This window comes from Shewanella sp. LZH-2, from assembly GCF_016859145.1.
GTDB lineage: Bacteria > Pseudomonadota > Gammaproteobacteria > Enterobacterales > Shewanellaceae > Shewanella > Shewanella xiamenensis.
Map to the genome: position 1 here is coordinate 1879731 of NZ_CP069350.1, position 57671 is coordinate 1937401.

51 protein-coding genes, 9 tRNA genes and 1 riboswitch (2 of these 61 cut by a window edge) are annotated in these 57671 nt (G+C 45.7%); of the genes, 43 read left to right on the top strand and 17 right to left on the bottom strand.

Annotated elements, in window-relative coordinates; translation table 11 throughout:
- A protein-coding gene (rnt, locus tag JM642_RS08420; RefSeq protein WP_069455157.1) for a ribonuclease T crosses the window boundary here: on the bottom strand, nucleotides 1–451 show its 5' portion. 218 nt of this gene lie to the left of the window's left edge; the window shows 451 of its 669 coding nt (coding positions 1–451); it begins with the start codon at nucleotides 449–451; its stop codon lies off the left edge, out of view.
- Between the two features lie 142 nt (nucleotides 452–593).
- On the opposite strand from rnt, the gene motY reads away from it, so the two are divergent.
- The 18 genes from motY (at nucleotide 594) to JM642_RS08510 (ending at nucleotide 10875) form a co-directional block, all read left to right on the top strand.
- Entirely contained in the window at nucleotides 594–1463 is an 870-nt protein-coding gene (motY, locus tag JM642_RS08425) for a flagellar protein MotY (protein WP_037419408.1), read from the top strand.
- Nucleotides 1464–2152: 689 nt separating this feature from the next.
- The gene (locus JM642_RS08430) at nucleotides 2153–4333 is read left to right on the top strand and encodes a prolyl oligopeptidase family serine peptidase (RefSeq protein WP_203433437.1); all 2181 of its coding nucleotides are present in this window, start codon (nucleotides 2153–2155) and stop codon (nucleotides 4331–4333) included.
- 169 nt (nucleotides 4334–4502) lie between these two features.
- Entirely contained in the window at nucleotides 4503–4904 is a 402-nt protein-coding gene (ybgC, locus tag JM642_RS08435) for a tol-pal system-associated acyl-CoA thioesterase (protein WP_011072691.1), read from the top strand.
- Entirely contained in the window at nucleotides 4894–5580 is a 687-nt protein-coding gene (tolQ, locus tag JM642_RS08440) for a protein TolQ (RefSeq protein WP_037419415.1), read from the top strand. Before ybgC ends, tolQ begins: the two co-directional genes overlap by 11 nt.
- The gene (tolR, locus tag JM642_RS08445) at nucleotides 5580–6014 is read left to right on the top strand and encodes a protein TolR (protein WP_037419420.1); all 435 of its coding nucleotides are present in this window, start codon (nucleotides 5580–5582) and stop codon (nucleotides 6012–6014) included. Before tolQ ends, tolR begins: the two co-directional genes overlap by 1 nt.
- Nucleotides 6015–7049 (top strand): cell envelope integrity protein TolA, encoded by a 1035-nt coding sequence (gene tolA, locus JM642_RS08450; RefSeq protein WP_069455155.1) that lies wholly within the window; start codon nucleotides 6015–6017, stop codon nucleotides 7047–7049.
- Nucleotides 7050–7058: 9 nt separating this feature from the next.
- Nucleotides 7059–8387: a Tol-Pal system beta propeller repeat protein TolB gene (gene tolB, locus JM642_RS08455; RefSeq protein WP_037419426.1), complete on the top strand. Its 1329-nt coding sequence runs from the start codon at nucleotides 7059–7061 to the stop codon at nucleotides 8385–8387.
- A 46-nt stretch (nucleotides 8388–8433) separates the two neighbouring features.
- On the top strand, nucleotides 8434–8967 hold the full coding sequence (gene pal, locus JM642_RS08460; protein ID WP_037419429.1) for a peptidoglycan-associated lipoprotein Pal: 534 nt from the start codon (nucleotides 8434–8436) through the stop codon (nucleotides 8965–8967).
- Between the two features lie 24 nt (nucleotides 8968–8991).
- Entirely contained in the window at nucleotides 8992–9741 is a 750-nt protein-coding gene (gene ybgF / locus JM642_RS08465) for a tol-pal system protein YbgF (protein ID WP_037419433.1), read from the top strand.
- Between the two features lie 142 nt (nucleotides 9742–9883).
- Nucleotides 9884–9959 (top strand) — tRNA-Lys (locus tag JM642_RS08470).
- 35 nt (nucleotides 9960–9994) lie between these two features.
- A tRNA-Lys gene (locus JM642_RS08475) sits at nucleotides 9995–10070 on the top strand.
- A 35-nt stretch (nucleotides 10071–10105) separates the two neighbouring features.
- Nucleotides 10106–10181 (top strand) — tRNA-Lys (locus tag JM642_RS08480).
- A 35-nt stretch (nucleotides 10182–10216) separates the two neighbouring features.
- Nucleotides 10217–10306: transfer RNA gene (locus tag JM642_RS08485), tRNA-Lys, on the top strand.
- Nucleotides 10307–10341: 35 nt separating this feature from the next.
- Nucleotides 10342–10417: transfer RNA gene (locus JM642_RS08490), tRNA-Lys, on the top strand.
- 35 nt (nucleotides 10418–10452) lie between these two features.
- A tRNA-Lys gene (locus JM642_RS08495) sits at nucleotides 10453–10528 on the top strand.
- Nucleotides 10529–10563: 35 nt separating this feature from the next.
- A tRNA-Lys gene (locus JM642_RS08500) sits at nucleotides 10564–10654 on the top strand.
- Nucleotides 10655–10687: 33 nt separating this feature from the next.
- A tRNA-Lys gene (locus JM642_RS08505) sits at nucleotides 10688–10763 on the top strand.
- Nucleotides 10764–10799: 36 nt separating this feature from the next.
- Nucleotides 10800–10875: transfer RNA gene (locus JM642_RS08510), tRNA-Lys, on the top strand.
- 276 nt (nucleotides 10876–11151) lie between these two features.
- On the opposite strand, the gene JM642_RS08515 is transcribed toward JM642_RS08510, so the two are convergent.
- The 3 genes from JM642_RS08515 to acs all read right to left on the bottom strand — a co-directional run bounded on the left by JM642_RS08515 (nucleotide 11152) and on the right by acs (nucleotide 15423).
- Entirely contained in the window at nucleotides 11152–11412 is a 261-nt protein-coding gene (locus JM642_RS08515) for a GrxA family glutaredoxin (RefSeq protein ID WP_011072684.1), read from the bottom strand.
- 60 nt (nucleotides 11413–11472) lie between these two features.
- Nucleotides 11473–13245 (bottom strand): DEAD/DEAH box helicase, encoded by a 1773-nt coding sequence (locus tag JM642_RS08520; RefSeq protein WP_203433439.1) that lies wholly within the window; start codon nucleotides 13243–13245, stop codon nucleotides 11473–11475.
- Nucleotides 13246–13470: 225 nt separating this feature from the next.
- Nucleotides 13471–15423 carry an acetate--CoA ligase gene (gene acs, locus JM642_RS08525; RefSeq protein WP_047535065.1) on the bottom strand — a complete coding sequence of 651 codons (1953 nt, stop codon included), beginning with the start codon at nucleotides 15421–15423 and terminating at the stop codon, nucleotides 13471–13473.
- Between the two features lie 175 nt (nucleotides 15424–15598).
- On the opposite strand from acs, the gene JM642_RS08530 reads away from it, so the two are divergent.
- Nucleotides 15599–19036 carry a NahK/ErcS family hybrid sensor histidine kinase/response regulator gene (locus JM642_RS08530; RefSeq protein ID WP_037427492.1) on the top strand — a complete coding sequence of 1146 codons (3438 nt, stop codon included), beginning with the start codon at nucleotides 15599–15601 and terminating at the stop codon, nucleotides 19034–19036.
- A 19-nt stretch (nucleotides 19037–19055) separates the two neighbouring features.
- Here JM642_RS08530 and bioA read toward each other — a convergent pair whose 3' ends face one another.
- A complete protein-coding gene (gene bioA, locus JM642_RS08535) occupies nucleotides 19056–20414 on the bottom strand; it encodes an adenosylmethionine--8-amino-7-oxononanoate transaminase (protein WP_203433441.1) in 1359 nt (452 codons plus the stop codon).
- Nucleotides 20415–20536: 122 nt separating this feature from the next.
- Here bioA and bioB point away from each other — a divergent pair, with 122 nt between their 5' ends.
- The 4 genes from bioB (at nucleotide 20537) to bioD (ending at nucleotide 24569) form a co-directional block, all read left to right on the top strand.
- Nucleotides 20537–21589, top strand: a complete 1053-nt coding sequence (gene bioB / locus JM642_RS08540; protein ID WP_203433443.1) for a biotin synthase BioB — start codon at nucleotides 20537–20539, stop codon at nucleotides 21587–21589.
- Nucleotides 21590–21688: 99 nt separating this feature from the next.
- On the top strand, nucleotides 21689–22894 hold the full coding sequence (locus JM642_RS08545) for an 8-amino-7-oxononanoate synthase (protein WP_203433445.1): 1206 nt from the start codon (nucleotides 21689–21691) through the stop codon (nucleotides 22892–22894).
- A gap of 97 nt (nucleotides 22895–22991) precedes the next feature.
- Nucleotides 22992–23819, top strand: a complete 828-nt coding sequence (bioC, locus tag JM642_RS08550; protein WP_203433447.1) for a malonyl-ACP O-methyltransferase BioC — start codon at nucleotides 22992–22994, stop codon at nucleotides 23817–23819.
- Between the two features lie 54 nt (nucleotides 23820–23873).
- Nucleotides 23874–24569, top strand: a complete 696-nt coding sequence (bioD, locus tag JM642_RS08555) for a dethiobiotin synthase (protein WP_203433449.1) — start codon at nucleotides 23874–23876, stop codon at nucleotides 24567–24569.
- Between the two features lie 86 nt (nucleotides 24570–24655).
- Here the strand turns inward: bioD and JM642_RS08560 are convergent, their stop codons facing one another.
- The 3 genes from JM642_RS08560 to pepE all read right to left on the bottom strand — a co-directional run bounded on the left by JM642_RS08560 (nucleotide 24656) and on the right by pepE (nucleotide 28966).
- Complete coding sequence (locus tag JM642_RS08560) at nucleotides 24656–25624, bottom strand: DUF3187 family protein (protein WP_172587797.1); 969 nt, start codon at nucleotides 25622–25624, stop codon at nucleotides 24656–24658.
- Between the two features lie 676 nt (nucleotides 25625–26300).
- The gene (locus tag JM642_RS08565) at nucleotides 26301–27884 is read right to left on the bottom strand and encodes a glucan biosynthesis protein G (RefSeq protein ID WP_047535085.1); all 1584 of its coding nucleotides are present in this window, start codon (nucleotides 27882–27884) and stop codon (nucleotides 26301–26303) included.
- A 371-nt stretch (nucleotides 27885–28255) separates the two neighbouring features.
- Nucleotides 28256–28966 (bottom strand): dipeptidase PepE, encoded by a 711-nt coding sequence (pepE, locus tag JM642_RS08570; RefSeq protein ID WP_037419465.1) that lies wholly within the window; start codon nucleotides 28964–28966, stop codon nucleotides 28256–28258.
- A gap of 286 nt (nucleotides 28967–29252) precedes the next feature.
- Between pepE and htpX the strand changes: the two genes are divergently transcribed.
- Together htpX and JM642_RS08580 are read left to right on the top strand one after the other, a co-directional pair.
- The gene (gene htpX / locus JM642_RS08575; protein ID WP_037419467.1) at nucleotides 29253–30116 is read left to right on the top strand and encodes a protease HtpX; all 864 of its coding nucleotides are present in this window, start codon (nucleotides 29253–29255) and stop codon (nucleotides 30114–30116) included.
- A 325-nt stretch (nucleotides 30117–30441) separates the two neighbouring features.
- The gene (locus JM642_RS08580; RefSeq protein WP_037419470.1) at nucleotides 30442–30792 is read left to right on the top strand and encodes a cytochrome c3 family protein; all 351 of its coding nucleotides are present in this window, start codon (nucleotides 30442–30444) and stop codon (nucleotides 30790–30792) included.
- A 70-nt stretch (nucleotides 30793–30862) separates the two neighbouring features.
- Here the strand turns inward: JM642_RS08580 and JM642_RS08585 are convergent, their stop codons facing one another.
- Complete coding sequence (locus JM642_RS08585) at nucleotides 30863–31609, bottom strand: cytochrome b/b6 domain-containing protein (RefSeq protein WP_140907391.1); 747 nt, start codon at nucleotides 31607–31609, stop codon at nucleotides 30863–30865.
- A 296-nt stretch (nucleotides 31610–31905) separates the two neighbouring features.
- Here JM642_RS08585 and JM642_RS08590 point away from each other — a divergent pair, with 296 nt between their 5' ends.
- Nucleotides 31906–32541 (top strand): LuxR C-terminal-related transcriptional regulator, encoded by a 636-nt coding sequence (locus JM642_RS08590; protein WP_011717426.1) that lies wholly within the window; start codon nucleotides 31906–31908, stop codon nucleotides 32539–32541.
- 171 nt (nucleotides 32542–32712) lie between these two features.
- Here JM642_RS08590 and JM642_RS08595 read toward each other — a convergent pair whose 3' ends face one another.
- Complete coding sequence (locus tag JM642_RS08595; protein WP_203433451.1) at nucleotides 32713–34479, bottom strand: PDZ domain-containing protein; 1767 nt, start codon at nucleotides 34477–34479, stop codon at nucleotides 32713–32715.
- 145 nt (nucleotides 34480–34624) lie between these two features.
- Here JM642_RS08595 and hinT point away from each other — a divergent pair, with 145 nt between their 5' ends.
- The 6 genes from hinT (at nucleotide 34625) to tsgA (ending at nucleotide 38641) form a co-directional block, all read left to right on the top strand.
- Nucleotides 34625–34981 (top strand): purine nucleoside phosphoramidase, encoded by a 357-nt coding sequence (hinT, locus tag JM642_RS08600; protein ID WP_011623075.1) that lies wholly within the window; start codon nucleotides 34625–34627, stop codon nucleotides 34979–34981.
- A complete protein-coding gene (locus JM642_RS08605; protein ID WP_099458255.1) occupies nucleotides 34978–35505 on the top strand; it encodes a PaaI family thioesterase in 528 nt (175 codons plus the stop codon). Before hinT ends, JM642_RS08605 begins: the two co-directional genes overlap by 4 nt.
- Complete coding sequence (locus JM642_RS08610; RefSeq protein WP_037419481.1) at nucleotides 35492–35956, top strand: PaaI family thioesterase; 465 nt, start codon at nucleotides 35492–35494, stop codon at nucleotides 35954–35956. The genes JM642_RS08605 and JM642_RS08610 overlap by 14 nt, the downstream gene beginning before the upstream one ends.
- Nucleotides 35957–36069: 113 nt before the next feature.
- Nucleotides 36070–36462, top strand: a complete 393-nt coding sequence (locus tag JM642_RS08615) for a YcfL family protein (RefSeq protein WP_099458254.1) — start codon at nucleotides 36070–36072, stop codon at nucleotides 36460–36462.
- A 269-nt stretch (nucleotides 36463–36731) separates the two neighbouring features.
- Nucleotides 36732–37436 carry a purine-nucleoside phosphorylase gene (gene deoD, locus JM642_RS08620; RefSeq protein WP_037427467.1) on the top strand — a complete coding sequence of 235 codons (705 nt, stop codon included), beginning with the start codon at nucleotides 36732–36734 and terminating at the stop codon, nucleotides 37434–37436.
- A gap of 50 nt (nucleotides 37437–37486) precedes the next feature.
- Entirely contained in the window at nucleotides 37487–38641 is a 1155-nt protein-coding gene (gene tsgA / locus JM642_RS08625; protein ID WP_047538945.1) for an MFS transporter TsgA, read from the top strand.
- A gap of 76 nt (nucleotides 38642–38717) precedes the next feature.
- Here tsgA and JM642_RS08630 read toward each other — a convergent pair whose 3' ends face one another.
- A complete protein-coding gene (locus JM642_RS08630; protein ID WP_188871557.1) occupies nucleotides 38718–39398 on the bottom strand; it encodes a Crp/Fnr family transcriptional regulator in 681 nt (226 codons plus the stop codon).
- Nucleotides 39399–39621: 223 nt separating this feature from the next.
- Nucleotides 39622–39731: riboswitch (TPP riboswitch) on the top strand.
- 53 nt (nucleotides 39732–39784) lie between these two features.
- Here JM642_RS08630 and JM642_RS08635 point away from each other — a divergent pair.
- The 8 genes from JM642_RS08635 (at nucleotide 39785) to JM642_RS08670 (ending at nucleotide 47251) form a co-directional block, all read left to right on the top strand.
- Nucleotides 39785–41986 (top strand): TonB-dependent receptor, encoded by a 2202-nt coding sequence (locus JM642_RS08635; RefSeq protein WP_203433453.1) that lies wholly within the window; start codon nucleotides 39785–39787, stop codon nucleotides 41984–41986.
- 102 nt (nucleotides 41987–42088) lie between these two features.
- A complete protein-coding gene (locus tag JM642_RS08640) occupies nucleotides 42089–42349 on the top strand; it encodes a hypothetical protein (RefSeq protein WP_037419498.1) in 261 nt (86 codons plus the stop codon).
- 116 nt (nucleotides 42350–42465) lie between these two features.
- A complete protein-coding gene (gene pnuC / locus JM642_RS08645) occupies nucleotides 42466–43131 on the top strand; it encodes a nicotinamide riboside transporter PnuC (RefSeq protein ID WP_037419501.1) in 666 nt (221 codons plus the stop codon).
- 74 nt (nucleotides 43132–43205) lie between these two features.
- Nucleotides 43206–44345 carry a phosphotransferase gene (locus JM642_RS08650; protein ID WP_203433455.1) on the top strand — a complete coding sequence of 380 codons (1140 nt, stop codon included), beginning with the start codon at nucleotides 43206–43208 and terminating at the stop codon, nucleotides 44343–44345.
- 178 nt (nucleotides 44346–44523) lie between these two features.
- On the top strand, nucleotides 44524–45396 hold the full coding sequence (locus tag JM642_RS08655) for a DUF6279 family lipoprotein (RefSeq protein WP_203433457.1): 873 nt from the start codon (nucleotides 44524–44526) through the stop codon (nucleotides 45394–45396).
- A gap of 51 nt (nucleotides 45397–45447) precedes the next feature.
- Nucleotides 45448–46041 carry a DoxX family protein gene (locus JM642_RS08660; protein WP_188871549.1) on the top strand — a complete coding sequence of 198 codons (594 nt, stop codon included), beginning with the start codon at nucleotides 45448–45450 and terminating at the stop codon, nucleotides 46039–46041.
- A gap of 129 nt (nucleotides 46042–46170) precedes the next feature.
- Nucleotides 46171–46719, top strand: a complete 549-nt coding sequence (locus tag JM642_RS08665; RefSeq protein WP_144345663.1) for an NAD(P)H nitroreductase — start codon at nucleotides 46171–46173, stop codon at nucleotides 46717–46719.
- Nucleotides 46720–46753: 34 nt separating this feature from the next.
- Nucleotides 46754–47251, top strand: coding sequence for a GNAT family N-acetyltransferase (locus tag JM642_RS08670; protein WP_047538930.1), 498 nt, complete (start codon nucleotides 46754–46756; stop codon nucleotides 47249–47251).
- A gap of 83 nt (nucleotides 47252–47334) precedes the next feature.
- Here JM642_RS08670 and astB read toward each other — a convergent pair whose 3' ends face one another.
- A complete protein-coding gene (gene astB, locus JM642_RS08675) occupies nucleotides 47335–48669 on the bottom strand; it encodes an N-succinylarginine dihydrolase (RefSeq protein WP_188871547.1) in 1335 nt (444 codons plus the stop codon).
- Nucleotides 48670–49001: 332 nt separating this feature from the next.
- Between astB and topA the strand changes: the two genes are divergently transcribed.
- Nucleotides 49002–51638, top strand: coding sequence for a type I DNA topoisomerase (topA, locus tag JM642_RS08680; protein ID WP_069455457.1), 2637 nt, complete (start codon nucleotides 49002–49004; stop codon nucleotides 51636–51638).
- Nucleotides 51639–51782: 144 nt separating this feature from the next.
- On the opposite strand, the gene zomB is transcribed toward topA, so the two are convergent.
- Nucleotides 51783–52562 (bottom strand): flagellar motor control protein ZomB, encoded by a 780-nt coding sequence (zomB, locus tag JM642_RS08685; RefSeq protein ID WP_037419518.1) that lies wholly within the window; start codon nucleotides 52560–52562, stop codon nucleotides 51783–51785.
- A gap of 227 nt (nucleotides 52563–52789) precedes the next feature.
- Here zomB and cysB point away from each other — a divergent pair, with 227 nt between their 5' ends.
- Nucleotides 52790–53764: an HTH-type transcriptional regulator CysB gene (gene cysB / locus JM642_RS08690; protein WP_011622367.1), complete on the top strand. Its 975-nt coding sequence runs from the start codon at nucleotides 52790–52792 to the stop codon at nucleotides 53762–53764.
- An 87-nt stretch (nucleotides 53765–53851) separates the two neighbouring features.
- Here the strand turns inward: cysB and JM642_RS08695 are convergent, their stop codons facing one another.
- The 4 genes from JM642_RS08695 to JM642_RS08710 all read right to left on the bottom strand — a co-directional run bounded on the left by JM642_RS08695 (nucleotide 53852) and on the right by JM642_RS08710 (nucleotide 57363).
- The gene (locus JM642_RS08695; protein ID WP_037419521.1) at nucleotides 53852–54514 is read right to left on the bottom strand and encodes a response regulator transcription factor; all 663 of its coding nucleotides are present in this window, start codon (nucleotides 54512–54514) and stop codon (nucleotides 53852–53854) included.
- Between the two features lie 209 nt (nucleotides 54515–54723).
- Nucleotides 54724–55155, bottom strand: coding sequence for an acyl-CoA thioesterase (locus JM642_RS08700; RefSeq protein ID WP_037419524.1), 432 nt, complete (start codon nucleotides 55153–55155; stop codon nucleotides 54724–54726).
- 149 nt (nucleotides 55156–55304) lie between these two features.
- Nucleotides 55305–56369 (bottom strand): 3-deoxy-7-phosphoheptulonate synthase, encoded by a 1065-nt coding sequence (locus JM642_RS08705; protein ID WP_169548200.1) that lies wholly within the window; start codon nucleotides 56367–56369, stop codon nucleotides 55305–55307.
- Nucleotides 56370–56550: 181 nt separating this feature from the next.
- Nucleotides 56551–57363 carry a pyruvate, water dikinase regulatory protein gene (locus JM642_RS08710; RefSeq protein ID WP_011072591.1) on the bottom strand — a complete coding sequence of 271 codons (813 nt, stop codon included), beginning with the start codon at nucleotides 57361–57363 and terminating at the stop codon, nucleotides 56551–56553.
- A gap of 124 nt (nucleotides 57364–57487) precedes the next feature.
- On the opposite strand from JM642_RS08710, the gene ppsA reads away from it, so the two are divergent.
- Nucleotides 57488–57671, top strand: the start of a protein-coding gene (ppsA, locus tag JM642_RS08715; protein WP_203433459.1) for a phosphoenolpyruvate synthase. The gene runs 2186 nt beyond the window's last position; the window shows 184 of its 2370 coding nt (coding positions 1–184); it begins with the start codon at nucleotides 57488–57490; the stop codon falls past the right edge of the window.

Below are 57671 nucleotides of genomic sequence, written 5' to 3' on the forward strand. Positions count from 1 at the left end.
TATCAAAAGTGGCAAACGGATGGAATGGAGAGCGTTTTAAGTCACAACGTTCAATAGCCTTACTCACAAAGCCATGATCAAAGGCTGCATTGTGCGCCACAATAATACTACGGTGACAATCAGATGCCTTTTGGGCTTTTTTAACGGCTTTAAATATCTCTAAAAAGGCTTCTTTTTCGCTGACCGCACCGCGTAATGGATTGGTGGGATCGATACCATTAAAAGCCAGCGCCTCGGGTTCTAAATTTGCACCCTCAAAGGGCTCAATGTTGAAATGCAGGGTTTTATCAATCCCGAGCACGCCTTCATCATCCATTTTCAGTAGCGTGACGGCTATTTCCAGCAACGCATCGGTTTGAGAGTTGAAGCCCGCGGTTTCGACATCTATCACTACCGGAAAGTAGCCACGAAATCGGTGTTTCAATTTGTTTGCGTCGCAAATATCGCTCATTAAAGTACCCAAGAAAAATCACAGGGCGCTATTATGCTTAATGAACTAGGATGTGTCATGTTTGATTGCTGGTTTTATGAGCTAAAGGAACTAAAAAGTTTGCCGATAAAACCTCGTAACCGAATAAACACGAGTAAGGGCTATGTGGCGAAAACTGATATTAGTATCAATTTTATGCGTTCCAGCAACTGCAATGGCAGAGTTGCGCCACTATGTGGCCTCTTTGGGTGAATCCCAATGGCGAGTCAGTCAAAACAGTCCGATCGTGTGCCGTCTTGAGCATGATATTCCTTCCTACGGTAAAGCGATTTTTACCAGTGAAGCGGGTAAGCAATTAAATCTCAATTTCACTTTGGATATGTGGGTAAAACCTGATCAAGTGACCCAAGCCAAGTTGATGAGCCGAGCTCCCAAATGGCGACCAGGTGTGGTGTCAAAAGAAATCACTTCGTTACGTTACCAAAAGTATTTTAATGGTGAAGTGCCTAAACGCGCCGCGTGGTCCATGTTAAACGAGCTAAGCCGTGGTATGGAGCCGACATTTTACTATGCCGATTGGTATGATGAGTCCAATAAAATTGCTGTAGGGCTGTCGGCAGCGAATTTTGGCCGAAAATATGCTGAGTTTAAGGCGTGTTTATCGCACCTATTGCCTTATAGCTTTGAAGATATTGCTTTTACCGTGCTTAATTATGATGAAGGAGGAACGGATTTAACTCGCTTCTCACAGCAACAGCTTACGCGAATACAGGAATATTTGTCATACGATCCAGATGTAGAATTAGTATTAGTCGATGCTTATACCGATAGTTATGGTGGTCGTTCAGTGAATCAGAAAGTCTCGGACAAACGTGCTGAATCGGTAAAAGATTTCTTTGTCTCAAGCGGTATACCGCAAGATCGAATTGTGACTGTGGGTCACGGCGAGCGGCGTCACGTGGCTTCAAATGACGATATTGAGGAAAGGGCGCTAAACCGCCGAGTTGTGATCCGAATTAGTAAGCCCCTCTAAATCAAAGCTTAACCTAACAATGCCAAGTCTACTGACTTGGCATTGTTGTTTATTGACGCTGTTTGTATTCGCGTCAAAATACTATGGCAGTCTGTTGATTCGGATAGTGACACGCAAATAAGCGCCATTTATTGAGAGGCTCCAGTGGTTTTTATGTAACAAAAAATACTGAACGCCGATAAGTGTCGCTTGATGTTTGATTCTGGGTAAAAAAAAGCCCGCTTAATCTAAGCGGGCCGCAAAATAATGCATTTGCAATCAACAAATTGAAGGAAGGAAGTCAAGCATAAGAACCAGGGATGAACTGAAGTACTTAAAAGACATCAGTTTAAAAGTTCTTTGTTTTCAATATCCGCTAGCGGATATCTCCTGAAAACAAGCACATTTTAGTGTGTTGTTATTTGGCTAGCAAACGAGAAAAATTGCCTCGATACATTAGCAAAACTAATGATTGATTAAGTGATCTGCCTCACTTAAGTCACTATTTAGCATGATTAATAACTTGTCAGTCATAATTACTGCATAAAAATACACTTCAATAAGCTCATCATTGCTACCAGTTTGTTAAATCTTTCTTCTTCGCTAGAAAACCTCATCTTTTGCTACAGCATTGCCATGAAAAATTTTGCTTGTATAGTACTTGCTGCAAAAGAGCGTTAAGCCGGACATCACCAAAAGGACGATAAAAGATGGCATTAAGATTTCGCCTTGCCCAGCAAGGTTTATTAGTAGCCACATTGGGCATGGCGTTGGCCGCCTGCCAGAGTGGCAATACGCCAGAAGAGGCCGCACAGCAGGTCAGCGCAAACAAATTGGTTTACCCTGAAACGAGAAAAGACGCTTTAGTCGACACTCTTCACGGTGTTGCGGTGGCGGATCCTTACCGTCATCTTGAAGAAAACACGCCAGAAACCGAAAGCTGGGTAAAAGAACAACAGGCCTTTGGTCAGGCTTACTTGGCGAAGATCCCCAACAAACAAGCCGTGGTTGATCGTATCACTCAACTGTGGAACTACGAGAAGATTTCAGCCCCCTTCGAGAATGGCGATAACCAGTTTTATTACCGTAACGATGGTTTACAAGCGCAATCGGTCCTTTATGTAAAAGGCAAAGATGGCGTTGAGAAAGCCGTGCTCGATCCAAATAGCTTCTCAGCCGATGGTACCGTGGCGTTGTCTGGTGTATCGGTAAGTAATGACGGTAAGATTTTAGCCTATGGTGTGTCTAAGTCAGGCTCTGACTGGCAGCAGTGGCAGTTTATTGATATTGCTACGGGTAAAAAGCTTAAAGATGAACTCAACTGGATTAAATTCTCCAGCGCGGTATGGGATAAGGAAAACCAAGGTGTTTTCTATGCCCGTTACGATGCGCCAGCGGGTGGGGATTTACTGGCCGATGTGAACTTTAATCAAAAAGTGTATTACCACAAATTAGGCACAGATCAACGCCAAGATTTATTGATTTATGAACGTCCCCAAAACAAAGATTGGGGATTTGGCATCGATGTGTCTGAGCAGGGCGAATATTTACTGCTGTCGATTTCGCAGGGTACGGACAAACGTAATCGCTTTTTCTATAAATCACTGTTTGAACCTAAAGCACAGGTGGTGGAATTAATCCTTAACCTCGAAGCAGAGTATGAGTTTTTAGGTAATGACGGTTCGGTATTTTATTTTAAAACCGATTTAGATGCGCCTAACGGTAAAGTGATTGCCATTGATACCCGTAATAGCGAGAAATCGCAGTGGCAAACTATTATTCCTGAATCAAAAGATCCCATTAATAAAGTCGCCATTATCAATGACCATTTAGTCGTCAGCTATTTACACGATGTATTGGGACAATTATCGATTTTCAGTATGGGCGGACAAAAGCGTCAGGATGTTACTTTACCTGGTAAAGGTAATGTCGCAGGGCCTTTCGGTAAGGCGAGCAAAGACTATTTCTACTATGTCTTTAACAGCTATATTCAACCCGAAACCACCTATAAGTTCGATTTTAAAACGGCAGAGTCGACCGTTGTGGCTAAACCTCAGGTGTCATTTAATCCCGATAATTATGTGTCTGAGCAAGTGTTTTATACCAGCAAAGACGGTACTCGCGTCCCGATGATGCTGTCCTATAAGAAAGGTCTTGTGAAGAATGGTCAAAACCCAACGCTTCTGTATGCCTATGGCGGTTTTGCAATTTCAATGACACCGCGTTTTAGCCCCGCCAACATCGCATGGTTAGATATGGGCGGCATTTACGCCGTACCAAGTTTACGCGGCGGCGCGGATTATGGTGAAAGCTGGCATCAGGCAGGTATGTTCGATAAAAAGCAAAATGTGTTTGATGACTATTTTGCCGCTGCCGAATACCTGATCAACGAAAAATACACCAACACTACAAAGTTAGGCGCTTATGGCCGCAGTAATGGCGGTTTATTGATGGGCGCCGCGGTGACGCAACGTCCTGAGCTGTTTGCTGCCGTGCTACCAGCTGTGGGTGTGCTGGATATGCTGCGCTTCCATAAGTTTACCATTGGTTGGGCTTGGACCAGTGAATATGGCAGTGCAGATAATGCAGAGCAGTTCCCGGCATTATTAGCTTATTCGCCTTACCATAATGTTAAAGCGCAGGCTTATCCTGCAACTATGGTGATGACGGCTGATCACGATGATCGTGTGGTGCCGCTACACAGCTTTAAATTTGCCGCCATGATGCAAGAAAAGCAGCAGGGTGATAAACCCGTGATAATGCGCATTGAGTCCAATGCCGGACATGGTGCGGGTAAACCTACCGCGATGAAGATCGACGAGTTTGCCGATATTTATAGCTTCCTGTGGCAAAGCTTTGGTTTGGCACTACCGCAAACCCTTGCAAAATAGCTAACTATGTTAATTAAATGGGGTCGTTTGACCCCATTGTTATTTACAAATCCCTCAATTGCGTTGAAACCCCTGCCATCCCTATCTATATCTTCATCGGGTCATTCACAAGTCTTGTTTCCCTAGGTATAGTAGCGTCAATTTTTCAACCAAAATCTACTGATTTCGCATGACGTTTAATTGGCCCATTTCAGTCTATTACGAAGATACCGACGCAGGTGGCGTTGTCTATCATTCGAACTATCTCAATTTTTTTGAGCGGGCGCGAACCGAATGGTTAAAAGCCTTAGGCGTAAGTCAGACTGCACTGTTGGCCGATGACACGGCGTTTGTGGTTAAGCGGGCGGAATTGGATTTTAAAAAAGCCGCACGTTTTGAACAGAACCTTATTGTAGAAACTAAGGTCATAGAGTTGAAAAAGGCCTCGTTGGTATTTCATCAACGTTTGGTTGATCATCTGGGAGACTGTTATTGTGAAGGCACAGTGCTAGTAGCCTGTGTAGCCTTATCACGTATGCGGCCCCGAGCTATCCCCTTAAATATTGTGCAGGAGTTTGACAGTGCAAGCTGATATGTCGATTGTCGGGTTATTTTTACAAGCCAGTTTATTAGTGAAATTTGTTATGTTCACTTTACTTTGCTTGTCTGTAATGTCTTGGACGGTGATCTTACAACGCCGTAGTTTATTGACATCTGCAAAAAATAAATCGGCAAAATTTGAAGATAAATTTTGGTCAGGCGTCGATTTAAATCGTCTGTATAAAGAATTGTCGGCTCGTCCAGATAATACGGGCTTGGAGTCATTATTTGTGACGGGTTTTAAAGAATATTCACGTCTGAATAAATTAAATAGCAAAGTGCCTGATGCGGTGATGGATGGTACTTCGCGGGCGATGCGTGTGACCTTATCCCGTGAATTAGAAAAGTTAGAAGCTAACTTACCGTTATTGGCAACCATTGGTTCGACTAGCCCTTATATCGGTTTGTTTGGTACGGTATGGGGTATTATGAATTCATTTATCGCAATTGGCTCGATGGAAAACGCAACATTAGCCATGGTAGCGCCAGGTATTGCAGAAGCACTGATTGCTACCGCTATGGGTCTGTTTGCGGCAATTCCAGCAGTTATCGCTTATAACCGTTTTGCGACTCAGGTTGAAAAGCTGGAAATCGGTTACGCTAACTTTATGGAAGAGTTTTCTAGCATCCTGCATCGCCAAGCATACAGTGAGAAGGAAGGCGTATAATGCAAGTCGGTTATCAGCGTAAACGTCGTCGCCCTGTTGCCGAAATCAACGTGGTGCCTTACATCGACGTCATGCTCGTGTTGCTGATTATTTTCATGGTAACAGCACCGATTGTGACCCAAGGGGTGAAGGTGGAGCTGCCGCAAGGTGCGGCCGAAGTGCTACCCGCGGATAGTAAGCCGCCGGTTGTAGCGTCTATTGATGCCGACGGTACTTATTTTCTTAATCAGGGCGGTTCCAATAACGAAGAAATGGAATTGGAAGAGTTAGCCACCGCCGTGGCGGCGATTATGGTGACTGAGCCTGAACGTCCAGTGGTGGTTAAAGCCGATAGAACTATTCCTTACGATAACGTGATCCAATTGATGGTGACCTTGCAACAGGCAGGCGTTCCCTCAGTCGGTTTGATGACGGATTCACCCAAGGAGAAATAGGTGGCGGATAATTCAAATGTTGCATTACCTCTGTCAATTTCAGCAGGTATTCATATTGGCGTGATAATTATTCTGGCCATTGGCATAGATTTCACCCATAAACCTGAACCTGTGCAACAAGTTAGCGCCCCTGCAGTAAAAGCTGTTATGGTTGATCAGCAACAAGTCGCTAATCAAGTTGAAAAGCTAAAGCAGGAAAAGCGCGATGCAGAGCGCCGAGAACGTGAGCGCCAAGCCGAACTTGAACGCAAAGCACAGGAAGCAAAGCAAGCCCGTGAGCGTGAACAAGCACAGTTGAAGAAACTGGCGGAAGAACGTAAGCAGCAAGAAATTGAGACCCAAAAGGCCAATGATGCCGCGAAAGCCGCGCAGGTGAAGCAGCAACAGGAAAAGGAAAAAGCACAAAAAGCCGAAGCCGATCGCAAGCAGAAGGAGCAAGAACGTAAACTTGCTGAAGATGCAGCTCAAAAAGCCGCGGAAAAACGTAAAGTAGAAGAGGCCGCTGCCGCGAAAGCTGAGGCAGACCGTAAGCAGAAAGAAACCGAAGCCAAGGCAAAAGCTGAGGCAGAAGCTAAAGCCAAAGCAGAGGCAAAAGCCAAGGCTGATGCAGAGGCGAAAGCAAAAGCCGAAGCTAAGGCAAAAGCAGATGCTAAGGCGAAAGCGGATGCTGAAGCCCGTGCTCTACAGGAGCAGGAAATGGCTGATGCGTTAGCCGCCGAGCAGGCAGCCTTATCGCAAACCATGAATAAGCAGATGCAAACGGAAGTCGGTAAGTATACCGCGATGATTAAATCAACGATTCAGCGTAACCTTGTGGTTGATGAATCGATGCGTGGTAAAACGTGTACCGTTTCTGTGCGTTTAGCGAATGATGGATTTGTGATTAGCAGTCAGACACAAGGTGGTGATCCGAATGTGTGTCGTGCAGCTAAAGCGGCGATTTTAAAAGCGGGTAAGTTACCAGTGTCTCCAGACCCTGCGGTATATAACTTGATGAAAGAAATTAACTTAATCGTTGAACCAACGTTTAATTAAAGGAGTCCCATGAAAATTTTGGCAAAATGGTTAGCATTGGCAGTTCTGCTTTGCACTATGCCGGCAAAAGCGGCGCTGGATATTGTGATTACCGAAGGTGTGGATGCGGCGCGACCAATCGCGGTGATGCCATTCCAATGGCAAGGTGCTGGTGCGCCACCACAGGCGATTGCAGATGTGGTTATGTCTGACTTAGTGCGCAGCGGTACGTTTAAACCTCTCGATGAATTAGGGTTACCTCAACGTGGTATTGGAGCCTTAGCACAGTTTGATGCCAATGCTTGGGCTAATGTTAGTGCAGAAGCCGTTGTGGTTGGTTCGGTTAAGCCTTACGGCACGGATCAGTTTTTGGTGAGCTTTGATCTTATTGATTTGGTTAAAGCACAAAACCAAGCACTAAAAGGTCCTGCAAGTCCAACTGAATTTTTGATGGATAGTCGTCAGACCGTGATTTCTGCGACCCAGTTTCGTCAGTATGGCCACCGTATAAGTGATATCGTTTATGAAAAATTGACCGGTATTCGTGGTGCGTTTTTAACGCGCATTTCTTATGTATTGGTTAACCACAGTCAAAAAGCGGCTTATTCATTAATGATTGCTGACTATGATGGTTACAATGAGCAGATGTTATTGCGCTCTCCTGAGCCTTTGATGTCACCCGCGTGGTCACCCGATGGCCGTCGTTTAGCTTATGTGAGTTTTGAAAACAAAAAAGCCGAGATTTTTGTTCAGGACCTATACACTCAAGTGCGTACTAAGGTGAGTAGTTTCCCTGGCATTAACGGTGCGCCTTCTTTCTCGCCCGATGGTAAATCATTGGCCGTGACCCTCTCTAAGGATGGTCAACCTGAGATTTATGTCATTGATATTGCCACTAAGGCGATTAAACGTATTACCAACCACTATTCCATCGATACTGAGCCTTCTTGGTATCCTGATGGCAAGTCATTGTTGTTTACCTCCGAGCGTGGTGGTAGACCACAGTTATATCGTGTAGATTTAAATTCAGGCAAAGTGACCCGTGAAACCTTTGAAGGTGAATGGAATTTAGGTGGTTCAATTACCCCTGATGGTCGCAGCATGATTTTTGTGAATCGCACAAATGGTAAATTTAATATTGCACGTATGGATTTAAGTACGCGCTTTATGCAGGTGCTGACATCGACACGTTTGGACGAGTCTCCAAGTGTGGCCCCTAATGGTACTATGGTGATTTATGGCACTACGTATCAAGGCAAGCAAGTTTTAGCAGCTGTTTCTACGGACGGACGCTTTAAAGCGAGATTACCGGTAGGTCAGGGCGAGGTGAAATCACCTTCTTGGTCTCCGTTTCTCTAGTGTATTAGTTTGATTTATTAACATTTAATTTTATAAGGAACAAGTAATGGATCTGAACAAGTTGTTAAAAGCTATGTTGGTAGCACTTCCAATTATGGCTATTAGTGCGTGTAGCTCAACTTCTGAATCAGAAACTGATGCTATGGGCTCTACAAGCGGTTCTGGTAGTGAACTCAATGGTGGTGTTCAAACGGGCGGTATTGGTGGAATGTTGTCGCCTGAAGAGCAACAACGTCAGCAACTCGAGCAGTTGAGAAAAGAGCACATTATTTACTTCGATTTCGACCGCAGTGAAGTTCAAACTGAATATGCAGCTGTCCTCGAAGCCCACGGTACTTATTTAGTTGAGCACCCAAGTGTTCGTGTATTGATTGAAGGTCATGCCGACGAGCGTGGCACGCCAGAATACAACATCGCACTGGGTGAGCGTCGTGCTAAAGCTGTTGCTAAATACTTACAAGGCATGGGTGTACAACCAAGCCAAATGAGCATCGTAAGCTACGGCGAAGAGAAGCCACTTGACTTCACTCGTACCGATGAAGGTTTTGCTAAAAACCGTCGTGCAGTTTTAGTTTACTAAGATTGAATTACGGAGAGTAACGAGATGAAACGTGCCGTCTTAATTACGGCAATGTTCTTCGGCGCAGGAGCTGCAATTGCAGCTCCTGCTCCTGTTGAAGACCTTGCTGGTGGTTCAGGTGATGACAGACTTGCTCGTTTAGAGCGCATTGTAAAATCGAGACAACAAAGCGAAATTGATATGCAGCGCCGTCTGGATACTTTGCAGCAAGAAGTTCTCGACTTACGTGGTTTGACTGAACAACAAAATTATCAAATAGAGCAGATGCAGCAACGCCAGCGTCAGCTTTATGATGAAATTGCTAATTTATCTTCTAAAGCAGCGACTCCAGCCGCTTCAGTGCCTTCCACTCCTGCCGCTGCAGCAGCAACCGCGAATGCGGCCGCCAGTAGTTTAAGTGAAACGGCCAGCTACGAAAGCGCGGTTAATCTCGTGCTGAAAGAGCGTAAGTATGATGATGCAATTCCAGCCTTTCGCGCTTTCATTAAACAATATCCAGATTCAGTTTATGCCGCCAATGCTAATTATTGGTTAGGACAATTGCTGTTTAATAAAAGTGAGTTTGCTGAAGCTAAGCAAGTTTTCAATACGGTCGTGACCCGTTTTAGTGATTCCAACAAACGTGGTGACAGTTTAGTGAAGCTTGGCATGATCGCAGAGAAAATGGGCGATAAAGCTGGTGCAACTCAATATTACCAACAAGTAGTAAAAGACTACGCCAACAGCGCTGCAGCACGCATTGCCCAGCAACAACTGGCTGCAATTAAAGCGTAATTAACTAAAAAACATACTCTTAGTCTGTTTTTCATGCAAACGACAAAAAATTGGGAATTTACGCTTGCATGGGGAAATGAAAAAGGTATTATAGGCGCCCTCGGAACGGCGAGGTCGTTCGGGGCGCAAAATACCAGTATATGGGTCGTTAGCTCAGTCGGTAGAGCAGTTGGCTTTTAACCAATTGGTCGAAGGTTCGAATCCTTCACGACCCACCACTTTTCTGAAAGTGTAAAACTCAGAGTCTTTAGATGGGTCGTTAGCTCAGTCGGTAGAGCAGTTGGCTTTTAACCAATTGGTCGAAGGTTCGAATCCTTCACGACCCACCACTTTTCTGGAAGTGTAAAATTCAGAATCCTTAGATGGGTCGTTAGCTCAGTCGGTAGAGCAGTTGGCTTTTAACCAATTGGTCGAAGGTTCGAATCCTTCACGACCCACCACTTTTCTGGAAGTGTAAAATTCAGAATTCTTAGATGAGTCGTTAGCTCAGCCGCTTATGTTATAAAGCTAGGGCAGTTGGCTTTTAACCAATTGGTCGAAGGTTCGAATCCTTCACGACCCACCACTTTTCTGAAAGTGTAAAACTCAGAGTCTTTAGATGGGTCGTTAGCTCAGTCGGTAGAGCAGTTGGCTTTTAACCAATTGGTCGAAGGTTCGAATCCTTCACGACCCACCACTTTTCTGGAAGTGTAAAATTCAGAATCCTTAGATGGGTCGTTAGCTCAGTCGGTAGAGCAGTTGGCTTTTAACCAATTGGTCGAAGGTTCGAATCCTTCACGACCCACCACTTTTCTGGAAGTGTAAAATTCAGAATTCTTAGATGAGTCGTTAGCTCAGCCGCTTATGTTATAAAGCTAGGGCAGTTGGCTTTTAACCAATCAATCGAATGGTTTAAATCCTTCATGATTCACCACTTACTGAAGTGTAAAATCAGCGTTCACTAGATGGGTCGTTAGCTCAGTCGGTAGAGCAGTTGGCTTTTAACCAATTGGTCGAAGGTTCGAATCCTTCACGACCCACCACTTTTCTGAAAGTGTAAAATTCAGAATCCAATAGATGGGTCGTTAGCTCAGTCGGTAGAGCAGTTGGCTTTTAACCAATTGGTCGAAGGTTCGAATCCTTCACGACCCACCACTCTTTATCTCTCCTAGTAATAATTTTCTTTCGCTACTCATCACTAAAAATCTTAATTAATTTCACTGCATTTTCTAGTTTGCTCATAGACTTATTGTCAGTTTTTCTCACGTGTTAAATGGTCCATATTGGCTGCAGATAAATAATAACAACTGGGGAAACACAAAATGGAACAAGCAAAATTGAGGTTGCTTTACTCTGCAACATTATTGATGTAACAACTGATGCAAAAGTAAAAAAGGAGACCACAGGTCTCCTTGTTATCTCGTATTAGGGTTAACCTAACAGATTGTTATCACGAACATATTGTTCGAAATCGGTGCAACCACCTACGTGTTTTTCATCAACGAATATCTGGGGCACCGTTTCGACTGGCTTGCCGACAGTCTTCTCGAGATCCGCTTTAGAAATCCCTTCGGCGTGGATATCTACATATCTAAATTTAAAGTCATCACGTTTTTCAACGAGTTGCTCTGACAGTTGTACTGCTCGCACGCAATAAGGACAGCCAGGACGGCCAAAAATAACAACGTACATAATAGCTCCTTAGGATTACTTTAAGCGTTTTATACCATAGCGCTAACCGAATTGATAATGTCAGATGTGTTTATTTTCAGTTTGATAGCGCCCTTGGTAATCGAAATAGCTTTCGAGCAGATCCCAGCCTTTTTTGTGCTTTTTCAGCAGTAACAGATCTGGCATCCGAAAAGCGGCGCTATCGGCAATCAGCTCAGACACTTTTTTGTATTGCTTAGGTTTAATGCCTGGCGTGCGACTATGGGGGAAAATAAACAGCGCATACAAGGCACGCCATTGGGCGGGTGTTTGCAGCTTAAAGTGCCGATTAAACTCATTTCCGTCAATGTCTAGATATTGCACCTTAAGATCGCCTGCATCATCCATTAACGTCATATGCTGGCAGCGGAACAGATGATGGTGTTGCTTATTCAATACTTGCTTAAGGCGTTTATCGGGGTCGATTAAGGTCGAATGGCAATGCTGGCAAATACGCGCCGCAATGTCGTTCTCTTGTCCGCAATCGGGACAGGATTTAGACCTAAATCGAAAGTCACATTGTTGCTTTTGCCCATGATGCTCGACAATGCCCTGACAGCGACGGCCAAAGTGCTCGATAATATCGCCATCCTTGTCGGTTAATCCCCAAAAGATATTGGCAAACTGGCAGACAGGGCAATGCACTTGTACCGGAACCGACTTACTATTGGGCTTAGCTTGGCCGACTTCTGGAAAATACAAATCATAACCATTGGCCGCGTAATCAATCACTAAACAATCTTTTTTACCTTCACAGATCCTAAGGCCTCGGCCAATCATTTGCTGAAACAAACTCACCGATGCGGTGGGGCGTAAAATCGCAATCAAATCCACATGGGGCGCATCGAATCCGGTGGTCAGTACCGCGACGTTGACGAGGAACTTAAGCTTCCTCGCTTTAAAGCGCCCGATAAGCTCATCACGTTCATTATCTGGCGTTTGCGCCGTGACGATTGCCGTTTGCTCGCTGTGCTGCTTGTTGAGCTGGCTAACAATTTCTTCCGCATGGCGAACCGTCGCCGCAAAAATAATGATCCCCTGGCGGTGATGACTCAGTTCAATCAGTTGCTTCACAATCGCCGTAGTTGCTCGTCCAGCGTGATTTAGCAGCGCATTGACTTGGGCCTCGGGATATTCGCCATTGTCATTGGGCTTGATTTGGCTGAAGTCATATTGAGCGCTTAAACCATCGAACAAGGTTGGCGCGGTTAAATAGCCTTGTTTAATCAGCGGACGGATGGGAAGCTCGAAAATACACTGCTCGAAGACCCCAAGTTCAGGCGAGCCGACTTTGCCGTGGTAATGGTGTTTGTAAATCCAACCCGTCCCGAGCCGATAGGGAGTGGCCGTGAGGCCTAATAACCTCAGCTTGGGATTACGCTGCTGTAAATGGCTTAAGATCTGCTGATATTGGCTGGTTTTTTCGAGGCTGACTCTGTGGCACTCATCGATAATCACTAGCGAGAAGGGGTCATCGAATTGATTTAATGAGCGCGCGGCGGATTGGATACTGGCCACGACGGTTTTGCCATCAGTCGATTTTTGATTTAACCCTGCGGAATAAATGCTGGCTTCGGTCGTCAGTAATCCCACCTTTTGCGCGTTTTGGGCAACCAGTTCCTTCACATGGGTTAAAACCAGCACACGTCCTCTGGCGATGCGGGCGAGCTCGGCAATAACGATACTTTTCCCGGCTCCCGTTGGTAGGACTAACACGGCGGAATCGGTGCTTTTTTTGAAATGCGCGATGGCGGCATCGACGGCTTGTTGCTGATAATCCCTGAGGGTAACGCTTGGGTTGGAATTAACTGACACGCTGCTAGCTATTCTTGGTCGATTGAGTTTGGCGCCAAGCTTAACACAGAACCAAAAAAATGCCCCTTGGTTGGAGGGGCAACTAAGAGAAAGGGGCAATCAGGCACTTTCTCAACAGGGTTTGCTTCATTGAAGGAACCTGTACTAGATGGAGCAAGGTTCAAACGTACAGGAGCTAAAGCTGCGCTTAACCGTGATAAATCACGATTAAGCGCGGGATAACGATTACTCGTTACGATTCAAGCGAGTTTCAATCAAGGTTTCAATTACGGCTGGATCGGCCAGTGTTGATGCATCACCTAAGTTAGTCACTTCGTTCGCGGCAATCTTACGCAGGAAGCGGCGCATGATTTTGCCAGAACGTGTCTTAGGTAATCCTGTTGCCCACTGGATAAGATCCGGTGTGGCTAGGGCACCAATTTCTTTACGAACCCATTGGCGCAGCTCTTGGCGAAGTTCTTCACTCTCTTCTGTGCCGCGGGTTAAGGTGACATAGGCGTAAATACCTTGGCCTTTAATATCATGGGGATAGCCCACAACGGCGGCTTCAGCGACCAGTTCGTGTGACACCAGTGCACTTTCTACTTCTGCTGTGCCTAACCTGTGGCCGGAGACGTTAATCACATCGTCTACACGGCCGGTGATCCAGTAGTAACCGTCTTCATCGCGGCGAGCGCCGTCACCAGTAAAGTACATGCCACGGAAGGTTTTAAAATAGGTCAGTACGAAGCGTTCATGGTCACCATATACGGTACGCATTTGGCCTGGCCATGAGTCGAGCAGCACTAAGTTTCCTTCGGTTGCGCCTTCTAAAATGTTACCCATGTTGTCCACGAGCGCCGGTTGTACCCCAAAGAAAGGACGAGTCGCCGAGCCGGGCTTAGTATCAGTTGCGCCTGGCAGTGGGGTGATCAAAATACCGCCAGTTTCAGTTTGCCACCAAGTATCGACAATCGGGCAATGCTCGTGGCCGATGACCTCGTGGTACCAACGCCAAGCTTCTGGGTTGATGGGTTCGCCTACAGAGCCCATGATGCGCAGTGAGCTGCCATCGTACTTATCAAAATGTTGTTTCCCTTCGGCCATTAGTGCACGAATAAGCGTTGGTGCAGTATAGAGAATATTGACTTTATGGCGGTCAATCATCTCGCCTAAACGTGCAGGGCTTGGGTGGTTAGGAACACCTTCGTGGATGAGCACCGTTGCGCCGTTGGCAAGCGGGCCATATACCATGTAGGAGTGGCCAGTGATCCAACCCACATCAGCAGTACACCAGTAAATCTCACCGGGTTTGTAATCGAACACATACTCGTGAGTCATGGAGGCATACACCATATAACCGCCAGTAGTGTGCAATACGCCCTTTGGATTACCCGTTGAACCTGAGGTATAGAGTAAGAACAGCGGATCTTCTGCGCCCATTTCTTCGACAGCGCAATGTTCGGATGCGGTTTCAACCAGTGAATGCCACCACACATCGCGACCTTCTACCCAGTCAATCTTGCCGCCAGTGCGTTGAAGCACAATGACTTTCTCAACACTGGTCACATCGGGATGTTTTAACGCATCGTCGATGTTGCGTTTGAGCGGAATGGCGCGGCCACCACGCATACCTTCATCGGAGGTGATGACGATTTTGGATTTACCATCGATAACCCGAGAGGCGATAGAATCGGGTGAGAAACCACCAAAAACAACGGAGTGCACAGCACCAATGCGAGCACAGGCCAGCATCGCGACGGCGGCTTCTGGCACCATTGGCATATAAATCGTGACGATATCGCCACGGCGTACGCCTTGGCTGCGTAGCGCGTTGGCAAATTTACATACTTGAGTGTGCAGTTCACCGTAGGTGATTTTGCGTTGTTCGTTGGCGTTATCGCCTTCCCAAATAATGGCAACACGGTCGCTGTGCTCCGCCAAATGGCGATCTAGACAGTTTGCCGATGCGTTTAGGGTGCCGTCATAGAACCAGTTAATCGATAAATTATGATCGTCAAAAGTGGTTTTTTTGATTTTAGTGTATGGCTTTATCCAATCGATACGTTTGCCGTGCTCTCTCCAGAAACCCTCTGGATTGACAATCGACTCTTGGTACATTGTTTTATATTGATCGTTATTTACAAGTGCATTGGCAGCGATATTGCCGGAGACTTTGTAGAGAGACTGCGAGCTCATAGGGCTTCCCTTTCGAAAAATTGCGTGGTCTGAGTATGGTATGCAAGAGGGAGTCAACTCCATTAGACCTTGGTCTAGTTTTAAAATTTCCTTTATATTTAGGCTGTTGCACTCGAAAATCTGGCTAGATTTCAGCCATTATTTATCGCACAATAATGGAAAAAAGAGCAAAAATATGAATCTCACCTTAGTCGTCGCCGTTATTGCTATTTGTTATGTATCACTTTTATTCCTTTTAGCCTGGGGGGCGGAGCGCTGGTTTAGCGGCGTGACCAAGAAGCTGCAAGTGGTCATTTATGGCTTAAGCTTGGCGGTTTATTGTTCTTCTTGGAGTTTTTTAGGCACGGTTGGACAGTCGGCTAAGGATTTTTGGTCGTTCATTCCGATTTTTATCGGCCCAATTCTTATCTTCACCTTAGGGTTTGGCATGTTGCGCAAGATGGTCCTCGTGTCCAAGGCGCAAAATATTACCTCGGTCGCCGACTTTATCGCCGCCCGTTACGGTAAGTCACAAACCTTGGCGGCCATTGTTACCCTCATCGCGCTATTTGGCATCATGCCTTATATTGCGCTGCAACTTAAGGCGATGGTGTTCAGCCTTAATCTATTTCAACCCGCGGATGACCCCTTAAATGGCATTATGATTGCGCTACTGATCACCGCGCTGTTAGCCATATTTGCCATTCTTTTTGGCACTCGTAAGCTCGATGCTACCGAGCATAATCCCGGGATGATGCTGGCTATCGCATTCGAATCCTTAGTGAAACTCGCAGCATTTTTGCTGGTGGGGATGGTGATTAGCTTTGGCGTATTTGACGGGTTTGGCGATATTTGGCAGCAGGCGAGTGATAAAGCGTTAATTCATCACCCAAACCCCCGTATTGAAACCTTGATGCCTGAACTGCTTGTCGGCATGGCGGCATTTTTGTGTATGCCGCGCCAATTCCATGTGATGGTGGTGGAATGTGCCGATGAGTCTGTTTTGTCTAAAGGGCGTTGGTTGTTTCCGCTGTATTTGGCCTTATTTGGCCTATTTGTCGGGCCACTGGCATTAGCGGGTAAATTGATCTTGGGCGATAGCGTTGCCGCTGATACCTATGTGATTAATTTACCGCTTGCGTTAGATCATCCGCTGCTGGCGGTGATTGCGCTGTTAGGCACCTTATCTGCGGCGACGGGGATGGTGATTGTGGCCGTGGTGACAATCAGTGTTATGGTGAGTAACGAATGGCTTGTCCCTGTGATGTTACGTACTGGCAATATCCGCGAGAAAAACTTCAGCCAGTTTTCACAGATGCTACTAAATGCCCGCCGCCTAGCGATTATCATCATCCTTGGGTTGGGCTACGGCAGTTATCTGGCGCTGGCTGACAGCGACTCGCTATCGCATCTGGGGATGCTGTCCTTTGGTGCTTTTGCCCAACTTGCACCCGCGTTAGTGGGTGGACTCTACTGGAAACACGGTAACCGTGCAGGGGTGTTTTTAGGACTCAGTGTGGGTTTTAGCTTGTGGTTTTACATCATGCTCAGTGGTATGACGGGTAACCAAAGCCCAGCGACATTAATGTCTAGTAATTTCGACCTATTAGATGCTATTACACCGAATGTGCGTGATGCGCTTACGGCGTTATTTGCCAATATTGCCTGTTATGTGTTGGGCTCGATTTGGTTCAGGGCCGGGGTGGCCGAGCGTATTCAGGCCAGTGCTTTTGTCAGCCCTGGTAAGCTTAAAAATAATGCCAATAAGAAAAGCGGCCCTATCTCGCAGCAGGATTTATTGATTTTAGCTAGCCGCTTTGTGAGTCCAACCCGTGCCTATGAAAGTTTTAGTCGATTCTCTACCGAAGCGGTTAAAAGTGACAGTTGGCATAAGGCCGCGACTCCAGAACTGATTGCTCATACCGAGCGTTTACTCGCTGGCGTGCTCGGCGCTTCGAGTGCTTCTTTAGTTATGGATTCGGTTTTACAAGGTCGTGACTTGGCCTTAGATGAAGTCTTTAGCCTTGTGGATGAAGCCTCATCCAAAATCATGCTTAGTCAAGATATGCTGCGCGGCGCTATCGAGCATGCCTACGAAGGGATGAGCGTGATCGACAGCGACCTTAACTTGGTTGCATGGAACTACAAATATGTCGAGTTATATCAATATCCTGAAGGCTTTTTACAGCAAGGAATGCCTATCAGTGAAGTGATCCGCTTTAATGCCGCCAGAGGTTATTGTGGCGATGGCGATATAGAACAACAGGTTGAAAAACGTGTGCAGCATATGCGTAATGGCACGCCCCATACTTCAGAGCGGCAACGTAAAGACGGTAAAGTGATTAAAATTCAAGGTAATCCTATGCCCGATGGTGGTTTTGTGATGACCTTTACCGACATTACCCAATATCGTGAGCAAGAACGGGCGTTGCTCGAAGCCAATGAAACGCTCGAGTCGCGTGTTAAAGAACGTACCTACGAACTAGCTCTGCTAAATAGTGAGTTACTTGAGGCCAAAGCACAGGAAGAAATGGCTAACGCCTCTAAGAGTCGCTTTTTAGCGGCGGTGGGGCACGATTTAATGCAGCCACTGAATGCGGCAAGATTGTTTACTGCGTCGTTATCCCAATACCCTAATTTGGATCGCGAGGCACGCACTACCTTATCCCATGTGAATAGCTCGCTTAAAACCGCCGGCGAGTTGCTCACCGACTTATTGGATATTTCTAAGTTGGATTCTGGCATGGTCGAAGTGAACCGCCGCGACTTTGCTATATCTGAGCTACTCAATGGTCTGTCGGTCGAATTTGAGGCGATGGCGGCGGACAATCAAATTCGCTTTAAGATGATCCCCTGCAGCGCGACGGTGAATTCTGATCCTTCTTTGCTCAGGCGTGTGCTGCAAAACTTTTTAACCAATGCCTACCGTTATGCCCGTGGTGGGCGAGTGCTGTTTGGTTGCCGTCATCGCGGCAGCGAATTGGAGATCCAAGTACTCGATACGGGCTGTGGAATTGATGAGCATGAAACTCATGAAATATTTAAAGAGTTTAAACGCTTAAATAATCCACGTAGTAAAAGTGTCAGCGGTTTAGGCTTAGGGTTGGCAATTGCCGATAGGATAAGCCGGGTACTTAACCACAGTATTCAGGTGTCTTCACAATTGGGGCGTGGCTCTGTGTTTTCCATTACGGTTCCCTTAGGGGAAACCGTGCGCCAGCCGCAGGTGAAGGCATTGCCATCGTTATTACAACCGTTATCAGGGATTAAAGTATTGTGTATCGACAATGAGGAGGCGATTCTTGCTGGGCTTGAAAGCTTACTCAGTCGTTGGCAATGCGAGGTGATTTGTGCCAAAGACTTAGCCGACGCGCGGATTAAGTTAGGCCTTAAAGGCGTGGCGCCCGATATCGTGTTAGCCGATTTTCACTTGGATGATGGTCAAAACGGTGTTGATGCGATGGATGGGATCCGCGCACTCTATGGCAAAGAGTTACCGGGCATTTTAATCACAGCGAACACTCGCAAAGAGCTGGTGGAAGATGTGCAGCGCCGCGGTTATCACTATATGGCCAAAATGATTAAACCGGCGGCGCTGCGGGCATTGATATCAAGCCTGGTCAAGAAGGCTTAATAACTTGCAGCCATGGCGATTAGCCATGGCTGATGCAGATGTTTTGGCCTCGACTTGCGTCATCCGAAGTGGTTTTCGATGGTGTAATAGTGGCCGCGACTTGCTTCATCGCCTGAGTCAGCTGTGTGAGTTGAGCAGGGCTTATCACATAGGGCGGCATAATATAAATCAGGTTGGCAAAGGGTCTAACCCATACGCCTAGGTCGACAAATTGCTGCTGCAGCGCCGCGGTATTCACCGCTTGGTGCATTTCTAACACACCAACCGCGCCAAGCACGCGCACCTCTTTCACGCTGGGAATATCGATGGCATCGGCAAGCTCACGCCGCATTTGCTGCTCGATGGCAGCAACCTGTGCAGGCCATTCCTGCTGATTGATTAAATCTAAGCTTGCGCAGGCGGCAGCGCAGGCGAGGGGATTGCCCATAAATGTGGGGCCATGCATAAAGACGCCGGCGGGCGATTGGATAATGCCTTGGGCGACGTTATCCGTGCATAAGGTGGCTGCAAGGCTGATATAACCGCCCGTTAATGCTTTGCCTAGGCAGAGAATGTCGGGCGTGATGTCGGCATGTTCGTAGGCAAATAACTTACCGGTTCGGCCAAAACCCGTGGCAATTTCATCGAGGATAAGCAGCACATTATATTCATCACACAGGGCACGCAGGCCGCGTAAATACTCGCTGCTGTAGAATCGCATTCCCCCTGCGCCCTGCATAATCGGCTCGATAATCACGGCGGCAATGTCTTGATGTTGCTCGCGCAATATACGCTGCATGGGTGCTAAATCGTCTTGGTGTAACGATTCACCAAAGGGCGTTTGCGGCGCATCGACAAAACACTGTTTAGTGACTGCTTCACCAAACATGGTATGCATGCCACCTTCGGGATCGCAGACACTCATGGCAGCAAAGGTATCGCCATGGTAGCCCTTCTTCACCGTAAGAATGCGCTGTTTTTGGGCCTTTTGCGCTAAAGGTAAATCTTGCCCCTGCCAATATTGCAGCGCCATTTTGATAGCAACTTCGACGGCAATGGAGCCTGAGTCGCAGAGAAAGACTTTAGTGAGGGGTTCGCAGGTCATCGCCAACAGTTTTTTACAGAGTTCAATGGCGGGCTCGTGAGTAATGCCACCAAACATGACATGGCTGAGTTGCTGCAGTTGCCGCTCCATCGCCGTTAATATTGCCGGATGACCATAGCCATGCACGCAGGCCCACCAAGAGCTGGTGCCATCAATCAGTTTACGGCCATCGACCAATTCCAGCTCGCAGCCTTGGGCACTGTGTACCCCAAAAACAGGAAGTGCGCGAGTCATAGAGGTATAAGGGTGCCAAATATGGGCGCTATCAAAGTCAAAATCGAGTAAATTGCGCATAAAAGCTCATAGCGTTGATTTAAAATTAATCAGTGGTAAACCTGTATCACTGGTTGGCGTTGACAGTTTAAGGGCTGAGGTTATCCTAGCCAAGGTAAAATACAAAAATAAAAGGGTGTTCAATGTCGCATTTGCAAGTTCGTCATGATTGGAAGCGGGAAGAAATCGAAGCCTTATTTGCGCTGCCGATGAATGACTTATTATTTAAAGCCCACAGTATCCACCGTGAAGTGTACGATCCTAACGAAGTGCAGATCAGCCGCTTACTGTCGATCAAAACCGGTGCTTGTCCAGAGGATTGTAAATATTGTCCGCAGAGTGCGCGTTACGACACTGGCCTTGAAAAAGAGCGTCTCTTAGCGATGGAAACCGTGCTCACCGAAGCGCGCAGTGCCAAAGCCGCGGGGGCTTCGCGTTTCTGTATGGGCGCCGCCTGGCGTAACCCGAAAGATAAAGACATGCCATACCTTAAGCAAATGGTGCAAGAGGTGAAAGCCCTCGGCATGGAAACCTGCATGACCTTAGGGATGTTAAGCGCCGAGCAAGCCAACGAGTTGGCCGATGCGGGCCTTGATTATTACAACCACAATTTAGATACCTCGCCTGAATATTACGGCGATGTGATCACCACCCGTACCTATCAAAACCGTTTAGATACCTTAACCCATGTGCGCGCATCGGGCATGAAAGTTTGCTCTGGCGGCATTGTTGGTATGGGTGAGAAGGCCACAGACCGCGCGGGTTTATTGCAACAACTGGCGAATTTGCCTCAGCATCCTGATTCTGTGCCCATTAACATGTTGGTCAAAGTAGCGGGCACCCCCTTCGAAAAACTCGATGATTTAGATCCGCTGGAGTTTGTCCGTACCATCGCCGTGGCGCGTATTTTAATGCCTAAGTCCCGTGTGCGTTTATCGGCGGGCCGTGAAAACATGACTGACGAACTGCAGGCTATGTGTTTCTTTGCGGGCGCTAACTCGATTTTTTACGGCTGCAAGTTATTGACTACGCCAAACCCCGAAGAAAGTGACGATATGGGGCTGTTCCGCCGTCTGGGTTTACGCCCTGAGCAGGGCGCAGCCGCGACTATCGATGATGAGCAAGCGGTATTAGCTAAAGCTGCGGCTCACCAAGATAAAGCCGCGTCTCAGTTTTATGATGCGGCTGCGCTATAGACACAGTGTATAAATGCGCTTTGTTAAGCGTTGGAGCGCTTTACCTTCTAAAGGATTTATGGCGCTTACGTTTAGCAAGAAAATCCTGAGCAAGAGAATATGAGTTCACCACTCGCGTCAAAACTGGCTTCAAAAATCCGCGCCCGTCAGCAAGCCTTAGCAGAGCAAGGTTTGCTAAGGCAGCGTCAAGCATTATCAACCGATGCTGTACTAAGTCACGCTGAGCCGCAGTTTTGCTTTGAGGGGCAAACTTATCTTAATTTCAGCAGTAACGACTACTTAGGGCTTTCTCGTGCGCCCGAATTGATTGCGGCGCTACACCGTGGTGCACAGCAATATGGTGTTGGCAGCGGGGCATCGCCACTGGTGACGGGCTACAGTGAGGCGCATTTAGTGCTGGAAACCAAGCTGTGCCAGATAACCGGATTTGAGGCAGCGCTACTGTTTAGCTCAGGGTTTAGCGCCAATACCACGCTCTGTAAAACCCTGTTCGATAAGCAAGATGTGGTGCTGGCGGATAAGCTGGTTCACGCGTCTATCATCGATGGTTTACGCGATAGTGGCGCCGATTTTAAACGCTTTTTGCACAACTCAACTGAGAGTGCGGAGCGGCTGTTAGCCAAAAACACGGTTTCAGCGCTGATCACTGAAAGTGTGTTTAGCATGGATGGCGATATTGCACCGATAAAGGCCTTATCGAGCCTTTGCCGCGCGCATAATGTGTGGTTGATTGTCGATGATGCCCATGGCTTTGGCGTGTCTGATATTTTTAATCAGCCAGCTGCCAACCTTATCGATATCCAGATAGTGACTTTTGGCAAGGCATTAGGCTGTCAAGGCGCAGCAATTCTGGGTAGTCGAGAGTTGATTGCGTTTTTAGTGAGTAATGCGCGGGAATATATTTATTCCACTGCACTGTCACCGGCCAATGCTGCGCTAGCTTTGGCCGCAGTTGAACACTGTGAAGCTCATCCTGAACTTAGGCAAAAGTTGCAGCGTAATATCTCGATTTTTAAACAGTTATGCCAAGATGCCGATATTCCACTTCTTGGTAGTGACACCGCGATTCAACCTCTGATCATCGGTGATGCCGAGCAAACCTTATTGGTTGCGCAAAAGCTAAAAGCCATGGGGATTTGGGTTGGGGCAATTCGTCCACCAACCGTGCCCGTAGGCTCAGCAAGATTACGTATTACTTTGAGTGCATGCCATAGCGAGGCGGCAATTCGGTGCTGTGTTAAGGGCATTGCGCAAGTGCTGGCCGAAGTTGCACTACCTAGGGTATCTGAGCGTCCTGCGCGATAAGCTAATGTTTTCGATACTGCTTATGGCCGACGATTCGATGCCTTAATCTTGAGAGTTGAAAGATCAGAGTTTGATTTAAAAGTGAGAATAACCAGAGATGTCCATGCCGCTTGGCGTTAGCCTTAATCCCCATGAGCCCGCAGATCAGCTCTCGCATATTGCCGAGCGGTTTTCAGCAGCAGCCAAGAGCTATCAAGAGCATAACTGTTTGCAGCGTTTAAGCGGTGCGAGTTTGTTGCAGGGATTTGTAGCCAAGGGCGCAATTCTTGATATTGGCGCAGGGCCGGGGACTGATTTTGATCATAATGCCACAGGCACAGATATCAGGGTCTATGCACTCGATATCGCTTTGGGCATGCTGCAACAACTTCAAGCGACTTTCCCTAGCTACCTATGCGTGTGCGGTAATGCCGAGCAATTACCCTTTGCCGATGCGTGCATCGATAATATTTACTCCAATTTAGCTCTGCAGTGGTGCCATGATTTTTCGGCGGCAACCAGTGAAATGGCCAGAGTCTTAACATCGGGTGGAGAAGCTCATCTGAGTATCGTAGCGGCAGGTAGCCTTGAGCAGTTATCCAATCTTGGTTTGAGGGTCAACAGTTTCTTATCCCTTGAAAGCTTACAAGCGGCATTTGACGACACAGATTGGCAATTTCTTGATGTGAAGCTCATGCCAATGACCGTCTATTTTCAAGATCTTAAAGCCTTACTCTATTCCATTAAAGGCGTGGGCGCATCGGTGCAATCCTCAGTACAGAGCCTAACTTCTTCTGAATCCGATGCCCATTTAGGTAAATTGCGTGGCCGCCACGATTGGCAGGCTTTACAACAACGCGCAGAGCAATTTCGTGAGGCACAGGGCCTGCCTTTAACCTATCAGATCGCCCAATTTCGTGTGCGTCGGCAAGGCGGCTCGGTATAAATCTCTAGCAACGGTTTGGCGCATAGTTGGCCAACAGATTAACAGGTAAAAGGCATGTTTTTTGTAACAGGAACAGATACCGATAGCGGTAAAACCTTAGTATCGACTGCACTTTTGACCGCATTCAATCGTGAAGTTCTGCGCGCAGGGTTTTCGCGCTCAAGTCTTGGGGTAAAGCCTGTTGCCTCAGGCTGTGAAATCACTGAAAAGGGTTTGCGTAACAGTGATGCATTAAAACTGATGTCGGCTTCATCCCTTAAACTGAGCTATGAGCAGGTGAATCCGATTAGTTTTGAACCTGCGATTGCACCGCATATTGCAGCAAAACAGCAGAGAGTTAATTTATCCCCCGAGGCGATTTTAGCTAAGTTGGATAAACAGGCGTGGGCACAAGCTGATTTTTGTTTGATCGAAGGAGCGGGCGGTTGGCGTTTGCCTTTAGGGGAAGGGCGCTACTTATCTGAGTTGGTACAACAGCTTAATTTACCCGTCATTCTTGTGGTGGGAATGAAACTCGGTTGTCTAAATCATGCGTTATTAACTCAAGAAGCGATATTAGCCGATGGCTTAACGGTCGCAGGTTGGGTGGCAAACTGTGTCGATCCCAATATGAGTGTGTTCGATGAAAACTTAGCGTCGCTTAAAGAGATGATGGTATCGCCTTTTCTCGGGTGTATTCCACATCTTAAGCAGGCGGATGCGGACCATGCCGCCAATTTTATGAATATTCAGCCCTTATTGATGAAATAAGCTTATTCAAATAATAAGTTTGATATCAAAACAGAGGCAATATCGCCTCTGTTTTTGTTAGTTAGTGTAGATTTAATTTATTGTGTCTAAAACTTAACGCGATAGCCAATATTAAAGGCAATATCGGTGCTGTTATCCATATTGAAATAGTTTTCAACAATAGAGAATTCTATTGCACTGGTATCTAAATAGTAACGGTAGCCGAGTAATATTTCGTTCGAGGCTTTTGAAAAATCATTTTCGGTTTCGAGTAAGCCCTGATAGTGATGTAATTCAAGTAACCAGCCATGGCGACCCGTTAAATATTCATAACCGAGATTGACGGAATAAGCATGATTATCGTAGCTTATCCCCGAAAGAACCTCATTACCCTGCCTAAAACTAACAGCTGCGGTAGAATGAACATGATGTTTTTCATAACGAAAGCTGTAATTAAGCTGTAACGCTTGTTCAAAGCTTTCATCTTCAAAGGGGCCTGAGTCGACATAGTTATAATATAGGCTGCCTCCTAAAGATAAGCCCTGATATTGGTTTTCAAACAATTGGTAGCCAACATAAAGTATGACGACATTATTGAGGTTTTCGCCTGAAATATCTTGCTGATTAACGCCATCTTTAGAAAATATTTGATTTTGATGTTTAGCGGCATCTTCACGACCATTTTGACTAAAACCAAATGCATCATGAAACCACATAGTTACTGAGTCTAAGTGATTATCGCCACTAAAACGCCAGTGATAACCGGTATCTATCATCCATTTATCATTGACTTGCCAAGTCAGTCCTCCTTCAAGGGTGTTGTGATAGTAATCGGCAAAATAGTCATCGGTTTCAGCCCAAACACTGGCTGCACTTGCGGATAAGTGCAGCTCTTTTTGACCTTCAGGTAACGAAAACCCTGATCTTAACATCGGTGTTAAACTGCCTGCTTGGGCCGGTGATTGCGCATAGGTGCGTAAAGGACCATAGTCACTAAAATCGACGGCAGTTGCCAAGACATTCGGGGGAAACAGTAACGAAAGCGTGAGAACTGATTTCAAGTGTGAAAATGGCATAACATAAATATCCGTCTAGATGATGAGTCAGCTAGATTTGATAGGTTGAAGAAACTTAGCATGATCAAGCGAGATTAATGGATAACATTAAGATAAATGTTAACCTTTATCGCCATGTTAACATCTTGTTTACAAGTTAAATCAGCAAATAGCTGAGTAACACTAAGGCTAGCCAAAATGCTCGTCCAATCATTGGTAATAAATAATATAAGATAAGTAACGTACTTATAATTAAGAATATTGTCGTTGGCTTACGAAAATACGCAGCATTTAATGTAGGTAACTTCATTTTTTCTCTAACATATTGATGATGCGAAAAATAACTAAACACTGAATAGGATGAGCACAATAGGTAGATATCTTATAAAAACGTAGCTTGTGTGAATATTCAGTTTTTTTGAGAGGCTAATATAACGCCGTAGGATTGGGGTGTAAATGTTATGAGATGCTAAATAGGATTCAAAAACTGGAACTGAAAATCCATATTTTTGTTAGAGAAAAACAATCCTACTTATTCCGAAAAATACTGTGATAAGTCATCGTAAATATTAAACTGTTTAACTGTAAGGTTATTATTATGAGTGTGGAAATATTGATTTTACCCATAAAAAACGCCGGATTTCCGGCGATTTTTATGGTGTTAAGCAAAGCGCAAATCGAGTCTTAGTTTATCGACCTAGGGCCAATCATCACTGTTCCAGCGATATAACCAAGTAGCGGCGACAGGTTTTTCATCTTTACGCAATTGAATGCGCAATTCTGCCACATTGGTACTTTCAGGCTCAAACGTAATGAAGATCCGAGCACCATTAATTTCAGGGTGAGCTACTATCCGAGATGAGAGGATTTTACCCTTACTGATACTGGCATCAATTGTAATTTTTTCAATATCTTGTGGCTTGATATTGCTGTAGTCGATAAGGAGTTCTTTGCCTTTAGCCTGTTTTTGTCCCTTAGAGCTACGAATTACCCGTGCTTTGTTTGTAAAACTAGGGCTGTCATTAGACGCTGTAATTCGGTAAGAATAGCGATAGGGCTCAGCCTGCTTTAATCCCCCCTGAGGTTCCCAATAGGCGACGATATTATCATTGGTTTCGGCGCTTGATGGAATTTCAAGCAGTATTAATTGCCCTTTACCCCAATCGTTTAATGGTTCAATCCATGCAGAAGGACGTTGTTGGTAGTTCGCACCAAGATCTTGATAGTAGTCGAAGTTACGATGGCGTTGGATTAAGCCAAAACCCTTAATATCTTCGTCACCAAAGGCACTGATTTGCAGTTTGTTTGGGTTATTGAGTGGTCGCCATAAACGCTCACCGTTACCTCGATCAATTTGTAATCCTTCAGAGTTATGTACAGCAGGACGATAATCGGGTTTGTCAGGCGTATCTAAACCACCATAAAGAAACATGGAGGTCAGTGGTGCTAGGCCAACGTGGGCGATATCTCGGCGCGGAAAGAGGGTGACATCGACGTCAACTCGTGTCGGTGCTCCGGGATAAATACCAAAGCGATAGGCACCTGTAACACTCTGACTATCTAGTAATGCGTGTACCACAATCGCTGTTTGATATTTAGAGGGCCGCTCTATCCAAAAACGTTTAAATAAGGGATATTCTTCACCTTTAGGTTGGGCAACATCAATGGCTAACCCGCGGTTTGATAATCCATAGGTTTGGCCCTTGGATAATGCACGAAAATAGCTTGCCCCTTGAAACATAATGAACTCGTCTTTGACTTCATCGTCATTGATGGGGTAATGAAGTCGAACGCCTGCATATTGTCCTACCTGCGTGAGTAATTTCTCAATGGTATCATTGGGCACACTAAAGGAAGATTCTGTTAACTCGATAGGAAAAGCTCGGCTATTTTCAACGACATCAATATCCACCAAATTTTTGTATAAAAAACCGGGCGCAAAAAGTTGCACTGAAAACTTAGTGGGTGTTCCGCCCCAAATCGCAGCGTTTTCTTGATAATTGATCTTGCCATAAGTGGCGTAATCTAAGTCGATCAGTTCCTTCGGAGCCTTTCTAGCTTCTTTGAATGGTTTTTGAGCCAGTTGCTGTGCTAACTCAACGACGGTGTCATGGGAGAATGCCTTAGCTTTTTTATCATCGCTTGCATTGGCGGCATAGGCGGGGGCTAAACTACTGATGCTCATTATGCCGGCCAGTATAGACCCAAAAAAAAGTGTTAATTTGGTCTTTTTATGACCGTTCATCGGGGTTGAATGGTTCAATGTTGAATGCAGTCGCAAAATGAAAACTCCTCACTTGGATGGACCAAGGGTAAAAAAATACTCCTGTGCCTTGGTCATAACTCCCTAATTTTAAATAACTTAGAAAATTTGTTTCAGAATGTAGCTAGGGGTAAATGCAAAAATTAATCTTGTTTATCAAGGTGTTCGACAACGAAATTAGTGCAGATACTTAAGTGGTGCAAGTTTTTTCTCCTGCGGGAGATATGCCGATCCTTGCATGATGAAAGGATATTGATAGCGCGCAAGGTCAATAATCAGTCTAGTCTTTTGTCGCGTTCAACTCTTAAAGGAGCGGCATTTGCATGTTAAGTGGTTAGCTTAGTGTGAATGTTACCCTATTTACCACGATGAATGCCGCTAACGAGATCTTATTTTAGCAAATGAGATAAATCGCTACCTACGGGAATAGGGAGCTCCTGCTGTTCGCCACAGAATAAATAGGCAGGGTTATCACCCAACAGTGATAAAGTGTCTCCCTGTCGCCATAGCGCACTGCCTTCAACAATGCCAATGACGGGCGTGATCGGATCGACACGGGTAAATTCGAGTAATCGCTGAGCTCGAGTTTCACCGTTATGTCCTGGTGCACGGTAGTTTGAATAATGTGGATTTACCTGAAAAGGCACTATGTTTAGGGCCGCGAATGATGGCGGTTCAATGATCGGCATATCGTTAGTTGTACGAATGCTTAATCCAGATACATTTGACCCTGCGCTCCAACCAATGTAAGGCTTACCGCTAAGGACTTCATTACGAATAAGCTGCACAAGATCGTACTTATACAACTCATGCAAAAGATGAAAAGTGTTGCCGCCACCAATTAAAATACCGTCGGCATCTTTAATCGCTTGGCGCGGATCAGGGTGTTGATGAATACCACTAATATCGAGTTTAAGCTCACTGAGTCCCGTCACTACAGAGGCTAAGTAGGTATCGTAGCTCATGCTTACCCCTGCATAAGGAATAAAAATCCATTTTTGTGCGTGAGCGGTGAGTGGTTTGATAAAAGGCAGCGCATGGGAAAGATAAGGCGTGTCACCAACACGTGAACTGCTTAGCAGTAGGGCATTAACGGTCATTTTTTTATCCTTAAATCTCAGAATGTGCAGGCATGTTAACAAAGTTTAATTACGATAAACATAGATAAACACACATGAATTTGGCTGTAACACTGACAGCGCCTAGATTTAAGTTTGGCTTAATAGACTGTCCCTAGACTCACGAGCCATGAAAGGCTGTGTCTAAATTGAGAGAAAAATTAGCGATTAGAAAAACTCTTACCTTTACCCCTTGAATTTCGATTAATTGGACATATTATGTCTTTGAACAAAATAAATGGCACCTTTGTGCCGTAAAGGAGCTGATATGAAGCGTATATTTTTATTGATTGCGACTAACCTAGCCGTGTTGCTAGTAGCCTCAATTGTAATGTCTATTCTAGGCGTGAATACGTCTACTATGGGTGGACTCTTAGTGTTCGCTGCGATTTTTGGATTCGGCGGAGCCTTCATCAGCTTAGCGATTTCAAAATGGATGGCGAAAAAGACCATGGGTTGTGAAGTAATCACCACCCCACGTGATAGCACTGAGCGTTGGTTAGTGGAGACGGTTGCCCGCCAAGCCCAGCAAGCTGGGATTAAAATGCCAGAAGTGGCAATTTACCAATCGCCGGAGATGAATGCATTTGCAACTGGCCCAAGTAAGGACAACTCATTAGTTGCCGTGAGTACAGGTCTGTTGTATGGCATGAGTCAAGATGAAGTCGAAGGCGTACTTGCCCACGAAGTAAGCCACGTCGCTAACGGCGATATGGTCACTTTGACCTTAATTCAAGGCGTGGTGAACACCTTTGTAATCTTCGCGGCGCGTGTTGTTGCAGGCATTATCAACAACTTCGTCTCGAGCAATGATGAAGAAGGCGAAGGTTTGGGCATGTTTGCTTATATGGCAGTGGTATTTGTTCTTGATATGTTGTTTGGTATTTTGGCATCAATTATCGTGGCTTACTTCTCACGTATTCGTGAATACCGTGCCGACGAAGGTGCAGCTCGCTTAGCGGGCAAGCATAAGATGATTGCAGCACTTGAGCGTTTACGCCAAGGCCCAGAAAGCTCAGCAATGCCAGCACAAATGTCTGCTTTTGGTATTAACGGCAAGCGTTCAATGGCTGAGTTAATGATGAGCCATCCACCTCTAGAGAAGCGTATTGCGGCTTTACAAACTCGTTAATTGAGTCCAAACGTTCATCAAAAGGAGACCTAGGGTCTCCTTTTTTATTAGGGCTTTTCTTTTGCTGATGATTAAGCTAGGGAGGCTTTTAGTTGTAATTGGTAGGTTGTGACAATGTAAAACTCTTATATAAGCATGTGGTTACATGATGCAGCGCACATTTTACCCTTGAGTATATTGATAAAGTTACTTTGCATAAGATTGTGTTGCTTATTACTCAATCCTTAGCTAAGTTAAATCGAGTCGTGCTATTTATATTGGTTGCAAGATGGAAGTCACCCCTGACAAGAATTTCCACTGTCAATCACCATTGGAGGATACAATTGTGAGCAAAAAACTATTAAGTGTGCTTTTCGGGGCAAGTCTTGCAGCGCTAGCGCTGTCACCAACCGCATTTGCCGCGGATCAAAAATTATCTGACTTCCACGCTGAATCTGGTGGTTGTGAAAGCTGTCATAAAGATGGTACGCCATCTGCTGATGGTGCCTATGAGTTTGAACAATGCCAAAGCTGCCATGGTAAGCTTTCTGAAATGGACGCAGTACATAAGCCACACGATGGTAATTTAGTCTGTGCTGACTGCCATGCGCCACACGATATGAACGTAGGTCAAAAACCTACCTGTGAAAGCTGTCACGACGATGGCCGTACTCCGGCATCTATTCTGAAGAAGTAAGTTTGACTTCAGATTGAGCTTGATAAAACGCCAGCAAATGCTGGCGTTTTTTATGCTCATTGAGTTGACCTCATTCGTCCTTCGGTTGTCCTTGAATAAGCTTTTTGCCTGAAAACATGGCTGAGATAATACCAGGTTGGCGTTTGACTTCTGTGTAGACCACTGCAAAAACATGCAGCATGATCAACAGCATCAATAAATACACTGCATAGACATGTACCTCTCCTACAAGACCTTTTATGGGTTTTATCACGTTAGCTTTATCGGTATCGACGCCCGTTGCATCGTAGGGTTGTAGGCTACTCGGATCAACATTGGTGGCCGCAAGGTACTGTTGGACTGCACTTCCCAGGGGTGGATAGTAAATATCGGTACCGGCGCGGATCAGCCCAGTAATCATAATCGTGACTAATAAGAGCATGATAGCGAGAACGGCGAATTTTCCTTTAGGGTTGTGACCTAGATATTGGGGATTTTTACCCGCGGCAAGTTCTGCTTTATAGGTTTGTAACTCGGCCTTGCTATTGGCATTGGGGAACATATGACTAAAGCGCGCGTATTTGTTACCCATAAAGCCCCACACTAAGCGGAACAGTAAATTAATCGCAAAGCCATAGCCAATGATGACGTGCAGGGTCTTAAGCCCAATTTTGCCGGAGAGTTCGGTTATACCTAAGTCGCTGCGAAACATCATTATACCGCCCACGATAAGCAGGGCGAGTACGAGGATGACATTAATCCAGTGGAACAGACGCGTAGGTCTGTCCCAGACGGGGTAGGATTGTATTTCAATAGGGCTTGGTTGCTGGCTGGACATGGTATTTCCTTATGTTTTGTATTGATTTGATCTTACGCCTTTCTGTTAAAAATAGCGCATTATTTTCAGTTTAAATTAAGCCTTCTGCTTGACAATGATTTGTCCTAAAGTTGTAGAAGTTTTTGATTTGCGTACGGTAAATATTTTTTACGTAAGTCTTTTGAATCTGTTTTATCTAATGCTAATATCGTGTGCACGATAGACTTGGAAGTCTATTGAACGGATGTTGAAGTGGTATTGAGAGATGTTTCTCCTCTCAAAATAAATAATCGTTAACCAGACAGGGAGTGAGCAGGATGTTCAAAATATTACATTGGATTGTAGTGTCAAGATCGCAAGTTCTGATGGAATTGCTTGCAGGCCGCTGGCCTCAGGAGTTTCTGGTGAAGCTGTCGCAAGTCAGTCCAGATGAAATGTGCGATCAAATCAAAGATAACCAAGCCTCTATGGTGGTGATTGACCTTTCCACTGTTGATCTTCAGAAAGCCTATCAATTTCAACGCTTGCTTGCCCGTGAACACCCGAGTGTGCGAGTCGTCTACATTCAATTCCCTAAACAGGTTGATGCCCGTTTTTTAATGCAAGCCTCGACTACGGCAGGGGTGTTTTATCTGGATGCAGGACTGACAGAAATCAGCCTTGGCCTGTCTAACATCCTGCGTGGACACAGAGTGATCCCCATCCAATTGGTGAATGGGGTAAATGATGACTTTGGATTGTTCGAAGACACTGAGCCATTAACCATCCGTGAGCGCGAAGTGTTACAAGCCCTGCTGTCTGGTAGCACTAACCTCGATATCGCGAATCAATTATTTGTGAGTGAGAGCACCATTAAGACTCACTTGTACCGTGTGTTCCGTAAGATTGGTGTGTCAAGCCGTGGGCAAGCCATTGCATGGGCGCAAACCTACTTACACGATGTGGTGGTGTAACGCGTTGTTGATGGGGCCGCGAAACCAATATTCAATTGAACAACTTAAGAATCAAATAAAAAGGGGCAATCGTCGATACGATTGCCCCTTTTGTGCTTTATGGGTTAAGGACTATTGCATTAAAAACTAATGCATTAAAAATTAGTGCATTAAAGGCTAATAGATTAAAGATCAACGACCTAACCAAGCCTGCAGTTTGTCTTTATCTGTGATACTTAAGGCAACCGTATCCTTAGGCGCCTCTGCAATAATCAGTTCTCCCGTCATCAATTCATCGCGTCTAAACCAATGCAGGCTTAAGCGTTGTCCGAGTGGGTATTGCTGAAGCTGCGCTTCAAATTGACCTGTCACCTGTAGATTATCCGCCGCAATTAAGATATCTCCGGCACTTAAGCCCGCAAGGTGCGCAGGGCTGCCTTGGGCAACAGTGATTACTTTAAGGCCCATTGGCGCAGCTTGCGTTTTAGCGCCAAAGGCAATCCCATACCCTTTGGCCGTGCCACCGCCGACATCCTGCGCACCATTGCTCGCGCGTAAGGTCAACTCAACCCCAAACTCGGCAAGTAGCGGTGCCAGTGGGATATCGTCGGTATTGTCTAAATAGGCGAAGAGATCTTGGCAATCACGCCCCAGTAAGCGTTCAATAATCCTTTGATGGCATTCATCCGTGGTGCCGCGATTTTGCAGGGCATATTCCTGCCACAGAATGGTCATTAGATCGTCGAGGTTGTATTTTCCTTGAGTCTCGCTTCTTAGGGTTAAATCCAGATACAGCGCAAACAGGGCGCCCTTAGTGTAATAACTGATAATGGCGTTTTGGGCGTTCTCATCCTGCTTATAGAACTTAGTCCAAGCGTTAAAGCTCGAGTCCTTAATGCTTTGTTTAAAGCGGCCTTGACTGCGGTATACCCGGGTAAAGGTTTCGCTCAGCATATCTAAGTAGCTTTGCTCATCGACTAAGCCTGCGCGATAGGTAAGGAAATCATCATAATAGGAGGTGATGCCCTCATAGGCCCACAGCTGCGGCGTATAGGTTTCCGCCTCGAGTTGATAGGGTAAGAAGCATTCTGGCTTGATGCGCTTGACGTTCCAGCTGTGGAAATATTCATGGCTGCAGAGCGATAAATAAGTGCGGTAGTCGTTATTTATCGGCGCATCCATCGACAGCGGTAAATCTTTGCGTGAGCACATGAGTGCTGTCGATGCCCTATGTTCCAAACCACCAAAGCCATTGTCGAGTACTGTCGTCATAAACAGATAACGTTCAAAGGGCGCTGGCGTGCCAAACAGCTTGATTTGATACTCGCAAATTGCCTTTAAATCTTGGCAGAGTCTCGGCATATGGGCGCGGTGGCGACCGTTTAGTACGATATCGTGTCTTACGCCGCAGGCTTCAAAACTGGCGTGGGTGAATAGCCCCATCTCAACTGGATGATCGATAAGTTCGTCATAGCTTTGCGCGCAAAACTCACCAAAGGCAAATTCATCACCGCTTTGGCGTGTCATGCTGGTGGCAAGGCGCCATTCATTTAGGCTCTGCTCGGTCGGCGCAGCCATAGTCACTGTGTGTAAGCCTGCCTCAAAGCCGTGGGCGGCTAAAAATACACTGCTACCGTTAAAGAAGCCGTGGGTCATATCCAGATGCGCAGTGCGTACCGACAGGTCCCAAGCATAAACTTGATAGGTTAAGGTCAGTTGGGTGGACTGATGTTCGACCGACCAGGTTTGTTTATCCAGTTGAGTGAGGTGGAGCGCCTCACCATTATCGCCTGTGGCTTTAAGATCGATAATATTCTTGGCAAAATCCCGCACCATATAACTGCCGGGAAGCCACGCGGGCAGGCTAAAAACTTGCTTAGGGTGGGGCTTTTGTACCGTCATAGTAACGGCGAACAAGTGCGCCTTGGGATCGACGGGAATGATGTGATAGTGGATCATAATTTATCCTGTAAAACCGCTGCATTTTAATGGGCGTCATGCTGCCAAAAATGCGCACAACAGGCAAATGAAACGCAAAATATCTGGAGACACAAAGCGTTGAATTGCTAGTATACTATCCCAATTAACCCAAGGAGGACTCCCCATGGCCGAAGAAACCATTTTCAGCAAAATTATCCGCCGCGAAATTCCCGCCGACATTCTGTATCAAGACGAGCTGGTGACCGCTTTTAGAGACATCTCGCCAAAGGCGCCAACCCATATTCTGATTGTGCCGAATCATTTGATCCCAACCGCAAATGATATGAAAGCCTCGGATGAACCAGCACTCGGCCGGATGATGACTGTGGCAGCCAAACTGGCAGCAGAGGCGGGGATTGCCAAAGACGGTTATCGTTTGATCATGAACTGCAATAAACATGGTGGACAGGAAGTGTACCATATCCACATTCATCTCGTCGGCGGAGAGCCACTGGGACCTATGTTGAGCCAAGGTCAATGAAGGTAAATCCTGAGTTTTTTCCGCTGACTCAAATGGCGCAGCGATTTGTCGATCAGCTCGCCCAGTGCCGTCGCTTAGGGTTAACCGTGCTCGAAGCCAGTGAGCACCATGTACTGATTGAGTTGCCCTACAGCACTGAGTTAATTGGTTATCCCGATACTGGCGTTATCCACGGCGGGGTGATCACCACCCTGATGGACACCGCCTGTGGCAGCGCGGTGGTGAGTGCGATTTTTCAAAAATATCAATCCTTAGAGATTTCGCCCACCCTCGACTTACGCGTCGATTATATGAAGCCCGCGCAGCCCCATAAATCGGTTTATGGCTTTGCCGAGTGCTATAAATTGTCATCCAATATCGCCTTTACCCGCGCCATCGCCTATCAGGACAGCATTGATGATCCTATCGCCCATGCGGTGGGCTCCTTTATGCGTATCAGCCCTGAAATGGTGGGCGATGCCTTTAGGCAAGCCTTGATGGGAGAAGCCGTGCCGTCTTTAGGAGAGACAGATGAACTCAAATAAGCCGGCCGAGCCGAAAACCCTCGATGTGCAGGGAATTGTAAAACGCGCTACCGAGTTGAACGACTTTGGTCATCTGCTCGAACATGTGCCTTATGCTAAGTTTATTGGCATGAAGGTCGAGCGCTTTGGCGATGAGCTGATTTTCAAACTCCCCGCTAAGGACGACAATATCGGTAATCCCATTCTGCCCGCGATTCATGGTGGGGTAATTGCTGGTTTTATGGAAATGTCAGCCATAGTGCAATTAATGGTGTTTATGCAAACGGCAAAAGTGCCAAAAGTGGTCGATTTCTCGATTGATTACCTGCGAGCAGGCCTGCATAAAGACAGTTTTGCCGAATGCCGTATCACCCGTCAGGGGCGACGGGTCGCCAACGTGAATATCAATTGTTGGCAAACCAATCGTAAGCAGTTGATCGCTACCGCAAGAGCGCACTTTTTGATCGATTAATCGCGAGCGCGGGGCATGATGAGCACGTTAAGCATAAGTTCAGCTGACGTCGCGTAGTGTCATTGCCCATCCGTTGTTCGGCACCTAGGTTTTTGTGAGTGAGGGAAAACAAAATGAAAGCAATTTACAGTGGATTAATCTTGGCAGCAGCACTGACACTCGGCGCCTGCACTAATACGGCGGGCATTTCGGTGAACTCACTGGGAGAAACCCGTGTCGATAGTAAGAGTTTTGCCCGTGATATCAGTGTCGAAGGGGTTGAGGCGCGCCGTGTTGGCGATCTTATCCAAGGTTCGGCGCTGATCGTCAGCAAGTCCTCAAGCGATATGCGAGTGCAATATAAGTTCACTTGGTATGATGCCAGCGGTTTTACCATTGAAGATGAAGCCACCAGTTGGAAATCGGTGAAATTACACGGCAAACAACAGCTACAAGTGTCGGCTGTGGCACCAAATGCCCAAGTGGCGAAATTCGATGTTTATGTGCGCGAGACCCATTCAAACTAGATTGGTGTTTGTTTTAGTAAAGTCTGTGCCGGATTCTCTATATTTAAAAAGACTTACTCTTTTGGGTGTAAGTCTTTTTATTTGTATCAAATACAATGTGTTAAATGAGATTTTGTTATTAAGTTTTATGATGCTAAGTGTAAACGTTGCGATAAATCATCCACTTTTAACAAAAAAGGGGGATTGCAACAGAAGATCCGGACTTTAGTCCTAAAAATATTTCGCGGTTGAGCACTACTATCTGCATATTACCACATGAGGATAGATCTATGACGGCTCATATTAATGCGCAACCTACTGATTTTGCAGAAACTGTTATTATGCCCGGCGATCCGCTGCGGGCTAAATATATTGCAGAAACCTATCTTACCGATGCCGTAGAAGTGACTAACGTTCGCAATATGTTGGGTTACACAGGTTATTACCAAGGGCAACGCATTTCGGTGATGGGCCATGGTATGGGTATTTCATCTATGGTGCTCTATGGCCATGAGTTGATTAATTTTTTCGGCGTTAAACGTATTATTCGTATCGGCAGTTTAGGGGCGACCCAACAGCATGTCGAAATGCGCGATGTGATTTTAGCTCAAGCCGCTGGCACGGATTCCCCAACGAATGCTAAACGCAGCAGTGGCTACCAAATGGCGACCTCAGCCACCTTTTCCTTACTGCACAAAGCCTATACCAAAGCCAATGAAAAAGGCATTAGCGTGAAAGTTGGCAACGTATTTAGTGGCGATCTTTACTATGATCCTGACGAAGATATGATCCCGGCGCTTGAGCGTTTCGGGGTGTTAGGTATTGATATGGAAGTGGCAGGACTTTATGGCTTGGCACATCAACAGGGAATTGAATCCTTAGCCATTCTGACCGTGTCGGACCACTGTTTAACTGGTGAAGAAACCACGGCGCAAGAGCGTCAATTATCCTTTAATAATATGATCGAGCTCGCCTTAGAAACCGCGCTTAATTAGGGTTAACGCTATCCTTTGTACTCTTAGCATTTCACTGATGGAATGACAACATGAATAATAAAATCACCTTAACCGCAATTAGTTTTCTCGCTAATTTTATAATGGCGGGCTTTGCCACTCAATTTGGGATGCTGATTGAACCCATAGCGGATAAATTTGCAGCAAACGTGAATGACGTTGCTTCAATATTCTCCTTGCTTAATGGTGGCGCACTGGCAGGGACTATTGCCGCTTTTTTCTTTATTGAAAAATTGGGTATCAAGCGAATTACCTTAATTAGTTACAGCCTAGTGGCATTGTGTGCTGTCGCGTTACATCTTACCACTTCGCTACAAGTGGTGATGATAGCCATGACCTTGATTGGTTTTTGTGGCGGTGTGGGGCTATGTATTGCGGGTACGATAGTGGTATCAGTGTGGCAAGAGAAATTACAAAGCACCATGCTCGTCGTGCAAGATGCCACATTTAATATTGCGGGGGTTATTTTCCCTTTAATTACAACTTACGCACTCACAAGTTCATTGTCATGGAGTTACAGTTACTTAGCCGTAGGTTTAGTCGCGTTAGGAACCGTGATTATTACTTTGTTCACTAATTTTTCACTATGTGAGCAATCATCGAATACGGAAGATAAGCAACAATCTGAATGGAATTTCGGCATTATTAGCGGTGGCATTGGGTTATTTTTAGGCATGTTGGCGCTGTATACGTTTTTAACCTGGGCCCCTTTATTTGTTAAGCAAAAATTTGATATTCCATTTGAAGACGCGGGCAATATTATTACTCAATATTGGTCAGCTGCACTGATTGGTGCGTTAATTTCGACGCTGATTGTGACTCGGGTAAAAATCCACCATTTTCTAGTCGCAATTATCGGCCTGGCTATGGTCATCACCTTTATGATTGTGACAACTGATAAGCTTAATTGGATCGGTTATTTAACCTATGGTTATGGCTTTGTGTGCGCAGCTCTTTACAACGCATTTATTGCTTATGGTGTGTCTTTTGTTAAAAAGGCGAGCAGTAAAAATGTGTCTTATATTCTGATCAGCGGCAGCACGGGGGCGATGTTTAGTCCCGCCATTAGCTCATTCTTTGAACGTATTATTGGATTGCAAACGGTGATGTATGTTATTCCGCTACTTTATGTTGCGATATTTATCATGCTGATTGTTTCAGGTCGAATGAAACCTGCTGCGGCCTAAAGTCCATTTGCGACGTTAATTGATTTGGCCCACTCTTGCGAATGAATAACCTCGAGAGCGGGCTTTTTTAATTTGGTTATATCGCAGCTTCAACGAATTGTTTAAGGGCATTGAGATCTTTAATCCTTATGCCTTCTTTATTGCGTTCAATCAGGCCACGTTCTTCAAGCAACTGTAGTGCCCGTCGGTAAACTCGATCGGTTGTACCAAATCGCTCCGCTTCTAAATAACGCTTACTAAAGCCATCAACGGGTAAATCATTTAAATATTCGTGGTAAATATCATATGCCACGTTATAGCTGATGGGATACAGCAGGCGCCGGGTAAAAATATCGACGGTGTCTTGGTAGTCAATGGCAATGGCGCTGGCAAAAAATAACGCTAGCTGTGGGTGCTGGCCGAGGGAATATTGTAGTTTTTCGGCGCTAATGACCATGATTTCTAAGGCTTCATTGGCAATAATATCCAATTGGCAGTGATATTGAGTAAAAAACTCCATTTCACCAAAGAGTTGCGAATCACAATCGATAGTCCCCAATTGAAAACATCGACCATTTCTGGCGGTATGGCCAAGCGACACGCGCCCTTGTTTTACCAACACCAGTGACGTCATGGCTTCACCTTGTGTCATTAGATGGGCGCCTTTTTTAAGCATTTTAACTTCGCTGATACAGCTGAGTATCACCGCTTCAATAAGGGGATAGTCTTGCTCCCATCGCTGGCTATAACGTCCTTTGGCTAACGGTTTTAGCTGCATTGAGTATGATCCTCTCATCCTATGTAAAATGGCGGCCTTCTATAACATTATCGTGATAAACGGTCAAATGGGCCAAAGGAGTTGACTGGCGATTTTAGGCATTGGGATTGCGGGCGTTTGGCATAAGATTTTTAACATTGTGTAGAAAGACAAGGTTTTAGTGATATTTAAGGATATCGCCGGCACAAGTGTGTCTACTTTATTATTTTCGTCATGTATACTAAGCGCCGCCAAGGGGTGTTTGCCAACATTCGGCAGACTGAGATGTCATCAGACGAACCCTTAGAACCTGATCCGGCTAATACCGGCGTAGGAATGGGCCAATCAACAGCACACTTCTGAATCGCTTATTCGTTGCCGGATCTCAAACATGTATTTGAGGTCCTATGTCTAACAAAAAGTCTAACAACCAATCTTCAATCTTCACGATATCGTTAACTCGTGCACCATTAGCGCTGGCCGTCTCTGCGGCGTTAAGTGCGTCGGCATGGGCGCAAACCGATGCTATCGACAAACCTGATCCCAATAATAATATGGAAATCATGGTGGTTACGGCGGATTTTCGCAGTGCCAGTTTAGAAAAAATGCCTTCAAGCATTACCGTTATCGATGCCCAGCAAATTCAAGATGAAAGCGCCCAGCACTTTGAAGATGTGATGAACTCCATCGCCAACTTTAACTGGTCAGGTGGTAGTTCTCGCCCCAAGTATTTTCAGATCCGTGGCGTGGGTGAGCAGGAGCAATATCAAGGCGCGCCTAACTCATCCGTTGGTTATATTGTTGATGATATTGATTTATCCGGTATCGGCATGGTGTCGAGCATGTACGATCTGCAGCAGGTTGAAGTGTTACGCGGCCCGCAGGGAACCCGTTATGGCGCCAATGCGTTAGCGGGCTTAATTTACCTTAAGAGTAACGACCCAACCGATGTGTTTGAACATGGCGCCGAGGTTTCTTTAGGTAATGACGATCTACAAACCTTCAGTGGTTTTAGCTCAGGTCCCTTAAGCGATTCCGGCAAATTGCTGTATCGTGTGGCACTGCAGCAACATCAGCAAAACGGTTATCGCGACAATATCTATTTAAATAAAGAAGATACTAATGGCCGCGATGAATTTACTGGTCGCGCTAAATTGCGCTGGTATGCCACCGATGATCTGCAACTCGATTTAACCCTGCTGCATGCCGATTTTGATAACGGTTATGATGTCTGGAGTTTAACCAACGATCCGACAAACACCCTATCTGATCAACCGGGTGTCGATAGCCAGCGCACCACCGGCGCAGGTTTTAAAGCGACATATTCGGGGGCAGAGCAGTTTGAGTTGACCTCGCTGACTTCATTTGCCAATACCGATCACCACTATAGTTACGATGGCGATTGGGCCAATTCTGAGTATTGGGCATCTAAACAATGTGAAGAGGGCGGTAATGTATCGCCTTGTCAGTATGATTACTTTTGGGACAAAACCGGTCAGCGTAAAACCTTATCCCAAGAGTTTCGTTTGAGCTCGACTGACCAAGGCCGTATTTTTGCCGGCTCAACCGACTGGTTACTTGGGGTTTATGCGATGAACCTTAAAGAAGATAACCAACTGTATTCTGAATATAATACTTGGCCTGATGAGGTGTTAGATTCTGAATATGAAGCAACCAATTACGCCGTATTTGGTCAGCTGGATACGGATTTAGGTGCTGACTATGCCTTGTCTATGGGGCTGCGTGTGGAGCGTCGTAATAGTCATTACTCCGACACTAACAATGATAATTTTGACCCGAGCGAAACCATGTGGGGCGGCCATATTGCGCTGAGTAAAGTGCTCAATGAGTCCCACAATGTCTACGCCCGTGTGGCGCGAGGTTACAAGGCGGGCGGTTTCAACATGACTTTGCCAGTCGAACTCAATGATAAAAAAGAGTTTGATACCGAAACCTTATACAACTACGAAATAGGTTTAAAATCCCATTGGTTTGAAGGGCTTATCGATACTAATCTGGCACTGTTCTATATGGATAGACAGGATCAGCAAGTGGCTGCTTCCCAGCAAGATCCTAATAAGCCACAACGTTTTATTCTCTACACTGAAAATGCGGGTAGCTCAAACAACTACGGTGCCGAGCTGGATGCAACTTGGTATGCCACGGATAATCTCCAGTTTTACTCAAGCCTTGGTTGGTTACAGACTGCTTACGGTAATTACCAATATCAAGATAAATACGGTACTGATGTGGATTTAACGGGGCGCGATCTGGCCCATTCACCGCACTTAACCTATAGCCTAGGCGGTACCTATCGTGCGAACTCGGGTTGGTTTGCCAACTTGAATATGAGTGGTAAGAGCGAGTTTTACTACTCAGACAGTAACGATTCGCGCTCCGAGCCATATACTGTTGTGAATGCGCGTTTAGGTTATGAGGCAAGTGCGTGGTCAGCATATTTATGGGGCCGCAACCTATTTGATGAAGAATATGGCGTTCGTGGCTTCTATTTTGGTAATGAGCCTGATAATGGCTGGGCGGAAAAACAATATATCCGCTACGGCGACCCACGCCAAATTGGGGTAACACTGAACGTTAAGTTTATGTAGTACCCAAGCTAGCCGCGCTGTGGAGAGAGACTTGAGGCTTCATGCTATACCGTTTCACGGTGCGGCTATTTTTATGATAAGTATTTGAAATAAGGATTGAAGATGAAACTGACCGCCGAAATTAGCATGTATCCTTTTAATGAAAACTACCTCGATCCAATTAAATGGTTTATTCATCGTTTGGACAGTTATCCAACGATTGAGCGCGTGACCAATGCGATGGCGACCCAAGTGTGCGGCGACTATCAAGATGTGATGGCGATGCTGGCCACCGAAATGCAAGCCGCCCATGAGAAGTGGGGCAAAGCTGTGTTTGTGTGTAAGTTTATTGGTGGCGAGCTAAATTTAGCCCACAGCGAGTAACGCCTTTAATGAGCTTGGCCACTGCGCGATATCAGTGGTTAATTTAAGGCTCGCTCACTCAGTTACGGCTCAAGCCTACAGGTTTTTAGAATGCGATTTATCGTGAGAGTAAGGCAATGACAGATTTATGGTTAACGCTAGTCAATAGTGTTAATGCCGCCCTTGGGGAAGTCCATGTGATGACCGCGTGGGAAGCACTTGCTGTGGTATTAGCCATGGCGTATTTGCTACTGGCAATGAAGGCAAGCGTATGGTGCTGGGCGGCGGCATTTACCAGCACGGCCATTTACACTGTGTTGTTTTGGAAAGTAGCATTGCTGATGGAGTCGATGCTCAATATCTATTATATGGGCATGGCACTTTATGGATATTGGCTCTGGACTCAAGGTGGTGATAAACATCAAGGTGTTAAGGTGACCACTTGGCCGCTGAAAACACATTTAAAGTTGATTGCTGCAACGACGCTAGTCTCCCTTGGCATTGGTCATGGGATGGCGACCTTTACTCAAGCTTCTTTTCCTTATCTCGATGCTGCGACCAGCTGTTTTGCGGTGATGACCACCTATTTAGTCGCCAAAAAAGTGTTGGAGAACTGGCTGTATTGGGTCGTTATCGATCTGGTGTCGATTTACCTCTACTTGAGTAAAGGCCTTATGCTGACCTCATTATTATTTGTGCTTTATGTGGGGTTAGCTGTTGTGGGCTATTTCCTATGGCGCACCGCACTGGCCGAGAGTCGTCTCAATCTTAATGGCGAACGTGCCGCTAAGTTACTTGGTTAAGTGATGACAAATACTGATATGGACCAACTGCCAACACCTAAGATCTTAACTGCAACATCAGTGGTAAGCCGTTAATGCAGCCGTTATCTGCTGAGGTGTTTGCAAGGTTGGTTCCGATATTACGCCAGGCAGGGCTAAGCCATATCACGCATATCCATGAGTTGGCGGGTGGATTAAGTAATCATAACTATCATATTCAAACACCTGCGGCACAATACGTGTTACGTCTTAATGCCGATGCCGCCGACCGGTTTTGTTCTCGAGAGCAGGAGTTGTTTTATTGGCGTAATCTAGCTAAGGCAAAGCTTGCGCCTGAGCTGATATGGGCAAGTTGCGATCATCGTTACTATGTAAGTGCATTTATCGAATCACAGGAGATTGCCTGTCGAGTTAACGTTTCTCGGACGCCGGAAATGCTCGGCGACGGGGCTGATTTTTATCACGTGGTTAACTGGAGCGACTTGGAATATCAGTGTAGTGCGGCCGAATTCATCCATGGAGAACTGTGGGTGCAAAGGTGGCTGCAAGCGCATGCTGAAAATCTTGAGTGCGCATTATACGAGACTCCCACGCCTCAGTCTTTCGCCGCAGAGTTCACACCGCTGACATTACTTGAATTCCAGTGCCCAAATTATGCACATTCTCTATTGCAGCAATTATTGCAACAGCTACGCTTGCAATCCGCTGGGCCTTATCACATCAGCGTGACAGAGCAGTGGCAGCAATATCATCAGCAGTTATTAGCCTTTGCTGAAACCGATAAAGGTAGCGCTTGGCAGACGCGGTTGGACTCATTGTTGGGCTTACAACCGCAAATTCATCGTTGGACAAACACGTTAGCCGATTGTTTGGTGGCGGCGCAATTTTGCCATCGAGACTTAAATCCGCATAATCTGCTGCTAAAGGATAACCGGCTGTATTGTATCGACTTTGAATACGCGACTGCCTCTCATCCTTTATGTGAGCTGGCCGCTGTGCTGGCGACCCACAGATTAACGCCAGCACAGCGGCATATTTTAGTGCAGCAATATCTTGCAAAACATCCAGGCCTCACATCCACAGCAATAACGGCGATTCCAGCTGCAATTGAAATGTATTGGGTGTTTGCGCTTTACTGGGCGCTACTGATGGCGGCGCAAACCGATGTAGAGCGTCAGCAGGCGTATCTTGCTTGGTTTGATAGCTTTTGGCCGCTGGTAAGCCAAGACGCTTAAACACATCTTTACGCTACCACACTTAGTCAAAGATGCTTGCACCCATAATCCTCTGTAAAACCACTTAAGCAAAACAGTTAAGGTCAAACACTGCGTGATGTTTACTGCTATGTTATTGGTGCAACTTTTTGTTAACTTGAGTGTCGTAGGATGACAAAGAGAGAAAGGACGCAAATTGATGAAAAAAACCTTGTTGCTGTTGGTATTGGTGTTTGGGGTATCCGCGTGTTCGACTAAGTTTAGTTACCATTTTTTGGATTGGGCTATCGGTTGGGAATTAGATGACTATGTCACTTTAGATAAAACTCAGCAAAAGAGTATGGATCGGCTTATCGAAAAGTTTGTGCGTTGGCATCAATCTGAAGAGCTTGCTCACTATGTGGCGCAGTTAACCGAAGTTGAACATCTCATTCAAACCAATACCTTAACCCCTGCGCTTTGGGCTGAGCATGTCACACTCGCCAAGCGGCATTGGTTTAGGTTATTTGAGTTTGCGCTACCTGACATGTTGCCGATCATCGCATCATTAACGGATTCTCAGGTAAAGCAAATTCTTACCCAGTCTCGAAAAGACGAGCAGGAATTGATTAAGGAATTTGCCGGTAAAACTCCAGAGCAGTTACAACAAGAGGCCGATGAGAATCTTATCGAGCAATTCGATGACTGGCTGGGGAGCGTAACGGATGATCAAAAAGCCCTTATCCATCAATATAATCAACAGCGGCTATCCACCCTAGATATGTGGCTCGACTACCGCCATGAATGGCTGCGCCAATTTGAGGTTGCCCTTGGGCAGCGCAGCGATATTCCGCTGCTGACCGAGCGTTTGACGTTGCTGATGACACAGCCAGACGAGCTTAAATCAGAAAAACACCGCGCTATTTTAAGGCAAAACACCGAGGCCTTTGGGGCGTTATTGCTGGCCATTAATGCTAGTTTGACACCTAAGCAGTCGAAACATTTTTATAAGAAGCTGAACAAGCTTATTCAAGATCTTCGCGAATTAAATCAAGAGGGAATCGAAAAGGCTGTTAAGACTATGAAAGATTAATCCTGGTGACAAGGTCTATTGAACAACGTCATTTTGTTGAAGATATAGCCCATGTCCCTCGTTTCATTTTATCAAAAATCACTCAATGCTAGCCGTCTGTTTGATGGACTCGCACCCTTGGCCCTTAGGCTCTATCTTGCACCTGTACTGATGCAGGCTGGGTATAACAAACTCGCACATTTTGAAGACACCGTCGCTTGGTTTGCGAATCCCGACTGGGGGCTGGGTCTACCAATGCCGACATTAATGGCCGCGCTGGCGGCGGGCACTGAGTTTTTTGGGGCGATTTTGTTATTACTCGGATTAGCCACGCGACTGATTTCTATCCCGCTGATGATCACTATGCTGGTGGCCGCTTTTACCGTGCATTGGCCTAATGGTTGGTTGGCAATTGCCGATGGCAGTTCATGGCTGGCAAATGAGCGGGTGCTCGAAGCGGGTGACAAGCTGGATAAGGCCAAATCCCTGTTGCAGCAATACGGCAATTACGATTGGTTAACCAGTTCAGGTAACTTGGTTGTATTGAATAATGGAATTGAGTTTGCGGTGACCTATTTCATTATGTTGCTGGCACTCTTAAGCCTAGGTGGTGGGCGTTATACCAGTCTTGATTACGTTATCGCTAAGCGTTATGGCGTAAAGTAAGCCGAGCGACGTTGCCTGTAAACGCTTTCAATCCCACTTTTACGTGGGATTTTTTGTACCTCTTTAGCCGCAATTTGCTATGCTTGAGCCAATTTATACGCACCCATTTATAAGAACAGGGATAATCACTTGGACGCTATCGAACTTTTACTCACCCGCCAATCTACTCCAAGATTAACCGCGCCAGCACCCAATGAGCATGAGCTTAAAATCATTTTAGATGCGGCGATTCGAGTGCCGGATCATGGCGCGTTAGCGCCGTGGGAATTTATTATTGCCACGGGGAAGGGTTTAGACACCTTAGCGGATATCTATGTTAATGCCGCCAAAGCCAGCGGCGCAGATGAAGATTTTATCAACAAAGCCAAAGGGATGCCGATGCGTGCGCCCATGGTGATTACGGTTGTAGCGAAAACCCAACAACATCCTAAAGTGCCAGTGCTCGAGCAGCAAATTGCAGCGGGCTGCGCTACGATGGCAATGCAGCAAGCGGCATTCGCCTTAGGATTAGGCGCAGTGTGGCGCACGGGAGATTTTGCCTTCGATGCCAATGTGAATGCAGCGTTAGGTTTAGCGCCAGAGGATCAAATCGTCGGCTTTTTATATGTTGGCACCCCAGCGGTAGCCGCACCGAAAAAACCGCAAAAGGATGGCAGCCAGTACGTCCGTTACCTATAACCTAGTTTATCCCCTCTGAATGGGAGTCCTTAGTATGCAAGTTGCCCAAACCCCAAGATTACTGCTGCGGCAGTTAACGCCCGATGATGCGTCATTTATTTTGGTGCTACTCAACACCCAAGGATTTATCGACAATATTGGCGATAAAGGAGTGCGTAGCTTGCAGGACGCCAAGGATTATATCGCTAATGGGCCTGCTATCAGCTATCGCGAGCATGGTTTTGGGTTATTTGCAGTGGTACTGGCCGAAAATGGTTTTCCGATTGGGATCTGCGGGTTAATTAAAAGACCCACGCTGAAGGATGTGGATTTAGGTTATGCTTTTTTGCCTCAATATTGGGGCAAAGGCTATGCGTTTGAAGCCGCTAGGGCATCACTGGAATTCGGTAAAACCTTAGGGATTGAACGGATTGTCGCGATTGTCAGCCCACATAATCAGGCCTCTAAGTCGCTGTTGAAAAAATTGGGCATGTCGTTTGAAACCGAGTTGCAGCTAACGCCTAATGACCCCCCAGTTGAATTATTTTCCTGATAAATTCGAAGCACTCAAAAAATGAGGCCCCAACATTGGGGGCCTCATTATGCGATTAACTAACGTTACTTTTTACTGAAACACTATCGCTGGAATGGATATACGCTCCCGAGTTTCATGATTTGAGTGAGCTCATCTAGTGCGGTGCGTGATTCGATAACTAATTGCGGATCGGCTAAATCCTGAGTTGATAAACGGTCGCGATAGTGCTTATCTACCCAAGCGTTTAAACGTGCAAATAAAGCATCGTTAAGTAAAGTGTGCTGATTTACTGCGGCAACTTCGCGCTCATTCATGGCAACCCGTAAACGTAAGCAGGCTGGGCCGCCGCCATTTTGCATGCTTTGTTTCACATCGAAATACCGCACTTGTTTGATTGGCGTATTTAAGGTGAGTAGCTCATTTAAATAAGCATAAACAGCGGGGTTTTCTTGGCAGTCGGTTGGGGCAATGATCGCCATCTCTCCTGAGGGGAGAGTGATGATTTGGGTATTAAATAGATAACTTTTCACCGCATCGTTAATCGCCACTTTGGCGGTTGGAACTTCGATAAAATATAACTCGGTATTGAGTTTGCGTTTTATTTCATCCAATTTTGCCTGTGTATTTAAAAATGCTTGCTCGTGGTAAAAAAGCACATTTTGGTTACCCACGGCAATCACATCATTGTGAAATACGCCTTGATCAATCACGTCGGGATTTTGTTGAATAAAAACGCAGTTATCCTCTTCGAGTTGATGCAATCTTGCTATCGCCATCGAGGCCTCGAGGGTTTGTCTTGCCGGATATTTCAGTGGTTTAGGAGCATGAGGATTTGTCGCCTCTTGTCCATAAACAAAGAGTTCAACCCCAGCATGGCCGTATTCCTGACACAGGCGAGTGTGGTTCGCTGCGCCCTCATCACCGAAGCTATTATGCTCAGGTAAATGATTATGGTGATGAAAATAGTGGGGATCATTGAAAGTTGCTGTTAAGATGCGCCCCGTTGTGATGGGCTCGATGCTGCGATGCAACTTATCGACCAGATTAGCGGGCGTAAAATGCAGTTTACCATCACGGGTGTCGGCACTGGGTGACACGGTAGCCGCATTAGCCGTCCACATGCTTGAAGCACTGCAACAGGCATTAAGTAGTGCAGGCGCGGTTTTAGCGGCTTGTTGTAAAACTTGGGCATCGCTGCCAGAAAAACCAATTCGGCGCAACGTGTTTAGATCGGGGCGCTCTTGTGGCGCTAACATGCCTTGGATCATCCCTAAATCAGCGAGTGCTTTGGCTTTTTGCAAACCTTGTTTAGCGGCGGCTTTAGGATTAGAGACTAAAGCGGCGTTGTTGAGTGAGGCCACATTGCCAAAAGACAAACCGGCATAATTGTGGGTTGGCCCAACGAGTCCGTCGAAATTCGCTTCAAAGTGCTTCATTGCATATCCTTGTGATAGGGAAGGTTATTATTTATTCAAATGGTCCCTGAAGCGACCCAGTATACTGAAGGTTTTTGTGGGCACAAGCGCACGGTTTTGTGCTCAAAGCGACTTTTTCGCGATAAATGCATAACTATTTCTTGCTTGCTGGCAAATAATGAAATATTAGTTTTTAATTACGCAATATTATTTTTTTTACATTTTTTCAACTTTGATTAAAAAGTGACTCGCTGGTACATATAAAAGAGGGATTAGCTTGAAACTCTCAATGCAACCCTCTATATATGGAGCCAATTTCCACCTTCTTGAGATTTTTTGGCGCAAATCAAACTATGGGTAAATCGCTAGTTATTGTCGAATCACCGGCCAAAGCTAAGACCATTAATAAATATCTTGGCAAAGAATTCATCGTTAAATCGAGCGTAGGTCATATCCGTGATCTGCCTACATCTTCTATATCTGACGGCACCGATAAGGTGAAACCTGCCGCCGAAGTAAAGAAGATGTCGCCAGAAGAAAAGGCGCGATACAAAAAGATGAAAGATCATCAAGCGCTGGTATCGCGTATGGGCGTTAACCCTGAAAAGGGCTGGGCGGCTAAATATCAAATTCTACCGGGTAAAGAGAAAGTGGTTAAAGAGCTGCAAGCCTTAGCCGATTCTGCTGACCAAATTTATCTCGCAACGGACTTAGACCGTGAAGGGGAAGCCATCGCCTGGCATTTGCAAGAGGTGATTGGTGGCGATCCTTCACGGTATCAGCGCGTGGTGTTTAACGAGATCACCAAATCTGCGATTCAAGAAGCCTTTAGTAAGCCTTCTTCCCTCGACACCAATATGGTTAATGCCCAACAGGCACGACGCTTTTTAGACCGTGTCGTCGGCTTTATGGTGTCACCACTGTTGTGGAAGAAGGTTGCCCGTGGTTTATCCGCAGGACGGGTACAATCTGTGGCAGTGCGTCTCGTGGTGGAACGTGAAAGCGAAATCAAAGCCTTTGTGCCAGAAGAGTTTTGGGATGTGCATGCTGAGCTTAATACGCCAGCCAGCGAAGCACTGCGCATGGAAGTGGTTAAGTATTTAGATTCAGCTTTTGAGCCAACCAACGAGCAACAAGCGTTAGCCGCGGTGCAGGCCTTATCTTCGGCTAGCTTTAAAGTGATTGCCCGTGAAGACAAAGCGACTCAAAGTAAACCTTCCGCCCCCTTTATTACCTCCACCCTGCAACAAGCGGCCAGTACTCGTTTAGGCTTTGGGGTGAAGAAAACCATGATGATGGCGCAGCGCTTGTACGAAGCGGGTCACATCACGTATATGCGTACCGACTCGACAAACCTAAGCCAAGAGGCCTTAGACAGCGTACGTGAGATGATCAGCAAGGAATACGGCGCCAAGTATTTACCTGCCGAGCCTATCCGCTACGGTTCTAAGGAAGGCGCACAAGAAGCGCACGAAGCGATTCGTCCTTCAAATGTCAATGTTGAAGCTGCGGCCTTAACTGATATGGAACGTGATGCGCAGCGCCTTTACGAGTTAATTTGGCGTCAGTTTGTCTCCTGCCAGATGACACCTGCCCAATACGATGCGACTAAACTCACGGTGAAAGCAGGCGACTACGAACTTAAAGCAACAGGACGCATCCTGCGCTTTGACGGTTGGACCCGTGTTCAAACTGCAATCAAGAAGAAAAACGAAGAAGACAATACGCTACCGGCAGTGAACGAAGGGGATGTATTATCTCTCGTTGAACTCGAGCCTAAACAACATTTTACTAAGCCTCCAGCGCGATACAGTGAAGCGTCATTGGTTAAAGAGTTAGAGAAGCGCGGTATTGGCCGTCCGTCAACCTACGCCACCATTATTTCGACGATTCAAGAACGTGGCTACGTGAAAGTGGAAAACCGCCGCTTCTACGCTGAAAAAATGGGCGAAATAGTCAGTGAACGCTTAGTCAATAGTTTTGCCGAGTTGATGAGCTATGACTTTACCGCCAGTATGGAACAGACCCTCGACGATGTTGCTAAGGGTGAGTTGGATTGGAAAAAAGTGCTCGATGGTTTCTATGCTGACTTCACTAAACAATTAGAGAAAGCAGAATTAGCACCGGAAGAGGGCGGTATGCGCCTCAATCAAATGGTGATGACCAATATTAAGTGCCCTACTTGCGGTCGTCCAATGGGGATCCGTACAGGCACAACAGGGGTATTCCTCGGTTGTTCTGGTTACGAGTTGCCACCAAAAGAGCGCTGCAAAACCACCATGAACTTAACGCCAGGCATTGAAGCGATCAGCGATAGTGAAGATGCCGAAACCGATGCATTGCGTGCCAAGCACCGCTGTGGTATTTGCGGCACGGCAATGGACAGTTATCTTATCGACGAAAAACGCAAACTGCATGTTTGTGGTAATAACCCTGTTTGTGAGGGGTATGAAGTCGAAGAAGGGCAATTTAAGATCAAAGGTTACGAAGGCCCATTAATCGAATGTGACCGCTGCGGTCATGATATGGAACTGAAAAACGGTCGTTTTGGTAAGTACTTCGGTTGTACGAATGCGGAATGTAAGAATACTCGTAAGTTACTGAAAAACGGTGAAGCGGCGCCACCAAAAGAAGATCCTATTTACTTACCAGAGCTTAAATGTAGCAAGTCGGATGCGCACTTTGTGCTGCGTGACGGGGCGGCAGGGATATTCTTAGCGGCCAGTACCTTCCCTAAATCGAGGGAAACCCGTGCGCCACTGGTTGAAGAATTAGTGAAATACCGTGAACTCTTATGGCCTAAGTATCAGTATCTTGCAGATGCACCTATCGCTGATGATGACGGCAATAAGGCGGCGGTGAAGTTTAGCCGTAAGACCAAAGAGCAATATGTGGCGACGGAAGTCGACGGTAAAGCCACTGGATGGTCCGCCCATTATGTTAATGGTAAATGGGTAAGTGAATCATCAGCGAAGAAAGCGAAGAAATAAACATGTGCTTATGGGCATGTTCACAAATCGTCATTGAGGATGAACGCTTTGTGAATATGCTCTAGGTTGTGTTACTGCTTAAGTTAGATTTCAACCAATAAAAAAGCCAAGTCACTGACTTGGCTTTTGTGTTTTAAAGATTGATCACCATTTCTTTTTCGGTTGAAACAGCATATCGATATCGTCTTCTTCATTCTTGGGCTTAGGTGCACTGGGTGCAGTGAGTTTTTGTGCGCCCATAATTTCATCTAATAGCATTTTGGCTTCATCGACTTTACGGGCGATGAAGGGGTCGTTTGGCGTCTGCGCTTTAATCGCATGCAAAGTGGCTAATGCTTTAGTCACCATTTGCTTTGAAGATCCGTATTGCTTCATAAAACTTGCGGCGCGAGCACGTGACAACATAGAGTCAACGTTAATTCTGAGCTGTAAACTATCAATACGATTTTCTTCCTGACCAAACACCGCTGGGTCGACTCTCCCCTTGTTATGCTCTGCACGCAAAATGGCTTTTAGTTTCTTTAACGTTTGTACTAACACCAAAGTTTGTTTGTCGTTATCAGGCAATCTAAAATTCTCAATCGGCGGGACTTGAGGTGGGTTAGCTTGTAATGAATCAATTTGATTTTTGATATCGGCAAGTCGACGTTGAAAATCAGCTTGTTGTTGGCTTGTGCTCAGTGATGTTGCCATTTCCAAAGCATCTTGAACACGGCGATAGAGCACTAACATTATATGTGTACTACAAGGTATCATCCCTGTATTGGATAATACGGTTTCTGTTTCATCAAGAATCGCACGTTGGCGGGCAAATTCAATCCTACGTTCAGCCTCTGCACGTTCTTTTTGTTGTTGTATTACGTTAATTCCGATAACAAGCAGTAATAGTGCACCGATGAGGATCAGAACCAAGGTGAATGTCATAGCTGTTCCATTATTTATCCAATTGAGCTAATGCTACAATAAATCAATAAACTAGCATAGTTATCTTAGCCTAGGTTATCATTTCTGTCGTTTGAAACATAAGACTTGTGCTCTATATTCCTATTTGCTTTAATTTTTACTATATACTATAACGATTGATTATAGCTGATACTGAGTGGTGCTATTTTAACCAATCCATTTCAGCCTGTTTGAGACAAGGACATAAGATGAAACTGCAACAGCTCAGGTATATTGCTGAGGTCGTAAAGCATAACCTTAACGTATCGGCCACAGCTGAAAATTTATACACATCACAGCCTGGGATCAGTAAGCAAGTTCGCATGTTGGAAGATGAATTAGGTATTCAAATATTTGGTCGCAGTGGTAAACATTTGACCCATGTGACGCCAGCTGGACAGCAGGTGATTAATATCGCCAATGACATCTTAGGTAAAGTTGAAAGTATTAAAAAAGTATCTGAGGAATATACAAAACCGGATCAAGGTGAATTGAATATTGCGACAACGGATACCCAAGCTCGCTATGCTTTACCCCATATCATTCGCCAGTTTATCGACCGTTATCCCAAAGTTAACCTACATATGCATCAGGGGACGCCATCGCAGATCAGTGAGCAGGCAGCCCGAGGTGATGCTGATTTTGCGATTGCAACCGAAGCGATGCATTTGTATTCCGATTTGATTATGTTGCCTTGTTATCACTGGAATCGCTCCGTCGTTGTGCCAAAAGATCATCCCTTGGCGACACGGACTCATATTAGTATTGAAGATTTAGCTCGTTTTCCATTAGTGACTTATGTGTTTGGGTTTGATCGGGCATCGGAAATTGAGAAAGCGTTTAATCGTGCAAACCTTGAGCCGCGGGTTGTCTTTAGTGCTACCAGCGCTGATGTGCTGAAAACCTATGTGCGCTTAGGCTTAGGTGTAGGAGTGATTGCCTCTATGGCGATTGATCCAAATATTGATAAAGATTTAGTTGCCATCGATGCTGGCCATTTATTTGCCCATAGCACCACTAAAATTGGTTTCAGGAAGGGTAGTTTCTTACGAAGTTATATGTATGATTTTATTCAACACTTTGCGCCACATTTAACTCGTGATGTAGTTGAGAAGGCCGTCGCATTGCGTGATCAGCAATTAATTGATGAGATGTTTGCAGATAAAAATCTGCCTATGCGTTGATTAAGCTACACTATTGGTGAAATTAATAAAAATGCCGCATCAATTGCGGCATTTTTATTGTGTTGAGAATTGAAATGACACGTACGACTATGACAAATCGACTTTATCCATTTCAAGCTGACTTAAAGCAATAACCGCTTGAGTGCGATTACGAACGCCTAGTTTTCTAAAAATGGCAGTGGCGTGCGCTTTTATTGTTGCTTCAGAAACCCCTAAGTCATAGGCGATTTGTTTATTGAGCAAGCCCTCAGCAAACATTTGCAGTACTTTATATTGCTGCGGCGTGAGATCTGAGAGCTTACTGGCCATTTTATCAGTGCTGTCATCTTCGATAGGTATAATATCAGCACCTTTAGGTAGCCATAAATCCCCACATAAAACAGCGGTTAGGGCTTCTTTCAAGGTTTCCATCGACGCCGATTTAGGGATAAAACCACTACCACCATAGTGAATAGCACGGCTAATGGTATTGATATCCTCGTGGGCCGAAATCACAATAACAGGCAGCTCAGGGTAGTGAGAGCGCAGATGGATAAGCGTCGAATAGCCGTGGGAACCTGGCATCTGCAAATCCAGTAAAACCAAATCGTAGCTGACACTTTGTGAATCTAACACAGACTGCAACGCATCGGCACTGTCAGCCTCAAACCACTGGGTGCGCTCAAAGGCACTACTGAGTGCTTGACGTAGTGCATTTCGAAACAATGGATGGTCGTCGGCAATAATTATATTTAAGTTTTCTAGCTTCATGGCTTTTTTGATTATGTTCGTGGCGCGTGAAGATTAAACCCAATGTAACAGAAAAGTAATCGAGGATCCTATTGGTTTATGCAGCAAGAAGGACAAAATTTTTATATGTTTCTGGTTGTTATACTTTTGTCTTGCTTAAATGAACGAATAAATTAGCCCTAAAACCTTGCTGTTAAAGGGCTAGAGTACGTTATTACGTAGTATAAATCTTATTCAGCCGTCCACACTTGGGTTGGATGGCGTTGTTCGTCTACCGCAACAAAGGTGAATACGCCACGGATCGCATGCTCACGGTGATCTTGGTACATGTCTTCGACAAAAATATTGACTTCGACCTTTAACGAGGTATTACCTACATGGATCACGCGGGCGATAAGCTCTGCTAAGGTACCCGCTGGAATAGGTTTTTTAAAGTCGATTCGATCAGAGCTGACTGTAACTAAGGCTTTACGGCAGAAACGAGTCGCAGCAATAAAAGCGGTTTCATCCATCCATGCTAAGGCTTCACCACCAAATAAGGTATTGTGGTGATTGGTGATAGAAGGAAATACGGCTTTGATTACCCGCGCTTCGGATTGATTGATTCGTTGTTCAATGGCATCGGAAAAAGCAGGGCGAGTAGAGTCGAGTGAATGTGGCATACGGCAACCTGAGGTTATGCATTTTCAAGAGGCGCGATTATAGTGAGTTTTCAATTTGAATGATATAAAACGACTATATCGTTAGGTTTTAGGACAAAACGAAAAGTAAAAAGGCTTCCAGTGGAAGCCTTTAGTGTTTGGTAATCGACTTATTTACCGAGAAGTTCACGCCTATCGCGTGAGGCTTTAGCCAGATCTCGCAGTAATTTTTCTGAGTCATCCCAATGTAAGCAGGCATCGGTAATGCTTTGGCCATAGCATAAAGGTTGACCCTCAATCACTTTTTGATTGCCTTCCTGTAAGAAACTTTCTGCCATGATGCCGGCAATGGCCGTACTTCCCGCGCGCATTTGCGCCATGATATTTTCAGCAACGACCAGTTGTTTTAGGTGATTTTTTTCACTGTTACCGTGGCTAAAATCAACCACCACACGCGGCGTTACATTGACAGACTCAAGTTTTAATCTTGCTTGTTCAATGTCTTGCTCAAAGTAATTCGGCTTTTTACCGCCACGTAAAATAATGTGGCCGTAAGGATTGCCATGGGTACGATAGACAGACATGGCGCCATCTTTATCTGGTGAATAGAAAATATGTGGCACTTTGGCGGCACGAACGGCATCAACGGCGATGTTGATATTGCCATCGGTTCCATTTTTAAAACCCACAGGGCAGGAGAGTGCCGAGGCCATTTCGCGGTGGACTTGGCTTTCAGTGGTGCGAGCGCCGATAGCGCCCCAGGTGATTAAATCAGCAATATATTGACCGTTCACCATATCTAAAAACTCGGTGGCAATCGGCAATTTCAGCTCAGTGATTTGCTGTAGTAGCTGACGGGCAATACGCAATCCTTTATTGGGTTCAAAGCTGCCATCTAAGTCAGGATCGGAAATTAACCCTTTCCAGCCAACAATGGTGCGCGGCTTTTCAAAGTACACCCGCATTAAAATACAGAGATCGTCCTTTAACTCTTGATGCAGCACAGCTAAACGGCGGGCGTAGTCGAGGGCAGCTTGCGTATCATGGATAGAGCAAGGGCCAATGATCACCAGTAGACGATGATCTTCGCCCATAATAATGGCTTCAACTTCACGACGTTGCTGAACGAGGTAATCGGCTGCATCTTGGGTTAACGGGTACTCAGATGCCAGTTGTGCAGGTGAGATGACTTTAGCTAATAAGGAAGTGCGTAATTCGTCTGTTTTAATGGTCATTCAAAATACCGAGCTTGCGTGCGGCGCTTTTCGCCAGATTGCCTCGGATTATAACGAATCGAACAGCATTGCACAGTGCCAATTGTGTTAATTGTCGGCAACTGTGCAATGAATTTGATTTAAGTTAGACCTATTTAGCCTAAATCGAGGGACTCGATTGTCTCGTTCGAAATCATCAAGATTAGAACATATGACGTTCTAAGCCGGTGACATCCAAAATCTTAGTGGCGATTTCTTCGACCGAGTGGTTGGTGGTGTCGATATAGGGAATACGTTCACGTTTGAACATCATCTCGACTTCTTTTACCTCTAAACGACACTGCTTTAAGGAAGAGTAGCGACTGTTTTCCATCCGACTTTGGCGGATTTCATGTAAGCGTACCGGATCGATGGTCAACCCAAACAATTTTTTCTTATTGCGTTTTAAGGCTTCGGGCAGTTTAAGGTTATCCATATCGTCTTCGGTGAACGGGTAGTTAGCCGCTTTAATACCAAACTGCATCGATAAATAGAGGCTGGACGGGGTTTTACCGCAGCGAGACACGCCCAGCAGGATCAAATCGGCCTGATCCATATGCTTCATGGTTTGGCCATCATCATTATCCATCGCAAAATTGATGGCATCGATACGGGCTTCATAACCCTGATTGGCTTTACCGTGGGTGCGGTGTAATACAGGCGATGCACTTACGCCTAAATGTTGTTCAAGTGGAGCGACGAAGGTATTTAAAAAATCGTAATCGAGACCTTCACTCGAATAAATGATGTCCCGAATTTCCGGTTTAACGATTGAATGGAACACTAAGGGGCGTTCGCCTGTTGTAATAAAACAATCATTAATTTGTCGTTTAACGTTTTCAGCTTTTGCCAATGTTTCAACAAATGGAATTGTAAGTGACTCAAATTCTAATGGAAATTGCGAGAGAACTGCATGCCCAAAAACCTCTGCTGTGATCGCTGTGCCGTCGGAGATGTAAAATACCTTTGGTGCCATACTGACCTCTTGTAGTAATAAAATTACAAATAAAATTATAGATTTACGCTTCTTCAGCGGGAGTGTAAAATGCCGCTGCCCTCGTGTGAAGGGGCCACTGAAATAAACTTGCGGAGATAGAACTGTGCAGCAATACGTACTCTGGTATCAGGAATTAGGCATGGGTGACGTCAACTTGGTTGGCGGTAAAAATGCTTCTCTTGGCGAGATGATCAGCAATCTAGCTAATGCCGGTGTTCAAGTACCTGGCGGATTTGCGACTACTTCTTATGCGTTCAATGAGTTCCTTGAACAAAGTGGAGTAAACC

What these genes read in the sequence shown, in the direction of transcription:
- motY (WP_037419408.1), top strand. Translation starts at nt 594, where the DNA reads ATGTGGCGAAAACTGATATTAGTATCAATTTTATGCGTTCCAGCAACT.
- JM642_RS08430 (WP_203433437.1), top strand. Translation starts at nt 2,153, where the DNA reads ATGGCATTAAGATTTCGCCTTGCCCAGCAAGGTTTATTAGTAGCCACA.
- ybgC (WP_011072691.1), top strand. Translation starts at nt 4,503, where the DNA reads ATGACGTTTAATTGGCCCATTTCAGTCTATTACGAAGATACCGACGCA.
- tolR (WP_037419420.1), top strand. Translation starts at nt 5,580, where the DNA reads ATGCAAGTCGGTTATCAGCGTAAACGTCGTCGCCCTGTTGCCGAAATC.
- tolB (WP_037419426.1), top strand. Translation starts at nt 7,059, where the DNA reads ATGAAAATTTTGGCAAAATGGTTAGCATTGGCAGTTCTGCTTTGCACT.
- pal (WP_037419429.1), top strand. Translation starts at nt 8,434, where the DNA reads ATGGATCTGAACAAGTTGTTAAAAGCTATGTTGGTAGCACTTCCAATT.
- ybgF (WP_037419433.1), top strand. Translation starts at nt 8,992, where the DNA reads ATGAAACGTGCCGTCTTAATTACGGCAATGTTCTTCGGCGCAGGAGCT.
- JM642_RS08515 (WP_011072684.1), bottom strand. Translation starts at nt 11,412, where the DNA reads ATGTACGTTGTTATTTTTGGCCGTCCTGGCTGTCCTTATTGCGTGCGA.
- acs (WP_047535065.1), bottom strand. Translation starts at nt 15,423, where the DNA reads ATGAGCTCGCAGTCTCTCTACAAAGTCTCCGGCAATATCGCTGCCAAT.
- JM642_RS08530 (WP_037427492.1), top strand. Translation starts at nt 15,599, where the DNA reads ATGAATCTCACCTTAGTCGTCGCCGTTATTGCTATTTGTTATGTATCA.
- bioA (WP_203433441.1), bottom strand. Translation starts at nt 20,414, where the DNA reads ATGCGCAATTTACTCGATTTTGACTTTGATAGCGCCCATATTTGGCAC.
- bioB (WP_203433443.1), top strand. Translation starts at nt 20,537, where the DNA reads ATGTCGCATTTGCAAGTTCGTCATGATTGGAAGCGGGAAGAAATCGAA.
- JM642_RS08545 (WP_203433445.1), top strand. Translation starts at nt 21,689, where the DNA reads ATGAGTTCACCACTCGCGTCAAAACTGGCTTCAAAAATCCGCGCCCGT.
- bioC (WP_203433447.1), top strand. Translation starts at nt 22,992, where the DNA reads ATGTCCATGCCGCTTGGCGTTAGCCTTAATCCCCATGAGCCCGCAGAT.
- bioD (WP_203433449.1), top strand. Translation starts at nt 23,874, where the DNA reads ATGTTTTTTGTAACAGGAACAGATACCGATAGCGGTAAAACCTTAGTA.
- JM642_RS08560 (WP_172587797.1), bottom strand. Translation starts at nt 25,624, where the DNA reads ATGCCATTTTCACACTTGAAATCAGTTCTCACGCTTTCGTTACTGTTT.
- pepE (WP_037419465.1), bottom strand. Translation starts at nt 28,966, where the DNA reads ATGACCGTTAATGCCCTACTGCTAAGCAGTTCACGTGTTGGTGACACG.
- htpX (WP_037419467.1), top strand. Translation starts at nt 29,253, where the DNA reads ATGAAGCGTATATTTTTATTGATTGCGACTAACCTAGCCGTGTTGCTA.
- JM642_RS08585 (WP_140907391.1), bottom strand. Translation starts at nt 31,609, where the DNA reads ATGTCCAGCCAGCAACCAAGCCCTATTGAAATACAATCCTACCCCGTC.
- JM642_RS08590 (WP_011717426.1), top strand. Translation starts at nt 31,906, where the DNA reads ATGTTCAAAATATTACATTGGATTGTAGTGTCAAGATCGCAAGTTCTG.
- JM642_RS08595 (WP_203433451.1), bottom strand. Translation starts at nt 34,479, where the DNA reads ATGATCCACTATCACATCATTCCCGTCGATCCCAAGGCGCACTTGTTC.
- hinT (WP_011623075.1), top strand. Translation starts at nt 34,625, where the DNA reads ATGGCCGAAGAAACCATTTTCAGCAAAATTATCCGCCGCGAAATTCCC.
- JM642_RS08605 (WP_099458255.1), top strand. Translation starts at nt 34,978, where the DNA reads ATGAAGGTAAATCCTGAGTTTTTTCCGCTGACTCAAATGGCGCAGCGA.
- JM642_RS08610 (WP_037419481.1), top strand. Translation starts at nt 35,492, where the DNA reads ATGAACTCAAATAAGCCGGCCGAGCCGAAAACCCTCGATGTGCAGGGA.
- JM642_RS08615 (WP_099458254.1), top strand. Translation starts at nt 36,070, where the DNA reads ATGAAAGCAATTTACAGTGGATTAATCTTGGCAGCAGCACTGACACTC.
- deoD (WP_037427467.1), top strand. Translation starts at nt 36,732, where the DNA reads ATGACGGCTCATATTAATGCGCAACCTACTGATTTTGCAGAAACTGTT.
- tsgA (WP_047538945.1), top strand. Translation starts at nt 37,487, where the DNA reads ATGAATAATAAAATCACCTTAACCGCAATTAGTTTTCTCGCTAATTTT.
- JM642_RS08630 (WP_188871557.1), bottom strand. Translation starts at nt 39,398, where the DNA reads ATGCAGCTAAAACCGTTAGCCAAAGGACGTTATAGCCAGCGATGGGAG.
- JM642_RS08635 (WP_203433453.1), top strand. Translation starts at nt 39,785, where the DNA reads ATGTCTAACAAAAAGTCTAACAACCAATCTTCAATCTTCACGATATCG.
- JM642_RS08640 (WP_037419498.1), top strand. Translation starts at nt 42,089, where the DNA reads ATGAAACTGACCGCCGAAATTAGCATGTATCCTTTTAATGAAAACTAC.
- pnuC (WP_037419501.1), top strand. Translation starts at nt 42,466, where the DNA reads ATGACAGATTTATGGTTAACGCTAGTCAATAGTGTTAATGCCGCCCTT.
- JM642_RS08650 (WP_203433455.1), top strand. Translation starts at nt 43,206, where the DNA reads ATGCAGCCGTTATCTGCTGAGGTGTTTGCAAGGTTGGTTCCGATATTA.
- JM642_RS08655 (WP_203433457.1), top strand. Translation starts at nt 44,524, where the DNA reads ATGAAAAAAACCTTGTTGCTGTTGGTATTGGTGTTTGGGGTATCCGCG.
- JM642_RS08660 (WP_188871549.1), top strand. Translation starts at nt 45,448, where the DNA reads ATGTCCCTCGTTTCATTTTATCAAAAATCACTCAATGCTAGCCGTCTG.
- JM642_RS08670 (WP_047538930.1), top strand. Translation starts at nt 46,754, where the DNA reads ATGCAAGTTGCCCAAACCCCAAGATTACTGCTGCGGCAGTTAACGCCC.
- astB (WP_188871547.1), bottom strand. Translation starts at nt 48,669, where the DNA reads ATGAAGCACTTTGAAGCGAATTTCGACGGACTCGTTGGGCCAACCCAC.
- topA (WP_069455457.1), top strand. Translation starts at nt 49,002, where the DNA reads ATGGGTAAATCGCTAGTTATTGTCGAATCACCGGCCAAAGCTAAGACC.
- zomB (WP_037419518.1), bottom strand. Translation starts at nt 52,562, where the DNA reads ATGACATTCACCTTGGTTCTGATCCTCATCGGTGCACTATTACTGCTT.
- cysB (WP_011622367.1), top strand. Translation starts at nt 52,790, where the DNA reads ATGAAACTGCAACAGCTCAGGTATATTGCTGAGGTCGTAAAGCATAAC.
- JM642_RS08695 (WP_037419521.1), bottom strand. Translation starts at nt 54,514, where the DNA reads ATGAAGCTAGAAAACTTAAATATAATTATTGCCGACGACCATCCATTG.
- JM642_RS08700 (WP_037419524.1), bottom strand. Translation starts at nt 55,155, where the DNA reads ATGCCACATTCACTCGACTCTACTCGCCCTGCTTTTTCCGATGCCATT.
- JM642_RS08705 (WP_169548200.1), bottom strand. Translation starts at nt 56,369, where the DNA reads ATGACCATTAAAACAGACGAATTACGCACTTCCTTATTAGCTAAAGTC.
- JM642_RS08710 (WP_011072591.1), bottom strand. Translation starts at nt 57,363, where the DNA reads ATGGCACCAAAGGTATTTTACATCTCCGACGGCACAGCGATCACAGCA.